General features: G+C 68.8%; 42 protein-coding genes and 1 pseudogene (1 of these 43 running past the window's edge). 20 read left to right on the top strand and 23 right to left on the bottom strand.

Annotation, left to right across the window (positions count from 1 at the left end):
- From BIU99_RS11435 to BIU99_RS11420, 4 genes are all read left to right on the top strand, one after another.
- Nucleotides 1-405, top strand: the 3' end of a protein-coding gene (locus BIU99_RS11435) for a sensor histidine kinase (RefSeq protein WP_071261304.1). 867 nt of this gene lie to the left of the window's left edge; the window shows 405 of its 1,272 coding nt (coding positions 868-1,272); its start codon lies beyond the left edge, outside the window; its stop codon occupies nt 403-405.
- Nucleotides 402-1,061, top strand: coding sequence for a response regulator transcription factor (locus tag BIU99_RS11430; RefSeq protein WP_071261303.1), 660 nt, complete (start codon nt 402-404; stop codon nt 1,059-1,061). The genes BIU99_RS11435 and BIU99_RS11430 overlap by 4 nt, the downstream gene beginning before the upstream one ends.
- A 418-nt stretch (nt 1,062-1,479) precedes the next feature.
- Nucleotides 1,480-2,163 carry a hypothetical protein gene (locus BIU99_RS11425; RefSeq protein WP_071261302.1) on the top strand — a complete coding sequence of 228 codons (684 nt, stop codon included), beginning with the start codon at nt 1,480-1,482 and terminating at the stop codon, nt 2,161-2,163.
- Nucleotides 2,163-3,281 carry an XRE family transcriptional regulator gene (locus tag BIU99_RS11420; protein WP_071261301.1) on the top strand — a complete coding sequence of 373 codons (1,119 nt, stop codon included), beginning with the start codon at nt 2,163-2,165 and terminating at the stop codon, nt 3,279-3,281. The genes BIU99_RS11425 and BIU99_RS11420 overlap by 1 nt, the downstream gene beginning before the upstream one ends.
- Nucleotides 3,282-3,403: 122 nt before the next feature.
- Here BIU99_RS11420 and BIU99_RS11415 read toward each other — a convergent pair whose 3' ends face one another.
- The 4 genes from BIU99_RS11415 to BIU99_RS11400 all read right to left on the bottom strand — a co-directional run bounded on the left by BIU99_RS11415 (nt 3,404) and on the right by BIU99_RS11400 (nt 10,068).
- Complete coding sequence (locus tag BIU99_RS11415; RefSeq protein ID WP_139205417.1) at nt 3,404-4,588, bottom strand: GIY-YIG nuclease family protein; 1,185 nt, start codon at nt 4,586-4,588, stop codon at nt 3,404-3,406.
- Entirely contained in the window at nt 4,585-6,567 is a 1,983-nt protein-coding gene (locus BIU99_RS11410; RefSeq protein ID WP_071261299.1) for a DEAD/DEAH box helicase, read from the bottom strand. Before BIU99_RS11410 ends, BIU99_RS11415 begins: the two co-directional genes overlap by 4 nt.
- The gene (locus tag BIU99_RS11405; protein WP_071261298.1) at nt 6,564-9,299 is read right to left on the bottom strand and encodes a DNA methyltransferase; all 2,736 of its coding nucleotides are present in this window, start codon (nt 9,297-9,299) and stop codon (nt 6,564-6,566) included. Before BIU99_RS11405 ends, BIU99_RS11410 begins: the two co-directional genes overlap by 4 nt.
- A 175-nt stretch (nt 9,300-9,474) precedes the next feature.
- Complete coding sequence (locus tag BIU99_RS11400) at nt 9,475-10,068, bottom strand: recombinase family protein (RefSeq protein WP_071261297.1); 594 nt, start codon at nt 10,066-10,068, stop codon at nt 9,475-9,477.
- 579 nt (nt 10,069-10,647) lie between these two features.
- Here BIU99_RS11400 and BIU99_RS11395 point away from each other — a divergent pair.
- From BIU99_RS11395 to BIU99_RS11380, 4 genes are all read left to right on the top strand, one after another.
- The gene (locus BIU99_RS11395) at nt 10,648-11,034 is read left to right on the top strand and encodes a hypothetical protein (protein WP_139205416.1); all 387 of its coding nucleotides are present in this window, start codon (nt 10,648-10,650) and stop codon (nt 11,032-11,034) included.
- A 93-nt stretch (nt 11,035-11,127) separates the two neighbouring features.
- Nucleotides 11,128-12,171 carry an ABC transporter substrate-binding protein gene (locus BIU99_RS11390; protein WP_071261295.1) on the top strand — a complete coding sequence of 348 codons (1,044 nt, stop codon included), beginning with the start codon at nt 11,128-11,130 and terminating at the stop codon, nt 12,169-12,171.
- An 11-nt stretch (nt 12,172-12,182) separates the two neighbouring features.
- Complete coding sequence (locus BIU99_RS11385) at nt 12,183-13,259, top strand: iron ABC transporter permease (RefSeq protein WP_071261294.1); 1,077 nt, start codon at nt 12,183-12,185, stop codon at nt 13,257-13,259.
- On the top strand, nt 13,256-14,017 hold the full coding sequence (locus BIU99_RS11380; RefSeq protein ID WP_071261293.1) for an ABC transporter ATP-binding protein: 762 nt from the start codon (nt 13,256-13,258) through the stop codon (nt 14,015-14,017). Before BIU99_RS11385 ends, BIU99_RS11380 begins: the two co-directional genes overlap by 4 nt.
- 156 nt (nt 14,018-14,173) lie before the next feature.
- Here BIU99_RS11380 and BIU99_RS11375 read toward each other — a convergent pair whose 3' ends face one another.
- The 3 genes from BIU99_RS11375 to BIU99_RS11365 all read right to left on the bottom strand — a co-directional run bounded on the left by BIU99_RS11375 (nt 14,174) and on the right by BIU99_RS11365 (nt 16,243).
- Nucleotides 14,174-14,749, bottom strand: coding sequence for a leucine-rich repeat domain-containing protein (locus tag BIU99_RS11375; RefSeq protein WP_071261292.1), 576 nt, complete (start codon nt 14,747-14,749; stop codon nt 14,174-14,176).
- Between the two features lie 54 nt (nt 14,750-14,803).
- Nucleotides 14,804-15,244, bottom strand: a complete 441-nt coding sequence (locus BIU99_RS11370; RefSeq protein ID WP_071261510.1) for an META domain-containing protein — start codon at nt 15,242-15,244, stop codon at nt 14,804-14,806.
- A 90-nt stretch (nt 15,245-15,334) separates the two neighbouring features.
- Nucleotides 15,335-16,243, bottom strand: coding sequence for a PhzF family phenazine biosynthesis protein (locus tag BIU99_RS11365; RefSeq protein WP_071261291.1), 909 nt, complete (start codon nt 16,241-16,243; stop codon nt 15,335-15,337).
- A gap of 157 nt (nt 16,244-16,400) precedes the next feature.
- On the opposite strand from BIU99_RS11365, the gene BIU99_RS11360 reads away from it, so the two are divergent.
- Nucleotides 16,401-17,408, top strand: coding sequence for a glycoside hydrolase family 26 protein (locus tag BIU99_RS11360; RefSeq protein ID WP_175116833.1), 1,008 nt, complete (start codon nt 16,401-16,403; stop codon nt 17,406-17,408).
- Here the strand turns inward: BIU99_RS11360 and BIU99_RS11355 are convergent.
- The 5 genes from BIU99_RS11355 to BIU99_RS11335 all read right to left on the bottom strand — a co-directional run bounded on the left by BIU99_RS11355 (nt 17,405) and on the right by BIU99_RS11335 (nt 25,797).
- Nucleotides 17,405-19,576, bottom strand: coding sequence for an alpha-galactosidase (locus BIU99_RS11355; RefSeq protein WP_071261289.1), 2,172 nt, complete (start codon nt 19,574-19,576; stop codon nt 17,405-17,407). The two genes, BIU99_RS11360 and BIU99_RS11355, sit on opposite strands and share 4 nt — an antisense overlap.
- A 26-nt stretch (nt 19,577-19,602) precedes the next feature.
- Nucleotides 19,603-21,582 (bottom strand): DUF2264 domain-containing protein, encoded by a 1,980-nt coding sequence (locus BIU99_RS11350; RefSeq protein ID WP_071261288.1) that lies wholly within the window; start codon nt 21,580-21,582, stop codon nt 19,603-19,605.
- Entirely contained in the window at nt 21,579-23,510 is a 1,932-nt protein-coding gene (locus tag BIU99_RS11345; RefSeq protein ID WP_071261286.1) for a heparinase II/III family protein, read from the bottom strand. The genes BIU99_RS11350 and BIU99_RS11345 overlap by 4 nt, the downstream gene beginning before the upstream one ends.
- A 62-nt stretch (nt 23,511-23,572) precedes the next feature.
- On the bottom strand, nt 23,573-24,601 hold the full coding sequence (locus tag BIU99_RS11340) for a hydroxyacid dehydrogenase (protein ID WP_071261285.1): 1,029 nt from the start codon (nt 24,599-24,601) through the stop codon (nt 23,573-23,575).
- Between the two features lie 104 nt (nt 24,602-24,705).
- Nucleotides 24,706-25,797, bottom strand: coding sequence for a substrate-binding domain-containing protein (locus BIU99_RS11335; RefSeq protein ID WP_071261284.1), 1,092 nt, complete (start codon nt 25,795-25,797; stop codon nt 24,706-24,708).
- Nucleotides 25,798-25,938: 141 nt separating this feature from the next.
- On the opposite strand from BIU99_RS11335, the gene BIU99_RS11330 reads away from it, so the two are divergent.
- From BIU99_RS11330 to BIU99_RS11320, 3 genes are all read left to right on the top strand, one after another.
- On the top strand, nt 25,939-26,934 hold the full coding sequence (locus BIU99_RS11330) for a sugar ABC transporter permease (RefSeq protein ID WP_231884373.1): 996 nt from the start codon (nt 25,939-25,941) through the stop codon (nt 26,932-26,934).
- Complete coding sequence (locus BIU99_RS11325; RefSeq protein ID WP_064295927.1) at nt 26,931-27,818, top strand: carbohydrate ABC transporter permease; 888 nt, start codon at nt 26,931-26,933, stop codon at nt 27,816-27,818. The genes BIU99_RS11330 and BIU99_RS11325 overlap by 4 nt, the downstream gene beginning before the upstream one ends.
- An 83-nt stretch (nt 27,819-27,901) precedes the next feature.
- The gene (locus BIU99_RS11320) at nt 27,902-29,560 is read left to right on the top strand and encodes an extracellular solute-binding protein (protein ID WP_071261283.1); all 1,659 of its coding nucleotides are present in this window, start codon (nt 27,902-27,904) and stop codon (nt 29,558-29,560) included.
- 185 nt (nt 29,561-29,745) lie between these two features.
- On the opposite strand, the gene BIU99_RS11315 is transcribed toward BIU99_RS11320, so the two are convergent.
- Genes BIU99_RS11315 through BIU99_RS11280 form a run of 8 tightly spaced genes read right to left on the bottom strand, consistent with a single transcriptional unit; the run spans nt 29,746 to nt 38,417 of the window.
- Nucleotides 29,746-30,762: a LacI family DNA-binding transcriptional regulator gene (locus BIU99_RS11315; RefSeq protein ID WP_064295998.1), complete on the bottom strand. Its 1,017-nt coding sequence runs from the start codon at nt 30,760-30,762 to the stop codon at nt 29,746-29,748.
- A 35-nt stretch (nt 30,763-30,797) separates the two neighbouring features.
- Complete coding sequence (locus tag BIU99_RS11310; RefSeq protein ID WP_071261281.1) at nt 30,798-31,631, bottom strand: hypothetical protein; 834 nt, start codon at nt 31,629-31,631, stop codon at nt 30,798-30,800.
- Complete coding sequence (locus BIU99_RS11305; protein WP_071261279.1) at nt 31,628-32,929, bottom strand: DUF4038 domain-containing protein; 1,302 nt, start codon at nt 32,927-32,929, stop codon at nt 31,628-31,630. Before BIU99_RS11305 ends, BIU99_RS11310 begins: the two co-directional genes overlap by 4 nt.
- Before the next feature lie 54 nt (nt 32,930-32,983).
- Nucleotides 32,984-34,246: an enolase C-terminal domain-like protein gene (locus tag BIU99_RS11300; RefSeq protein WP_071261277.1), complete on the bottom strand. Its 1,263-nt coding sequence runs from the start codon at nt 34,244-34,246 to the stop codon at nt 32,984-32,986.
- A complete protein-coding gene (locus BIU99_RS11295) occupies nt 34,243-35,133 on the bottom strand; it encodes an NAD(P)-dependent oxidoreductase (RefSeq protein ID WP_071261276.1) in 891 nt (296 codons plus the stop codon). Before BIU99_RS11295 ends, BIU99_RS11300 begins: the two co-directional genes overlap by 4 nt.
- The gene (locus BIU99_RS11290; RefSeq protein WP_064295933.1) at nt 35,130-36,068 is read right to left on the bottom strand and encodes a carbohydrate ABC transporter permease; all 939 of its coding nucleotides are present in this window, start codon (nt 36,066-36,068) and stop codon (nt 35,130-35,132) included. Before BIU99_RS11290 ends, BIU99_RS11295 begins: the two co-directional genes overlap by 4 nt.
- Nucleotides 36,065-37,009: a carbohydrate ABC transporter permease gene (locus BIU99_RS11285; protein WP_064295934.1), complete on the bottom strand. Its 945-nt coding sequence runs from the start codon at nt 37,007-37,009 to the stop codon at nt 36,065-36,067. The genes BIU99_RS11290 and BIU99_RS11285 overlap by 4 nt, the downstream gene beginning before the upstream one ends.
- A 49-nt stretch (nt 37,010-37,058) precedes the next feature.
- Nucleotides 37,059-38,417: an extracellular solute-binding protein gene (locus BIU99_RS11280; protein ID WP_071261274.1), complete on the bottom strand. Its 1,359-nt coding sequence runs from the start codon at nt 38,415-38,417 to the stop codon at nt 37,059-37,061.
- 217 nt (nt 38,418-38,634) lie between these two features.
- Between BIU99_RS11280 and BIU99_RS11275 the strand changes: the two genes are divergently transcribed.
- Both BIU99_RS11275 and BIU99_RS11270 read left to right on the top strand, forming a co-directional pair.
- On the top strand, nt 38,635-42,090 hold the full coding sequence (locus BIU99_RS11275; RefSeq protein WP_071261272.1) for a sugar-binding protein: 3,456 nt from the start codon (nt 38,635-38,637) through the stop codon (nt 42,088-42,090).
- A complete protein-coding gene (locus tag BIU99_RS11270) occupies nt 42,087-44,891 on the top strand; it encodes an alpha-L-rhamnosidase (RefSeq protein ID WP_139205414.1) in 2,805 nt (934 codons plus the stop codon). The genes BIU99_RS11275 and BIU99_RS11270 overlap by 4 nt, the downstream gene beginning before the upstream one ends.
- 139 nt (nt 44,892-45,030) lie before the next feature.
- On the opposite strand, the gene BIU99_RS11265 is transcribed toward BIU99_RS11270, so the two are convergent.
- The 3 genes from BIU99_RS11265 to BIU99_RS11255 all read right to left on the bottom strand — a co-directional run bounded on the left by BIU99_RS11265 (nt 45,031) and on the right by BIU99_RS11255 (nt 51,234).
- Entirely contained in the window at nt 45,031-47,910 is a 2,880-nt protein-coding gene (locus BIU99_RS11265; RefSeq protein WP_139205413.1) for a DUF2207 domain-containing protein, read from the bottom strand.
- A gap of 41 nt (nt 47,911-47,951) precedes the next feature.
- Nucleotides 47,952-48,611, bottom strand: a complete 660-nt coding sequence (locus BIU99_RS11260; RefSeq protein WP_071261269.1) for a HEAT repeat domain-containing protein — start codon at nt 48,609-48,611, stop codon at nt 47,952-47,954.
- An 85-nt stretch (nt 48,612-48,696) separates the two neighbouring features.
- Nucleotides 48,697-51,234, bottom strand: a complete 2,538-nt coding sequence (locus tag BIU99_RS11255; RefSeq protein WP_071261268.1) for a hypothetical protein — start codon at nt 51,232-51,234, stop codon at nt 48,697-48,699.
- A gap of 170 nt (nt 51,235-51,404) precedes the next feature.
- Here BIU99_RS11255 and BIU99_RS11250 point away from each other — a divergent pair, with 170 nt between their 5' ends.
- The 6 genes and pseudogenes from BIU99_RS11250 to BIU99_RS19390 all read left to right on the top strand — a co-directional run.
- On the top strand, nt 51,405-52,670 hold the full coding sequence (locus BIU99_RS11250; protein ID WP_071261266.1) for an ABC transporter substrate-binding protein: 1,266 nt from the start codon (nt 51,405-51,407) through the stop codon (nt 52,668-52,670).
- 8 nt (nt 52,671-52,678) lie between these two features.
- Nucleotides 52,679-53,572, top strand: a complete 894-nt coding sequence (locus tag BIU99_RS11245) for a carbohydrate ABC transporter permease (protein ID WP_197479073.1) — start codon at nt 52,679-52,681, stop codon at nt 53,570-53,572.
- 28 nt (nt 53,573-53,600) lie between these two features.
- Nucleotides 53,601-54,482, top strand: a complete 882-nt coding sequence (locus BIU99_RS11240; RefSeq protein WP_217634989.1) for a carbohydrate ABC transporter permease — start codon at nt 53,601-53,603, stop codon at nt 54,480-54,482.
- Nucleotides 54,479-55,543, top strand: a complete 1,065-nt coding sequence (locus BIU99_RS11235) for a LacI family DNA-binding transcriptional regulator (protein ID WP_064295943.1) — start codon at nt 54,479-54,481, stop codon at nt 55,541-55,543. Before BIU99_RS11240 ends, BIU99_RS11235 begins: the two co-directional genes overlap by 4 nt.
- Before the next feature lie 37 nt (nt 55,544-55,580).
- Complete coding sequence (locus BIU99_RS11230) at nt 55,581-57,533, top strand: cellulase family glycosylhydrolase (protein ID WP_071261265.1); 1,953 nt, start codon at nt 55,581-55,583, stop codon at nt 57,531-57,533.
- Nucleotides 57,530-57,671: pseudogene (locus BIU99_RS19390) on the top strand (bifunctional D-altronate/D-mannonate dehydratase); the annotation flags it as partial. The gene BIU99_RS11230 and the pseudogene BIU99_RS19390, both read left to right, overlap by 4 nt.

Below are 57,671 nucleotides of genomic sequence, written 5' to 3'. Positions count from 1 at the left end.
GAACTCGTCGAGGCGGCGCGGTCGCGTGGGCAGCACGTCGCGTACACCGTGACCGGTGAGCCTCGTGTGCTGGGGCCGCTCGCGGAGACGGCCGCGTACCGGACCGTCCAGGAGTCGCTGGCGAACGCCGCCCGGCACGCGCCCGGGGCCGTGTGCCGCGTCGCGGTGCGGTTCGAGGTGGACGCGATCGAGCTCACCGTGACGAACGCCGCGTCCTCGCAGCGGCCTGCTTCACCGTCGCGCGACGGCTACGGCCTCTGGGGCATGCGCGAGCGCGCGGAGCTCATCGGAGCGCGTTTGACCTCGGCACCGACGGACGAGGGCGGGTGGCGCAACCGCCTGACCATCCCTGACGAGCACCGTCCCGACCAGCAGGGTCCCGACCAGCATCGGAGTGATTCATGATCCGCCTCCTCATCGCCGACGACCAGGCGGTCGTCCGCGCCGGCCTCTCGGTGATCCTCGGCGCCGAACCCGACATCGAGGTCGTCGGTGAGGCGATCGACGGTGCCGACGCGGTGCGCTTGGCGAAGGAGCTGCGGCCCGACCTGATCTGCATGGACATCCGGATGCCGGGCACGGACGGGATCGCGGCGACCCGCACGATCACGGCGGACCCTGAGCTCGACGCCGACGTCCTCGTCCTCACGACCTTCGACGTCGACGCGGATGTGTTCGCCGCCCTCGAGGCCGGCGCAGCAGGTTTCCTGTTGAAGGGCGCAGACGAGGCGACGCTGCTCGCCGCGATCCGCTCCGTCGCGGCGGGGGAGGGGACGCTCGACCAACGACTCACCCGTCGCATCCTCCGGGAGTTCTCTGAGCGCCGACGCGAGGCCCCGGTCACAGCAGCGCCGGTCGATTCGCCGCTGACCGACCGCGAGTTCGAGGTCCTCGACCTCCTGGCGCAGGGACTCTCCAACGCGGAGATCGCCGAGCGGCTCTTCGTCGAGCCCACCACGGTGAAGTACCACCTCGCCGGCCTGCTGCAGAAGACCGGAGCGCGCGACCGCCTCCAGGCCGTGTTGTGGGGGATCCGCGCGGGGCTCGTCGACCCGCGTTGAGCTGTGGGTGGCGAGCCGTGAAGACATAATAAATATTATCAGCGATATTCCCGCCAAGTAGACCACGGGCGTAGAAGCCTCGATCATGGCCTTCGATTTCGCGATGTGAGCGCGGTGTAGCGGGTACTACCCGCGCCAAGCAAATAGGCGTATGTCAATCCGTATAGACGGCCGCTGGCGAGCGCTGAATACCGCCTGCGCCGACACTCCGACGCTCCGTGCCACGGAACCGGCGTCACTGCTGGAAGCGAGGCGGTGAATCACTACTTCCGCCGCGCCCGCCTCTCACCGGTGGGCTTCGAGCCTAGCGAAGCAGAGGGGCGACACGCCAAGTCCACACTGAAGCACTCGTGCGCGTTTCATGTGTAATACTAAAGCTAAGCCACGGGGCGTGGTGCAGCACCGTAGAGGAGTCCAGATGACCGCCAGTTCCGTAGTAGAAGCACTCGGTGGCCACGCGGATGCGGCGCGCGACCTTGTGGTGGAGGTCGTACGTGCTCGGCACGATCGGTCTGTTGAAGCGCACGAGGCTTCCGGATCCCGCCACCTGCTGGGTTTCGGGAGCCAGTGGCGCGATCTCTACGACGAGACGAATGACGCCTTCACTGACCGCGGCTACAGGAGCTACCGGCTGGCGCCTGCGGGCTGGCGCCTGCCGATCGTGAACGGATGCCTCCTCGTCGTGTGGCGAGTTCCTTCACGGGCGAATGCCATCGACGGCTTCGCGTCGAGCAAGACCTGGCGGAACGGCTTCTTCGCACAGGCGCCGCTTGAAATCTTCGGTGACAGCTTCCTGAACGGCGGGGAGAACGCTCGAGATGACGCCGAAGAGGCCGCGTTTGAGAACCTGGTCGAGGCGGCTGGCGCCGTGATGCCGGTTGTCTTGGTGATGATGCACTCCACGCCTCGTCAGCTGTCCTCGATCGAGTGGGCCTTGGCAGAGTATGAGTCTGCCACCGGCCTGGTCCGTCTTCAGAGCGAGGAAGTCCTTTGGCGACCGGAGCTTGTTGATGCCGGTGCTGCCACGGATGTGGAATCGTTCGACAGCGGTAGTCCGGTCGCGCCCTCCATCGCTCTGCAGAGCGAGGATCAGCTCCGCTGATGAATGACGTCCCTCCCGCCCTCTTCGAACTTCCGGCCGCCCGGGGGTCGTACGGCCAGTTTGAACCTGCCCGGCTGACTCAAGCCCGGGTTCGAAGCGGTATGAGCAAGTTGGAGCTAGCCGCTGAGGTCGACGTCTCGGCAGCGGCGGTCGGCCAGTATGAAGCGGGCGTGAACGCACCTCGACCCGAAGTGGTGGAGCGGCTGGCTCGCACTCTCGATGTGCGGCCGGAGTTCTTCAGCGTCGGTCGGCCACTCGCTCGTATCGATTCGGTCAACGCTCACTTTCGAAGCCTGCGCTCAGCACGTGTCAGCGATCGCCAAAAAGCGCTTTCGATCGCGACATTGATCTGGGAACTGACGTTCGCTCTTGAGCGGTATATCAAGCTTCCCGAAGTCGATCTCCCCGCAGTGGTTCAGGGCAGCTCGCCGTCGGCGGCTGCGACGGCCCTTAGATCGCATTGGGGCATTCAAGAAGGCCCGGTCAGGCACCTGGTGGCAACCGCTGAATCGCGTGGGGTTGTTGTCGCGACGCGCCCCCGCAGTGAGGTGGAGTCGGTGGATGCCTTCTCGGCGCGGATAGTCGAGCGTCCGATCGTGATCACGACACCTCGTCGGAGTGCGAACGTGTTCAGGCACCGGTTCTCCATTGCCCACGAGATCGGCCACTTGTTGCTGCATTCAGAGTCGCAGGAACAGAGCGCAGCGATCGAGCGTGAGGCAGATGAATTCGCAGCGGAATTCCTCACGCCCACCAAAGCCATGGAGGCTGCTCTGCCACAGCGACTGGACCTCGCAACTCTTGATCGCATTGGGAGAACCTGGGGGGTGTCTCCGCACTCGCTTATCCGGCGGATGACCGAGCTGGGGCGGGTAACCGACTCGTCCGCGCGTCGCGCCTTCCAGCGACTCGCGGCGACGAACGATCCCGCAGCAGACCCTACGAGTTCCTACGCTGGAGAGATTCCGACTCTTCTGAACCGCGCCGCGGAGCTCGCCGCGGAACACGGAGTTACCGTGCCGACGATCGCGGAGGCGCTCCGGCTGCCGCCGGCGCAGGTGCGCGGACTCCTCGGCGTGCCGGATCAGCGACCAGTGCTTCGCCTCGTGGGGAAATAGAACTCGAGCACCACGAGGGCAGTTCGTCGCGGTAATGACCCCAAAACAACGCCGACAGCGAGGTTTGCCTCAGTGGTGTCTCGAGCGATGCCGCGAGATAGCCCTGCAGATGTTGAGTGTGGTTACTTACTCTGGATCAGGCGCTGCCGCGCCTGATCATAAACGTGCTCAGCGATCTCACCGGACATGATCATCGCCACAGCAGTATGGATCACGTTGAGGGGCACAACGAACCACTCCGACGGATCGTAGTTTCGACCTGTTCCGTCGACCTGTGTCAGATCCAGTCTGACGTCTGCGAATACCCGGTGCAGCAGATGCTCGAGTGCCGAGGCCTTGACGTTGTAGAGGCGATAGTCGGCGACGATTCTGACGGGGGCCATCAGGTATGTCGGCGAGTTCAGGGCGCCCTTGACGCGCTGTTCGACACTCGTGGTTGAGAAACCGATTTTGTGCAGATTCGGCAAATTTGAGATTAGCGGGTCAGCGCTCATCGATTGCAGGACGTAGATGTGGCCGCTCTCGATATCGGCATCGAGGATTTCGCTCGCATCGATCCCGGTGCGGGCCAGGACTTGCCCTTGTGCCTCGTACATGCGTGTCATGAGGCTTTGCCGATACATTGCCGACTCGGTGCCGTTTTCGAACACGACACGCAGCCGTTGCTTTTTCTTCTGCTTGCCGCCCACGACGAGGTCCACGTCCTCGCCTACGTCGGCGACGAAGCACATGACGCCGCTGAGAATGAAGAACACACCTTCACGGATGAGATCCATCCCAGTGAACGTCTGGAGCTCAAACGTGCCGTCGGCCAGCTCAGCGTGCTTGGCTTTGAACAACGGCTCAAACATTGCAAAATCTTCGGACTTGACGCGCTGCGCGACCGATTCCGGTGCCTCGGGACGTTTGATCGCAGGCAGGTCGGAAACGTCCAGGATCCCAGCCGCGTCGCCCAGGAGGTCGTCGAGGTCGTCGCTCTCGAGGAGTTCGTCGAGGGACGTTGGCCCAGCTGGCGCTTCGAGTAGTCCGAACTCGTCGAGGTGTTTGACTGCGGATGCTTTCTTGTCGTCGGCGAGGAACCCATCGAGCCGTGCTCCGAGTTTTCGTTCAGCGATCTCGCGGGTCTGCGAGCTCGGGACCCGACCCTCGGTGCGACGGAATTCGACGATTTCGAGGAACGCCCGCTCGAGGCGGTCCGAGGAGGTGAGCTGCTTTGGTTTCTCTGGAGCGGTGAATAGGTCATCGTCGAGGATGTCGTCGAGCGTGAGGACGACGTTGTCGTCGTTCGTGGAGTCAGCCGGCGTCACGATGGCTCCACCACTTCGTTTGCGCGCTGTTCGGCTTTACGCTCAGCGGTGCGTCTCTGGAGATACAGCAACGCAGTGGCGAGTCGCTTCTCCGTTGGATCCTCGGACCGAATGTCCGGGTTCCTGCCGTTGACCTGTCGCCACGTCTTGATCTTCGGGACCAGTGCCAGCGCCTCGTCGTCCGTGAACTCAATCTTCGTCGCCGTGATTGTGTCCTGAATGATCCGCAGCACCGACGGTGTGACCGACTTCGAGAGCACCTCGAATGCACGCTGAAACGGGTTCACGGAGTCGATGAGGTTGATGTTGATGTCATCGATATTGACGAACTTCTCGGCCATCTTGATGAAACGTTTATCGCCGACCTCGTGGACTTCGCTGTTCTTGATGACCGAGTCAACGACGACCTGCTGGCGGACTTCCTCGACCTGCGTCTCGTCCAGTTCCGGGTATTTTTCACGGATGATCTTAGGGATCAAGATCTTGTTGGTCGTCTCCGCGTCGATCGAGCCGGCCGCAGCGCGCGCGAACGTGTCGTCCTGCAGGATGGTTGCCTTGAGGTCGTTGAGGTCCGTCGCGACGATCTGTTTCACCCGCTCGCTCGTGGGCTCCTTGAATCCCTTGATCTTCAGCTCGCCCTTCTTCGCCGGTTCGTCGTCGAACGTTTTCGTTTTGAACGTGAAGTTCTGCGCGAGCACCTGCTCCATGAGCAGCGATGCCGTGATCGCCTTGAGCATGTTGTTCACTGACACCTTGACCTCGCCCTGTGATGCGTCGGGCTCGGCGACGAGGTTCGTGAACTGAGCATGTTTCTTGCCCTCACTGTCGCGTGTCACTCTGCCGATGATCTGGATGACCTCCGTGAGCGAGGCGCGATACCCGACAGTCAGCGCGTGCTCCGCGAAGGGCCAGTCGAAACCTTCCTTCGCCATGCCGAGGGCGATGATGATGTCGACGGCGTCACGTTGCTTTGATGCGGTGTGTGTGAGGTAGTGGAGGGTGTCGCCGCGCTTTTTCGGGTTGGTGTCGTCGACGAGGTCCGCGACCCGCACGATCGCACCGGTGTCGGTGCGGCGCACGCTGATGATGCCCGTGTCGGGGTCGGTGTCCTCGACATGCCCGATGGCGTCGATGATGAACCCGACCTCTTCGATCTTGTCTTTCGTTGATTCGGCGGCGTTGACGCTCGGGATGTGCACGAGCGTCTTCTTGTTGAGGTCGAGGACTTCATGGATCGCTTCGGTGTAACGGCCCTGATAGAAGTGGTGGCCGATACCGAGCGAGCGCAGGTACTCGTAACCGTTTAGCTGGTCGTAGTAGTTGAATGTGACCGGTGTGAACTTCGCTTCATCCTCGGGTGCGAGCACTGGCACTGAGTCACCACGGAAGTATGAGCCTGTCATCGCGACTATGTGCGCGTCGGAACCGTTCATCACGTCGCGCAGCAACGCGCCAAGCCGTGAGGTTTCGGTGTCCGCGGAGACATGGTGGAACTCGTCGATCGCGAGAACGGTGTCGTTGAATGCCTCGGGTGCGAGCTTCTCGAAGGCGAAGCGCAGTGTCGCGTGTGTGCAAACGAGCACCGCGTCGGGTCCCTCGAGGAATTTCAGGAACGCGTCGACTTTGCCAGCCGAGGATCCTGCATCGCAGAGGTTGTTATCGTCCTTGACCTCCCAGTCGGCCCAGAAGCCGAAGGTCGTGAGGTTTGTCGAGTCGAACGAGGCACCGATCGAACGTTCCGGCACTGCAACGATGACTTTCTTACGGCCCTGGTTGTAGAGCTTGTCGAGCGCGACGAACATGAGCGCACGCGACTTCCCGGACGCCGGCGGGGCCTTCACGAGCAGATGCGGGGCTCCCCGCTTGGCGAAGACACGTTGTTGCATTTCGCGCATGCCGAGCCCGTCCGTGTTGACCGAGGCCTTCGTCTGGGCATACGTGACGTCAACGACGTTGACGGGCTTATTGATCGCGTTCACTTTGATGCAGCCTTCCTCGGAGCCCTAGCCTTGTTCGTAGGCGGATTCGCGGCCTCGGCGGCGGTCATGCGCTCGTACAAGGAGAACAGGCCCGACAGACGCTGCTCATCGGTCTCGTACGGCCTCTTGGAGTAGATCGAGTCCACGAGGGCATCGATCTCAGCGTGTGCATCACGGAGGTCGCGTGGCATCTTGTTCGGGTCGTACAGCTCAGCCAGAGTTCGTTCGCAGTGGTACTCGCGCACGTCGAGCACGCGCAGCGCGGCGACCGTCAGTTTCTCCTTCACAGCACCCGAGAGCGGCGGGACAGGAAAGTTGTTGTAGACGATCGTGTTCGAATACTGGTAATCCTCGCGCATGCGGCCTGAGACCGCATTAACCCACACCATGTGCATTTTGGAGGTCAATAGCGCGAACACCCAGGGCTCAGCATCGTAAACCGCGAAAGCCTTGTTCGAAATGACGACATCAGGGCCGAGGTAGCCCATCGGGATGTACTCGCGTCGACCCGAGGAAATACTTGGCACGATGACCGATTCGGTGGGTTTGTACGCACGCTGGATGAATCGATGCGGCTCTGCTGCAAACTTCTTGGAGATTCCGCTGGTGTTCTCAGCTGAGCGTGCTAGCTGCACGCGAACCAAACGATCATGAACAGCAGGAATGCCGTTCGCGTCTTTCGAGAATTCGTCAGGGATCCACAGGCAGAAACGTTCTCCACCGTTGATGAACTCCGATGACCCCATGTACTGCTTGACTAACGAGGCTGCCCCCGGATCCGTGGAGAGCAGGTCAGTTCGCTCAGCCCGGCTCAAGATGAGGTGGCCGCCATCGGTGGGCTTCGAGCCGAAGGCCATGGGCGGGAGAGCATCTGAGATCGGTTGTGTCCGCCGCGCAGCCATGACGTTCGGGGCGTCAGTCAGATAGCCATTGATGTTGTTCGCCACGATCTGCAGGTCATCGGTGTAGATGTACTTGGGTGCAGAGGACTCGTTCCGCAGATTGATCACTGCCACAGTCACGCCAGCGTTACGCTTCGCGTTGTTCTCCCACTTGAACGACGTGTAGGCAAAACCGATCTCAATGCTCATGTCAAAAATGGACGGGAACAGGAGACTCACATGCTCACCCTGGGCGACAGAATTCGTAGTGACGAATGCGAGTTGAGCCCGAGTTCCCTTGATGTAGTCGGATCCCTTCATGAACCAGAGAGCGATGTAATCTAGATTTTTCGAGAAGGGACGGACGCCAAACACTGGCTCAAAATCCGCTTTCTGCTCGGCGGTCTGCATGCTCGATCCGACGTACGGCGGGTTACTGATTAGGTAGATCTCCGTTTGAGCGTCGTTGGGGCAGGCATCGTTCCAATCCACACGCGTCGCGTTTCCTGCGCGGATCTGACCGGTCTCCTTGAGCGGGATCAGAGGAATCGAGACGCCGAACTTCTCGCGGAACTCCCGATTCATCTGGTGTTTCGCGATCCATAGTGACAGTACGGCCACCTCGGCAGCGAAATCATCGATTTCGATGCCGTAGAAGTTCTCAATGCTGATTCTCGAATCCGACCACAGCACCTGGTACGTCGAGCTGAGCTCGGCAAGCCGCCCGAGGATCGCGTGTTCGACTTTCCGTAGCTCCTTGTACGCGATGATGAGGAAATTGCCCGACCCGCACGCCGGGTCGAAAACCTTGATGTCGGCGATCCTGTCTAGCAGGCGGACGAGACGACGTTCGCTGTCGTACGCCGCATCGAGCTCCGCCTTCAGAGCGTCGAGGAACAGTGGCTCGATGGTCTTGAGGATGTTCGGTACCGACGTGTAGTGCTGACCGAGGTCGCTGCGTTTGCCTGGTGTGACGATTGCTTGAAACATCGACCCGAAGATGTCCGGGTTGATCTCACGCCAGATGAGCATGCCTGACGAGATCAGCTCCTCGCGAGCCGTCTTCGTGAACCGCGGCACCACATGCTCGTCGGTCATCGCGAAGAGGCGACCGTTGACGTAGGGAAAATCTGCGAGGTAGTTCGGTTTATCCGTAGGACTTTCGGTATCGAGGGCCACGAATACGTCCGTCAAGAACTCGGCGGCGTCTGATCCGTCAGCCTGCGTGTGCGAGCTGACGGCGTTCGTGAATTGGTTCTCCTTGAAGATCCCCGTGTCTTCGGCGAAGAGGCAGAACAGCAGGCGTGTGAAAAAGATGTTGAGGGCGTGCCGGCCGCGGTCGTCATCGAAGAGTCCGGGGTTCGCGTGCAGCAGCTCGTCGAAGAGCCTGCCCATGCGCTCAGCAGCTTTGACGTCGGCGTGAGCTTCGGCGAGGTACTGAGCCTTCTCCATGCCTGCCCATGGCAGGAAGAACGTGAAGTGCTGGTCGATCTCGCGGATCGGGAACCCGATCATCTGGCCGGTCTTCGAATCCGTCACGATGAGATCGACGTAGTCGGTCACGATCACGAAACGTGTGCTGAATCGGACGACTGCCGGCGAGGACTTGAGCTCCTCGATAACCGCGAGTGGGTCTCCGGTGGTCTCTTTGAAGTAGACCGTGTTCTTCTGCGCGACTTCAGACATCGGATCCACGGCGACGTTCAGCGCCCCGTTGCGCAGCCGGGTGACGTTGCCCTGCGGTTTCCCGAACGCAAGGAGCAGGTCGAAGATGAACTCACGGTCGTAGCTCTCACGACCGGCAAGCGGCGCGACGCGCTCTTCGACGGCTTTAAGACTCAGTCTCGCCATCGGTGTTTCCTATTCTCGTGCACGCTAGAGGCAGTGGAAGTGACCCGCAGATCTACGCGCATATCCGCTCGACCCTGAGCCGAAAACATTGCGCCGGTCAAGCTTATCCACGAGCTACAGAATGAGGTGTGTATCCCGAGCTTGGCGAGGGGTGGAAGCTCCGACTGTCCCACGGTCAAGGCGCCGGGACCTTTCTTCGGGTCTCGGATTGATGTCGGTAGAGCGTGGCGCGGCTCCAGCCGACGAGCGCAGCCGCTTCAACGGCCGTGCGGCCGCGGCTGCGGGCCTCGGCGACGATGGCGAGCTTATCGGCGATGACGTCAGGGTTCGCGGGTGGGCGCCCGAACCGGGTGCCCGATTCGCGGGCCGCGGCGATGCCGGCGTTGACACGTTCGACAATGAGCTCGCGTTCATACTCGGCCAGGGTGGCGAGCATGTGAAGCATCAGCCGGCCCGTCGACGTCGCGGGGTCGATCCCATCGGAGAGTGATCGCAGGTGGATTCCGCGACCGCGCAGGAGTTCGACCGTGTTGAGGACGTCGATGAGGGAGCGGCCGAGGCGGTCGATACGCCACACGATCACAGTGTCGCCGGCCTCGGCATATTCGAGCAGTTTCGTCATGCCGGGGCGCTCGATCGCGGTCTTGCTTCCGGAGGTCACGTCCGCAAACACGTCGCGTTTCTGGACGCCGGCGTCGACGAGCGCGTCGAGCTGCAGCTGCGCGTCCTGGCCGGCGGTGCTGACTCTGGCGTACCCGATTTGCCTCATCGCATCAGCATGTCTCAGAAACCTATGTGAACCACGATGAGACACGCCGCATTGCGAGACGAGTTTTCGAGACGGGTGACCGACGGTGAGATCTGCATCTTCCGCGGTTGAGTTTGTCGCGGTCTTCGACGCACCTCGTGTCCTGTAAACCTGTAGCTTCCTGAGGCAGAGTGGCTTTTCGGCCGTTGAGCATGGAGTCGGCGTGGCGAATCGGCACGGAGCCCGCCACCTCCGCATCGGTTCGGATTGGTCTGGCCTGCGCGATCGTGCAAGTCTCACCCTGGTGGGAATGGCGGGGTTATGAATGTTGGGATGATGATCGGAGCGGTCATCGTGCTGATCGCAGGTGCGGGTCTGAAGATCTTCCCCCAGGGCGTTCGACCGGTACGCAGGACCGTGCCTGCGGAGGACCATCCGGAGGCAGCAGACTTCTCCCGACGGAGATGCAGCTCTCTGGCGATGGCTTGGACTTCTTGCCGCCACCTTGGCAACGCTCATGCTCATCAGGTCGCTCGGGTGAGGGGGACAATACGAAGAAGTCGGCTCAACAGCCTCGGCGCTGTGGCGCAGGAGGAACGCATGTCCGATCCGTCGCTCGGACGTGCAAACGATCCGTACAGAGGCGAACCCACTTCAAGTGGAACGCGAGTGGGGGTCGTCGCAGCGACCGCAGCACTCATCGCGCTGGTGCTGCAGATCATCCTCCGAATCGTGATCGACCGGCTTGCATCGACATCAACGCAGTTCTTTTCGGCTGATGACACAAACGAGTCCCGGATCACCCTGGTGCTTGGACTGAGCCTCATGTTCATCTTTCCGACCGCACTCTTCCTGCAGACGGTTCGGGCCGCGCGACGTGACCTGGCCCTCCGTCAACGCATCCGGTGGTGGTGGACGTATTGGGGTCCAATCGCGTGGGTGACCGCTGGTTTTGCGTTGAGCTGGGGATTCTTGCGTTTCGGCTGAGCTGCGTTCGGTGGTAGGAACGGACCAATTCGTACTTGTCACTCAGGTAAGGCTATCCTTCCTAGGTCCCGCCCCTCGAATGAAGGAGACGACGTGCACCAGCGCGCCGCCATCAGCCTCGTCCTCGCCGCGGCACTCGCCGTCGGACTGTCCGCCTGCGGCGCGTCCGAAGCGGTCGAGCCCGCATCGATCGCCGCCGCCGGGCAGGGCGCGACGGACTACCCACTCACGCTGGACAACTGCGGCACCGAGGTCACGATCGACGCCGCACCACAGCGGGTCGTCTCCCTCGACCAGAACTCGACCGAGATCCTGCTGTCCCTCGGGCTCGAGGACCGCATCGTCGGCACCGCCTCCTGGACGGACCCCGTCCTCGACTCACTCGCGGATGCCAACGCCGACGTCCCGCGCCTGGCCGACAACGCGCCCACCTACGAGGTCGTCCTCGGAGCCGACCCGGACTTCATCACCGCGTCCTTCGGCCGTCATTACAACGAGGGCGGCGTCGCACCACGCGAGCGGTTCGCCGAGACCGATATCGCCAGCTACCTCTCGCCCACCGACTGCGACAACGGGACGAGCATCAACGGTGGCGGGACGCGCACGACGCCGCTCACCATCGACGCGCTCTACCAGGAGATCACCGAGATGGGCGAGGTCTTCGACGTCTCGGACCGTGCTGCCGCGCTCGTCGCCGAGCTGCAGAGCCGTGCCGCGAAGGCGACCGAGGGTGTCGACTTCGACGGCACGACGGTCGCGTTCTGGTTCGCCGACACGAAGACCCCGTACGTCGGCGGTGGCCTCGGATCCGCCGCGCTGCTCGCCTCGACCACCGGGCTCGACAACGTCTTCGGGGAACTCGAGGACGACTGGCCGGCCACCACCTGGGAAGACCTCGTCGACCGCGACCCGCAGGTCCTCGTCCTCGGCGACCTGCAGCGCGACCGGTTCCCCGGCGACCGCCTCGACGACAAGGTCGCGTTCCTGGAGTCCGACCCACTGACGAAGACCATGGACGCGGTCCGCAACCAGCGGTACATCGCTCTCCACGGCGCCGAACTGAACCCGTCCATCCGCTTCGTCGACGGCCTCGAGAAGATCAAGGCGTGGTGGGTCGAGCACGAGGACGAGCTCTGAACCCGGAGACGGTGACGAGCACCGAACCGGTGACGAACGGCGACACGGCACGGCGACCCGCCTCACGCGCACGCCGCGCGACGATCACCGGCCTGCTCGTCCTCGCCGGCGTGGTCCTCCTCCTCGTCTCGGTCGGCGTGGCGATCACGCTCGGCCCAGCGGACATCCTGCTCGTGAACGTGCGGGACATCGTCGCGAACCACCTCGGTGTCACCGACATCCCGGTGAAGCTGTCGAAGGACGCGATCGTGTGGGAGGAGCGCCTGCCACGAGCCTTCGTCGCGGCAGCCTGCGGTGCTGGGCTCGGGCTCTGCGGCGTCATCATGCAGTCACTCCTCCGCAATCCGCTGGCCGACCCCTTCATCCTCGGCATCTCCTCCGGTGCGTCGACCGGCGCGGTCGCGATCGGGATCCTCGGACTCGGCGGTGCGTCGATCGGGCTCTCCGGTGGCGCGTTCATCGGCGCGCTCGTCGCCTTCGGACTCGTGCTCCTGCTCTCCCGTCTCTCCGGCGGCGGGACCGACCGGGTCGTGCTGGCGGGCGTCGCCAGCACGCAACTCTTCTCCGCACTGACCTCGCTGATCATCTTCGCGTTCGCCGACTCGGACGAGACGCGCGGCGTGATGTTCTGGCTGCTCGGCTCACTCGAGGGTGTGCGCTGGGACGACGTGGCGCTCTGCGCGATCGTCGTCGTCGCCGGTTCGATCCTGTGCCTCCGGTACGCCCATGCGCTCGACGCGTTCGCCTTCGGCGAGGACGTCGCGGCGTCGCTCGGCATCCACGTCGCGAGGACACGGGCGATCCTGCTCATCGCGACGGCGCTCATCACGGCGACGCTGGTGAGCGTCGCGGGGGCGATCGGCTTCGTCGGACTCGTGCTGCCCCACGCCGCCCGCCTGCTCGTCGGGCCCCGTCACGGGCGACTCATCCCGGCCACGGCGATCATCGGTGCGATCTTCATGGTCTGGGTGGATGCCGGCTCGCGCGTCGCGTTCTCACCGACGCCGCTGCCGGTCGGCGTCGGGACCGCGCTCGTCGGGGTACCGGTCTTCATCGCCCTGCTGGCCCGGAGACGGAGGCGCGGATGACCCTTCATGCAGAGAACGTCTCCTGGAACCGCGGCGGTGCGCTCGTCGTCGACGGCGTGACGCTGCACCCTGAACCGGGACAGACCGTCGGGCTCCTCGGACCGAACGGGTCGGGCAAGTCCTCGCTCCTGCGGATGCTCCACGGACTCGTGAAGCCGACCGCCGGACTCGTGACGCTCGACGGTGTCGACCTGGCGTCGGTCGGTCGACGGCGGATCGCGCGTTCGGTCGCGTCGGTGACGCAGCACGCCGACACCGACGTCGACATCACGGTGCGCGACATCGTGCGACTCGGACGCATCCCGCACCGCTCGGGACTCGGCGGTGACACCGCAGTCGACGAGACCGCCGTCGACCGCGCGCTCGCCCACGTCGGATTGGCCGATCAGGCCGGCCGCCTCTGGCACACCCTCTCCGGAGGCGAACGCCAGCGGGCACAGATCGCGCGGGCGCTCGCCCAGGAGCCGCGCGAGCTCCTCCTCGACGAACCGACCAACCACCTCGACATCCGACACCAGCTGGAGCTGCTGGATCTCGTCTGCGCGCTCCCGGTCACCACCGTCATCGCCATCCACGACCTCAACCTCGCCTCGATGTACTGCGACACTGTCGTCGTGCTGCGGGCCGGTCAGGTGGTCGCTGCCGGGGCACCGAGCGAGGTGCTGACCGCAGCGCTCATCGCGGACGTCTACGGCGTGGCGGCCGAGGTGACGCTGGACTCCCGCCGAGGGCACCCCGTCATCACGTTCACGCGATGATCCCGCCCGCTCTGGGCGCCGCCCGGCCCAAGCGCCCGTGAACCGACCCGGGGAATCCGCGCCTCCCCGTCGTCTCCGCATCGCGATGTTCTGGACCGCGGTCGTCCTCGCCGCGGCACCACTCGCTCGGGAACGTGCGTCTCCCGAAGGGGAGAGTTACTCGTCGAGGAGATGGATGTCCAGGTCACCACGATGCGACAGCGCCCCGAGGTGCGCGGATGCCGACCGTGAGACCACCAGGGTCTGCAGCTCCGCCAGTGCCTCCAGTGGCCGGTAGTCCTCGATCGGGGCGCCGGCCACCCCGATGGTGACCAGGCCCGTGAGGACACGGATCGGGTCGAGATCGGCGACGTTCGTCCCGTTCAACCACAGCTTCTCGAGGCGGCGGAGCGGTCGGAGTGGCTCGATGTCGACGACCGGCGTATCGCCGAGCTCGAGCACCGTGAGTGCCCGCAGCCCCGACAGTGGGCGGAGATCGGTCACGCGCGTCTCGCTCAGCCACAGCTCCTCCAGGTCTCGAAGGCCTGCGAGCGGACGAAGATCGACGACATCCGTGCCTTCCAGCCCGAGTCGTCGGAGTCCGTAGAAGCGCTCGATGCCATCCAGCACCGTCACCTCATCGACGACGATCTCGCTCAAGCCCTCCGAGCCCGCGCCGTGCGGCAACCCGCGCAGATGCTCCCGCACGGCAGCCTGCAGCCCCGCGTCCCGCAACGATTCGACCTCATCCACCCGATGATCCTCTCGCACCCACCGGCGAACACCCGGCAAGCCCGGAAGGCCGGTTCACTCCGAGCGCTCGAGCGTGCCGATCTCCGTGCCGCTCCCGTCGAGGACGACGAGTTCCGTGTCTGTCCAGGTGCCGGATGCTCCGCCCGACAACCAGGTGTCGACGCCTTCGCAGGCCTTCCGCGTGGACACCAGCGGCGCGAACTCGACCGTGTCGCCGTCGGCCGTCCACGAGCCCATGAGTCGGTTGCACCCGTCGGTCCCCGTCACCGTGCCGTCCTCCGCGAACACCAGCGACGGGGTGTTCTGTGCGTCGGCGTCTCCCCAGACACCGACGACACCGACAGCGTCGCCGGACTCGGCGGGCGCTGTGGTCGAGGGGTCGGCGCCACTCTGGGTCCCGGAGGCGCATCCCGCGAGGGCGATCGCGAGCACTGCTGCACCGATGACGCTGAGGCCCGCGGTGCGCCCCCGCTTCGATCCGCCACCTGTGAACATGTCCATCCCCTCCGGAGGCCGCCCGGCCGCGACTGGCTCGATGCTAGCGCGAGTCCGAGCCACGGCTCATCGGTCTATGGTGGCCGCTGCTCAAGGAGCTGCGATCGCCTGCGCCGCCCCCGTCACGGTGATGCCGCCCGTGGTGGGGACGTCGACCGTCAGCAGACTGGGAGCGCCGACGTGATGACCCTGCCGGATGATGACCTGGGCCGGCGGGGTGACCAGGCCGAGTGCGCGTAGATAACCGCCGAGTGAGGCCGCGGCGGAGCCCGTCGCCGGGTCCTCGGTGATGTCTCCGACGGGGAAGAGGTTGCGGGCTTCGACGAGCAGGCGCCCGGCGTCGTCGAGATCGTGGCCGTGCACCACGGTCACCGTTCCGGCCCAGCCCTGCTCGTCCATCAGTCGGCGCAATGCGGCCGGATCGAAGGTGAAGGCGTCGAAGGCATGCTGGTCACGGACGGCGACGACCGGGTGCCGGTTGCCGGCGAACGATTCACGCAGCGGCCACCGCTCGTCGAGGTCTGAACGCTCGAGCCCGAGGAGCGACAGCAGCCGATCGGTGATCTCGGCGTCGAGCTCGCGCAGGATGGGTTCGACGCTCGTGAACGACGCGGTGATCGAGCCGGTGCCGCCGGTCGTGGCGGCGTCTGCGTCGGAGGCCGTCTCGACGACGAGCGGCCCGACGTTCGTCTCCAGGGTGAACCGCCCGACGCCACGCCGTTCCGCGAGGGCGACCGCGGTCGCGATGGTCGCGTGACCGCAGAACGGCACCTCGGCACCGGGGGAGAAGTAGCGCATCCGCACGTGCCGGTCGTCACCGTCGACACAGGGATCGACGACGAAGGCCGTCTCCGGGTAGGCGACCTCGGTGGCGATCGCCTGCATCTCGGCCTCGGAGAGCGTCGAGGCGTCAAGCACGACCCCCGCGGGATTGCCGCCGCCGGCTTCAGCGGCGAAGGCCGTGAGGCGGAGGATCTCGGGCGGTCCGGCGTTCGACATCCGTCGATGCTACCGCTCCTCGCCAGGCCCCGCCCGGAGCCGCCGCCATCGCGATGAGTTTAAGCAGTAATTTATGAAAGTCCTTGACGGCACCCCGCCCCTACCGCGATCCTGGGGTCGCCGCCCTCCGACGACGCAGGGCGGAAAGGAGATGGACATGACATCGCACACCCGGAGGACGCGCATCGCACTGGGCGCCGCGCTCGTCCTCGGCCTCGTCGGCTCCGCCGTCGCGCAACCGGTGGACGCCGAGGCGTTCCCCGCGAAGAACAAGGCCACGGTGATCCAGTACCTCAAGACGATCGCCGGGACGAACATCGTGTCGGGCCAGCACAACAAGGAACCGGCGAGCCTGCCGGGCCAGTACACCCAGCAGGTGAAGGACGTCACCGGGCAGTATCCCGGGCTCTGGGGCGGTGACCTCATGTTCCGCGGGCAGGACGCCGCGAACCGACAGCGGGTGATCGACCAGGCGAAGACGGAGTGGGCGAACGGCTCGCTCGTCGCCCTCACCTGGCACGCCTGCTCACCGACCGGACCCTCCACCTGCGAGTTCGACGGCGGGGTGAAGACCCAGATCTCGAACGCCCAGTTCACGCAGATCGTGACGGGAGGCACCGCGCTCAACACGACCTGGCGGCAGCGGATGGCCGAGGTGGTGCCGTACCTGCGGCAGCTCAAGGATGCCGGGATCCCCGTCCTGTTCCGTCCGTTCCACGAGATGAACGAGACCTGGAACTGGTGGGGTGGCCGCTCAGGCGCGAACGGTGGCGCGAAGATCTTCCAGCAGATGCGCGACTACTTCGACGCCCAGGGCCTCGACAACCTCATCTGGGTCTGGAACGTCCAGGACAACCCGCAGGGAGGGTGGTCGGGCTACTACCCCGGGAACTCCTACGTCGACGTCGTCTCGCTCGACGTCTGGTACAAGAACTACCCGAGCACCGCCGACTACCAGCAGTTGCAGTCGATCGCCGGGACGAAGCCGATCGCCATCGCGGAGATGGGCAAGGTGCCCGACGCCAACCTCCTGCAGTCCCAGACGCGCTGGTCGTACTTCATGATCTGGTCCGAGCAGCTGCGCGGCAACAACTCGAACACCGAGATCCAGAACACCTACTTCCACCCGAGGGTGCTCAACCAGGGTGAGGTGGTGCTGCCCTAGTCGTCGACCGCGGCGACCTCGACGATCCACGCCCGTTCGGGCGGGGTGGTTGGGGTCTGCAGGCCGGCGTGGCGGAGGGTCGCCCCGGACATCACCACGCCGGTCCAACCGGCGTGCGGACCGTCCACGCCGTCCGGTTCACCGAACCAGGCGGGGACGGTGCGCCCTCCTGAGGGCTCGCCGATGCGCAGCGGCCGGACCCGGTAGCGACGCTCCGGGTCCAGGCCGCGGAGCGTGAACCGCCCGATCCTCGCGACGTCGGAACGCCCGAGGAATGCGAGGGAGAACAACGCCTCCGACCGGTCCGCGGCCACCACCCCCGTGATCTGGAGCGCGTCGTCGACCACGTCCTCACGGACGAGCCGCCCCGTGTGCAGCAGGGCCCTGGTCGAGCGGTAGAGCGCGAACCAGTCGGCCAACTCCGCGAGGTCCGCCGGGGACGCCTGCCGCAGGTCCCACTCGACCCCGAGATGGCCGAAGAGCGCGGTCGCCGCACGGAAGGACAGCTCGTGCGAGCGGCCCGTGGTGTGCGAGCGCCCGGAGGCGATGTGGGCGCCGAGCCGCTCCAGGGGGACCAGCTGGGCGGTCCAGCGGTTGATCTGCTGCCGCTCGAGCGGGTCGCTGCAGTCCGAGGCCCACACGCGGTGCGTGCGCTCGAGGACGCCGAGGTCGACGCGTGAGCCGCCGGAGGAGCAGGACTCGATCTCCAGCTCCGGGAACCGACGCGTGAGTTCGTCCATCAACCGGTACACGGCCGCCGTCTGACGATGCACGCCGGCCCGACCGTCGGGTGCCGACCCGGCGTCGACGAGGTCGCGGTTCTGATCCCACTTGATGTACGCGATGTCGACCTCGGTCAGGATCGCGGTCATCCGTTCCAGGACGGCGGCGAAGGCCTCTGGTCGGCCGAGATCGAGGACCTGCTGGTTCCTGGCGGGGATCGGCAATCGTCCGCCCGTCTGCATGATCCAGTCCGGGTGCTCCCGGGCCAGATCGGAGTCGAGGTTCACCATCTCCGGCTCGAACCACAGACCGAACTCCATCCCCAGGCTCCGGACCCGGTCGGCGAGCGGCTGCAGCCCGTCAGGCCACACCTCCTCGTCGACGAACCAGTCGCCGAGCCCCGCGCGGTCGTGTCGTCGCCCACGGAACCAGCCGTCGTCGAGGACGAACCGCTCGATCCCGAGCGAGGACGCGACCTCGGCCAACTGCATCAGAGCCTCGGCGTCGTGATCGAAGTACACCGCCTCCCACACGTTGAGCGTGAGCGGTCGGTCCCGTGCCGGATGGCCGGGTTGCGCGCGCAGGTGCTCGTGGAACAGCGCGGCCTGGGCGTCGAGCCCGTCCCCGTGGGCGCCGTACACCCAGGGGCTCGTGTAGGCCTCGCCGGGGCCGAGGCGGACCTCGTCCGGCAGGAGCAGCTCGCCACCGCCGATCACCTGGTCGCCGGTCGAGAGCCGTTCCGCGAGGTGTCGCTGGTTGCCGCTCCACCCCACGTGGACGCCCCAGACCTCGCCCGTGGCGAAGCCGAACCCGGGGACGCCCACGTTCAGGACGAGCGGCGCGTCCGGCCCGGTCCGCCCGCGGCGGTCCTCGCGCACCCAGGCGCCGACCCGGAGCGGCGAGCGCTGCGGCGTCCGCTCCTTGCCCCACCGGCCGGCGAGGTCGAGGACCTCCCGGGCGCGAGCCGGGATCGGGAGCGCGAGATGCAGGTCGTCGAGCCGGTAGACGCCGTCGGCGACGTTGCGGAGCGTCGCGCGGACACGCAGGAGACCGGCCTCGCTCAGCTCGAACTCGATCCGGATCGCCAGGCCCGCCTCGGCGTCCTCGCCGTCGACGGTCACCGTGCGCGGGGTCACCTGCGCCGGCTCCATCGTGAACAGCGGCGACCAGTCGCGTCCGTCCCGGCTGCCGGTGATGCCCGGCCGACCGAGCCAGGCCTCGCTCTGTTCCGGAAGCACCGCGAGGCGGGTCGGTCGATCGGGTGCGTTCTCCGTGACGAACCGCTCCGCACCGCGCACGACATCGGCGAGCTCCCGATCGTCGAGCGGACCGAGGTCGGCTCCCCAGTGCGCGATCGACGGCAGGCGACCGTCGCGCAGGTCGATAACGACGCTCACGGCGCGCGATCGCAGGTGGACGACGGGCTGTCGGGTGTCGGTGGACATGGGGTCCTTTCGGATGGGTGCGGTGGTCAGTCCGCGGACGGGCGTGCGAGCTGGCCGTCCCAGGGGACGAAGGTGGCGAGGTCGACGTCGTGCACGGTTCCGTCGGTCCACCGTGCGACCAGCCGGGTCCCGGTCACGTCCACCGCGACCGGGAGGTCGGGTGTCTCGCCGTCGTCGAAGCGGAGGGTGTGGAGTGCGGCCAGGACGGTGTGCCCCGGAGTGCTGGCGGCGCACAGCGCCGGGACCGCCGAGTGGGGACCGAACGCGTTGGCGTCGCGGTAGGCGACGGCCTCCGCGCGGTCCCAGCCGTGCAGCCCGACGATGGTCGCTGCGAGCCCGTCACGACCGACCACCGTGGCCCGCGGCGCGGCCCCGGCGGGATCGACCACGGTGCGCAGTACCGCGTCGTCGGCGACGGCCGCACCGCCCTCGCGGACGGCCCACGCGCGAGTCGACTCGACGAGGTGCGCGCGGAGCTCCTGATCGCCGTGGACGATGCTGACCGTGGTGACGGCGCAGCCCGGCCACACTCGGCCGTCGAGCTGTGGGAGGTGCACCGAGCCGGAGACCTCGCCGACGGTCCGCATCCCGCGGATCGCGGCGCGGCGACTCGCCCGCCCGTCCTCATCGAGCAGCGCGAGATGGCCGTCGACGTTCTCGTCCCACGCCGCGCCCGTCCCCGGGGCGGTGTGCGAGGAGTACCCGAACTTGGCGTAGTGCGGATCGTCCGCGTCGGCGCGAGCGGGCTCGACGGGGATCTCGCAGTGGTCGCTGCCGTGGTTGGCGAGCGTCACGACACCGTCCCGCTGCGAGCGCAGGATCCACCCGACCGCCGGCAGCACGGTGGTCTCCGGCGGCCCGTCGGTCGGCTGCGGGTGTTCCGGAGCGGTCCACACCGGGTCGTCGCGGTCGATGGCGAGCCCGAGGAACCCGATGCCCGCGAGGTACGGCGAACCGAAGCCGCTGTAGCTCTGCGCGGTGGGCTCCCACGGCCCGTACCAACCGAGACTCAGCGGGCCGTCGACACCGACGCCGTGCCGGACGAACCCCGAGACCACCCCGGAGGCCAGGCGACGCGTCGCGCCGGGGCTCAACGGGTTTACCCCCGAGAGCTCGGCGCACCAGAGCGCGGCGAGGGCGGCCGTCCGATAGCTCAGCGAGCGACCGACGTGCACCATCGACCCGTCGGGTGCGACCATGCGCGCGAAGGAGCCGGTGAAGTCGTGCAGCCGTTCCAGATGCCGTGAGCCGTCGGCCGTGCCCGTGCGGTCGGTCATGCGGTACCAGGCCCAGAGGTAGGGGTGGATCGCCCACGCGTTGTAGTAGTCGATCGCGTGTTCCGGACCGTCGGTGTACCAGCCCTGCTCCAGGTGCCACGACTCCACGCGGGCGACGTTCCTCGTGCCGTTCAGCCCGGTGACGTCCTCGTCGACCGAGCGGAGAAACGCCTCCGCCATCGCCGGGAAGAGCTGCCAGTTGTTGTGCCAGACCTCGAGGCGCGCATGGTGGCGCAGCCAGTCGGCGATCTGCACCTGCTCCTTCCGGGTGAGCCCCGCCCACAGTCGGTCTCGACTGACGTACAGGCCGAACGCGATGTTCGCCGCCTCCACGATCGAGTTGGTGACGCCCGTGCCAGGAGCCCGACACGTCACGCCCAGCGGCCAGGACTCCGGACCGTCCGGGGCCGTACCGGCGAGGAGTGCCCGGCTGTACCAGGCGACGAGGTCCTCGACCCCGTCACCATCGCCGTCTCCGCCGCCGGCGATCCGTGGTGCGGCGAGGAGGAAGGAGCGACCGACCGCCTCCATGCCCTCGCGGGCGACACCGTCGCGGGTGACCCGACCTGGCAGCCGAGGAATGCCGCCGAGCGGGCTCTCGAACCGGCGGACCTCCGCCAGCCACCGGTCGGCCGTGGCCTCCCAGTGCGCCCGCGTCCACCCGGTGAAGGGTGCGGCGACGGGGTCCGCGGCCGGTAGACGGAACGGCGGGAGCGGGTCGGGCGTCATCGTGGGGCCTCCATCGGTGCTCCCGGTTCCGGGTACTGTTGCGCGCGGCGCACCCGCAGCGTGTGTGACCCGCTCGTCGCGGTGGCGCGCTGCACGAGCCGGATGCGGAAGACGGCCGACCCCCAGACCTCGTGGAGCTTCGGGTCGTCGATGTCGATCCGGTCCACCGCCACCTCGAACGCGGGGTCGGTGTCCAGGCGGGCGTCGCCGACCAGGATCCCACCGCCCGCGACGACCGGCTCGGCGGCCGTCAGGAAGGTCAGCGTCATCTGCAACGGTTCGGCGAACGCCCAGTGGTCGTCGACGAGGACGGCGCCGGCGGCACGGTCGAGCGTCACCGTGCGGTCCAGTGCTGTGAGTCGGGCCTCGGGCGGATACGCACCCAGAAGGGACGTGGCGAGGACGGAGCGGTCGCCCTCGTCGGAGAACCGTGTCCTGCTCGCCGTGAAGGCCCGACCATACGGTTGCTCGACCCCGGCAGGGAGGGGGACGTTGTGGAAGGCGCTCCGCATGGTCCAGATGCCGTAGCGGGTGTCCGGCATGAAGGTGTCGCGGTGGTACACGCCGACACCCACGTCGATGAGGACGGGCTCACCGTCGAGCGAGACGATGACCCCGCCGACGTCGTTGTGGTTGTGACTGACGTCGTTGTGACCGCCCTTCGCGGCGACCGCCCAGCCGTCCACGCGACCGGCGTGCTCGCGGAACACCGCCACCTCCGTTCCCGGTGCGTACCAGGAGGAGGGCATTCCCGGCGTGGCGTCGCCGGCCGTGGTCCACGCCGGGTCGAGCAGCTCCGCGAGTGTGCGGCGGAACAACGGAGCCAACTGCCCCGAGAAGCCGAGCGGATTCGAGCGCCCCATCCAGCGGGCGTGGGCCGCCACCTCGTCGTCGCCCACGCGCTCGCCGAAGCGGGCGAGCAGGTTCCAGGTCGCATTCGTCGGCAGGCTCGCGGACCCGTCCGAGAAGTTGACCTGTGACTCGCCGGAGAGCTGCATCACCATCGGGAAGCGGGCCATCGCGGCCACCGGCGCGACCGCGAACCCGTCGAACGCGCCCTCGGTGACCTCGCCGAGGAGGTCGAGCGCCTCGAACAGCGTCGCCCCCGCCCACCACCAGTAGGTCGCCCCCTCGTCGCAGCTGCCGTCATCGGCGTAGCCCGCTCGGAACCGGTCCAGGATGACGAGTGCGCGGTCGATCGACGACGCCAGCTCGTCCGGGTCCGTCTCGACCACCGCCGAGCACACGAGGACGTTCGAGACGATCCACGGCGCCCAGTTGTTCGGCGGGCCGTCGAGCCCGTGCCAGAAGTCCACCTCGTTCCGCCACGGGTCCAGCACGCGACGCCGGATCTCCGCGTGCACCCGCGAGCGCAGCCCGGGGAACGCCAGCTCCAAGCGGTCACCGGCGATCGTGTCCACCGCGGCGAGCAAGCCGCCCACGTAGGCGTCGGACAGGTCGAGGATGTCGCGGCCAGGGAGAGGAAGGAACGGGCGCTCGCCGGACTCCGGCAGGGCGTAGTGGGAGGGCAGACACCACGCGGTCAGCTCGCAGAGCCGCCAGACGCGATCGCCGAGCTCGCGGACCCAGGCCTCGTCGTCGGTCGCGCCGAGGGCGAGCGCGGACGAGGCGACCGCGCCGAGGAGCGCCTGCTGCGCCGTCTCGTAGGGGGTCCGGTCGCCGTCGGAGCTGTACCGCGCCCAGAGGGACAGCGTGGGCGGGTTGCGGTCGGCCTCGACGCACCAGTGCCGCGCCGCGGCGAGCAACGTCGTCCGGTCCCGCTCCGAGACCCGGCCCCAGGCGGTGCGGTCTCCGACCGGCGGACCTGCGCGCCAGCCCCCGACGCGCAGGGCTCGGCGTGCCCGCGGCGTGAACTGCTCGGCGAAGCTCGTGGTGGTCGGCGCGCTGGTGGCTGCTGGGAGGGGCATGGTCTGGCCTCTGCTGCGGTTCGGTGGTCTGCGGTTCAGTGGTGTGCGGTTCGGTGGCCCGCTCACGCCTGGAGCGCGAGCGCGGCGATGGTGATCGGTCGTCGGAAGGCGCCGGTCCTGACGAGGTGCAGGATCTCGTCCACGGTGTTGGTGGCGAGCCGGCCGAGTTCGTTCCCGGCCGAGCCGGCGATGTGGGGCGTGATGACCGTGTTCGGCGTCGACCACAGCCGTGAGGTCGACGGCAGGATCTCGGGGGAGGTCACGTCGAGGATCGCGACGAGGTCGCCGCGTTCGAGACGATCGGCGAGGGCCTCGTGGTCGACGAGGTCGCCACGGGCTGTGTTGATGACGGTGGTGCCGGGACGCATCAGCCGGAGGAGTCCGCGGTCGACGAGGTGCCGAGTCGAGGGCAGCGCCGGCGCGTGGAGGGTGACGATGTCGCTGCGTGCGGCCAGCTCCTCGAGGGGTACGCAGGGTACGCCGATGGCGAGCTGCTGATCGTGGTCGAGCGTCGGGTCGGCGACGAGCACCCGTACGTCGAGGGAGGCGAGCCGTTCGATGACGAGCCGACCGATGCGCGAGGCCCCCACGACCCCCACGGTGATGCCGTGGCTGCCGACGGTCGGCCAGGCCCGCTCGGCGTCGACGGGGGCGTTCGAGGACCGCAGCGTCTCCGCCGCCCAGAACGTCCGCTTGGCGGCGAGCACGATCATCGCGACGGTGAACTCGGCCACCGGTACCGCGTTGGCCGCTGCGCTCGACGTCAGCGACACGTGACGGTCGAGCAGGGCGTCCGTGACGATGCCGCGGACGCTGCCTGCCGAGTGGGCCACCGCGCGCAGGGACGGGAGCATCCGCAGGAGCGGCTCGTCCAGCGCCGGGGACCCCCAGCCGGTCACGAGCACCTCGGCCTCGGCCAACAGCGCGCGGTCGTCGACGCGCTCCGGACGGAGCGGGCGGTCGGACAGCAGATGGAGACGCGACTCGGACCGCAGGCGAGCGAGGTCGAGCTCGGAGAACACCCGCTCGAAGGTGCCCTCCGGCATGAGGAAGCCGACCGTGCCTCGGAGGGCGCTCTCGCTCTGCAGCATCGTCGCCTCCTGGTCGTCTCGACAGCAGGCTCAATCCCAGTGCGCGACGCCTGAGCCTGTCAAGCACTCGCGTTCAAACGAACAGCAATCGAACAACCCGTGTCTCACCGAGGCGGTGCCGTCGACTCCCGGAGGCTGAGGCTCGGCCGCAGGCTCGTGTGGCGCGCGGCGAACCCCGTCTGGGCTGCGGCCGAGATGCGTTCGAAGCACATCGTGGCCGCGAACCTGCCGATGTCGCGTTTGGGCGGTGCGACGGCCGTGAGCGGCACCCTGGCCAGGCCGGCGACCTCGTCGTCGTAGGCCACGATCGACAGGTCCCCGGGGATGGACAGGCCGAGGTCGAGCGCGGCATCCGCGAACTCGACGGCGTAGTGGTCCGAGTGCAGGAACACCGCCGTCGTCCCGGACGCCACGCACGCCTCCAGGTATCGCCGCGTCTGCTCGCCGACGCCCTGCTGGTCGTCGATGATGGCCGTGCTGGCGTCCTCGCGCAGTCCGAGCTGGCGCACGGCCCGCTCGAAGCCGAGACGCAGCGAGGGCGTCGTGGGGGTGTCGAAGGCGGCCATCCCGATGCGTTCGTGGCCGAGTCCGGCCAGGTGACGCAGGGCCATGACCGCCCCGGCGGCGTGGTCGGTGCGCACGAACTCCAGGCCGTCGCCGATCGCGGACTCGGCGACGGAGCGCTCGACGAGGACGACCGGCACCGGCGACCGCTCCAGCAGCTCGAGCGTCGGGTGGGCGTCGAGGATCGACGTCGTCACGAGCAGGCCGTCCACCCCGCCGACGAGGAGGCGCTCGATCTGATCACGCTCGCGGTCGGGGTCGTAGCGGGAGACGCCGAGGACGATCCGTCCACCGAGCGACTGGGCGCGCTCGACCGCACCGGCGACGATCGTCGGGAAGTAGTAGCTCGGGTCTGGGACGACGAACCCGAAGGTGAACAGGGTGTCGGCCGCCCCTGGAGCCGGGGTCGGCCGAGCACCGGGCCGGTGGGGCATCCCGGTCGTCGGCTGCGTGTCGACGGACACCGCGCCACCGTGCACGCGGCGGAGCCGGCCCTGTTCACCGAGCTCGCGGAGGTCGCGCCGGACGGTCATCGTCGAGATGCCCATCCGTTCGGCGAAGTCCGCTGCCGAGAGACTGCCGTGGATGCGCAGCTCGGCGAGGATGCGCTCGTGTCGTTGCGACAGCTCCATGATGAACTCCGATGTTCGATTCCTGTTCGGATGATTGAATGATGTTGACTTTACACAGCGGCCCCGCGAATGATGTCCAACGTTCGAGAGAACGGCGCGGAGGCCCGAGACCTGGCATCCGCCGTGAGCAAGGGAGCTGCTGTGAGCGCGACGACGACCGATCGGCCGGAGACCATCCGACCACCGATCGCCCCCGCCGGGTCCGGTGATCGGCCGACGAGACGCCGCGTGCCGTTCCGGATGCAGTTCCGTCGCGATGCACCGTTGCTCGTCATGGTGACCCCGGCGGTCGTGCTGCTGTTGCTGTTCGTGTACATCCCGCTGCTTGGGAACGTCATCGCGTTCATGGACTACCAGCCGTACATCCCGATCCCGGACAGCCCGTGGGTGGGCTTCGCCAACTTCACGGCGCTGTTCACCGACCAGGCGTTCTGGAACGCGGTCTCCAACACCCTCCAGATCACCTTCATCCAACTGGTGCTGTTCTTCCCCGTGCCGATCGCGCTGGCCATCTTCATCCACTCGCTGACCTGGCCGTGGCTCCGCTCCATCGTGCAGTCGGTGCTGTACCTGCCGCACTTCCTGTCCTGGGTCATCGTCGTCGGCTTCTTCCAGCAGAGCCTCGGCTCCGGTGGTGTCCTGAACACCTGGCTGCGGCAGCTGGACCTCGGCACCGTCTCGGTCATGTCGGATCCGGCGACGTTCAAGCTGCTGCTCTCCTCGCAGGTGATCTGGAAGGACGCGGGCTGGGGCACGATCATCTTCCTCGCGGCACTCGCGGCGATCGACGACTCCCTCTACGAGGCCGCCGCCATCGACGGCGCGGGCGCCTGGAGCCGGTTCTGGCACATCACGCTTCCTGGCATCCGGCCCATCATCGTGCTCCTGCTCATCCTGCGACTGGGCGAGGCGCTGTCCGTCGGCTTCGAGCAGATCATCCTGCAACGCAACGCCGTCGGGCCGGGGGCCGCCGAAGTGCTCGACACCTACGTCTACTACCACGGCGTCATCGACGGGAACTGGAGCACCGGCATCGCCGCCGGGCTCATCAAGGGCCTCGTCGGTCTCATCCTCATCCTCGTCGCCAACAAAGCGGCGCACATGCTCGGCGAGCAGGGAGTGTATTCCAAATCATGAGCACCATCGTCCGACCGATCTGGGCGGGGAAGCCGAAGCCCGTCGTCCTCGCGCTCAAGGCGCTCGCGATCGTCGTGATCCTCGCCGTCATCCTCTTCCCGTTCCTCATCGTGGTCTCCACGAGCGTCTCGACCGCCGAGGACGTCACGGCCGCCGGCGGCTACGTCGTCTGGCCGAAGTCGTTCACGCTCGACGCCTACCAGCAGATCCTCGCCGGCGGGGTGGTGACCAGGGCGATCCTGGTGACGCTGTTCGTCACCGTCGTCGGCACGCTCATAAGCCTGGTCTGCACGGTCTCGGCGGCGTGGGCCCTCAGCCGACGGTCGTTCTTCCAGCGCCCGGTGCTCATGATCGTGCTCGCCACCTTCCTCTTCACGCCGGGCCTCATCCCGTTGTACCTGATGGTCAAGCAGCTCGGACTGCTCGACAACGTCTGGGCGCTCATCCTGCCCGGTGCGTTCAGCGTGTTCAACATGGTGGTCGTCCGCGGCTTCATGATGGGCATCCCGCAGGAGCTCATCGACAGCGCGAAGATCGATGGCGCCGGGGAGTTCCGTATCCTCGGCACGATCGTCCTGCCGCTGTCCCGCGCGGTGATCGCCGTCGTCGCTCTCTTCTACGCGGTCGGGTACTGGAACGCGTTCTTCAACGCGCTGCTGTACATCAACGACACCTCGAAGTGGACGCTGCAGCTCGTCCTACGCACCTATGTGCTGCAAGGGTCCTCGCTCGTCGGGGGAGCCTCGGACGCCTCCGTGCTGCCGCCCGCCGAGTCCCTGCAGATGGCCGTGGTGCTCATCGCCATCGTCCCCATCCTCATCGCCTACCCGCTCGTGCAACGCCACCTCACGAAGGGCGTGCTGACCGGCGCCGTCAAGGGCTGACCGATCCGCACCCACCGACCCGGCATCGTCGCCGGGATCAGATCCGCGCCCCAGGCGCTCGCCTCACCTCGAAGGAGACCACGATGAACGACACCACCCCAGGCCTGTCCCGCCGCACCTTCCTCACCGCGGCCGGCGTCGGCCTCGCGGTCCTCGGCCTCGGGTCCGCGCTCACCGGCTGCACCCCCGGTGGTGCGACCTCGGGAGCCGCCGGATCCGGAGCCCTCGTCCCGCTGCCCACCTACGTGCCGATCACGAAGGGACCGACCCCCGATCTCGCCGGCTCGGCGACGGTCCAGCCGGTGTACTACTCCGCGCCGAAGGAGTCGGAGCTGTTCACCTCGGTGTCGGGGAAGACGGCGATCAGCGGCACGGTGTCGGGCTTCGTCATCTCGTACAGCCCGCCGGCGCCGGCCTCGAACAGCTACCTCCAGGCGGCCGAGAAGCAACTCGGGTGCGAACTCGACCTCCAGGTGGTCCCCGCCGACTCCTTCGCACCCAAGTTCGCCACGGTCATGGCCGGTGGAAGCGTGCCGGACCTCGTCGAATTCCTCGCGTTCCAGCTGCCACCGTCCTACCCGCAGCTGCTCAAAGCGCAGTTCGCCGACCTCTCCGACCACCTCTCGGGCGACAACGTGAAGACGTACCCGAACCTCGCGAACCTGCCCACGCCGTCGTGGGAGGGCTGCCGGATCAACGGCCGGATCTACGGTGTCCCGGTGAACCGGCCACCCTTCGGCAACATGCTCATCTCGCGTCCGGACGTCATCAAGGACCTCACCGGGGCGGAGCCCGCCCCCAAGACGAAGGACGACTTCACCGAGCTGTGCAAGGCGGTCACCGACGCCAAGCGCAACCGCTACGCGATCAGCGGGCAGAGCAACGGCGACAGCGTCGACTGGGGGTACGACTTCATCGGTGCGATGTTCGGGGTCCCGAACGGGTGGGAGCTGAAGGGGTCGAAGCTCGTCCACAAGTGGGAGTCGGACCGGTGGCTCGAGACGCTCTCGTACATCAAGGAGCTGAAGGACGCCGGGTACTACCACCCGGACACCCCGAGCATCTCCGGCTCGCAGGCGAAGACCTACATGGCCAACGGCACCGTCCTCATGCACCAGGACGGCATCTCGGCCATCATCGACCCCGGTGCGCCGGAGGGCGTGGTCTACGACGCGATCCTGCCGTTCGCGGCGGACGGCGGCGACGGCATCGTCTACCAGGGCTCGTCGATGTTCTCGTTCACGGCGATCAAGCAGGCGGACGAGGCGCGGGTGAAGGAGCTGCTGACCCTGCTCAACCACCTCGCGGCCCCCTACGGCAGCACCGAAGGGTTCTTCCTGCAGTACGGCGTCGAAGGCGAGCACCACACCCGGGAGGCGGACGGTCGCGTCGTCCTCACCGAGGCGGGGTCGGCGCAGATCGGCCCGACCTCGCTCAACCGACTCGCCGCGGCACCGCAGATCCTCGCCACGGCCGTGCCGATGGAGGAGCGGTTGCGGCGCTCGCACGAGTGGCAGCAGAAAGCCGCTCCCATGCTCCAGAAGAGTCCGATCACCGGCCTCTACTCGGAGACCGCCGGCAAGACCGCATCGGCGACGAACAACCTGTCGTCGACGATGAACGAGTACATCCTCGGCCGGACGGATCTCGACACGGTGAAGTCGGGTATCGCCTCCTGGAAGTCGTCGACGAACGACAAGGTCCGGGCCGAGTACGAGGAACAGCTCGAGAAGCTGTCCTGAGGGGTTGCGTCAGCGCGGTGCGCTGGCGTGAGCGCGGGTTTGTGGGCGTGAGCGCGGGTCGCGCGCGTGAGCGCGGGTCTCTGGAGGGGCGCGCTCGCGGGTGTGGGGTGCGGTGGAGCCCGTTGGGGCGATGTCGCGTCAGCGCACCGCGCTGGCCTCAACGAAGAGACGGGTCGGGGTGCACCTCAGGCCGGGGACCCGGTCGACTCGCCCTCGATGAGCTCGCCGTCCACGAAGTGGACCCCCGGGACGTAGGTGCCACCGGCGATCGCATCGGCGAGATAGCCGGCCGCAGCACGGCCGACGTCGTGGAGGAGCGGGTCGATCGTCGTGAGGGTCCGGTCCCGTTGACCCATGAGGCCGGCGAGGTTGTCCATCCCGACCACGGCGATGTCCTCGGGCACCCGGCGACCGGCCTCCCGGAAGACCTCGATGGCGGCGAGTGCGATGGTGTCGTTCGCGCAGAACACCGCGTCGACGTCGTGTCCGGCCTCGATGAGTCGCTGTGCCGCCTGACGCCCCCAGGCCCGGGACCAGTCGCCGTGGAGCCCCGTCCCGCCGACCAGCTCGACCCCGGCCTCGTCCAGCGCGCGGTGCAGTCCCTCCGCCCGGTCGTGGGCGGAGCGGTCGTCGAGCGAGGCACCGATGTGCGCGATGCGACGGCGACCGAGGCCCAGCAGATGTCGTCCCGCGAGCTCGCCGGCCAGGCGGCCGTTGTGCAGGAACGAGGCATCCCCGGGATCGTCCGAGGCACCGTAGGCGTAGACGACGGGCACCGCGAACCCGTCGGTGACCGAACGCATCTCGGTCCCGCTGCCGTCGCCGATGACGAGGAGGCCGTCGACGTTGCGGGCGCGCAGCTTCCGGACGGTCGCGGCCATGAGGGAACGGTCGAGACGGGAGTCGGACACGAGGACCGAGAGGTCGCGGGCGCCGAGGGTCGTCGTCGCGGCGGTGAGGACCGGCATCGTGAACGCGCCGGGGGCGTTGAGCGTCAGCACACCGATCGTCGCGCTGCGTCCCTGCGCGAGGAACTGGCCGAGGGCGTTCGGCTGGTAGTCCAGTCGCGCCGCGGCCTCGAGGATGCGCTCGCGCGTGGCGTCCGAGGCCTTGCCCTGACCGCGCAACACCTTCGATGCGGTCGAGACGGAGACCCCGGCGATGGCGGCCACATCCTGCAGGGAAATCGCTTTTCTAGACATCGCGGATCGATTGTACCGGGCGGCGATCCCGAGGCTCATCCGAGGCGGTCGACGTCGAGCTCGAACCGGGTCGAGCGCTCCTCGCCGACCGCGAGGCGCACCGAACCGACGCCGTCGGCCGGATCGCCGTACGGGTCGGATGCCGGCTCCAAACCGACGGCGTCACCGGCACCCCACCAGGGGAACCCGCGCTCGCCGCGACGCTCCTGCCAGACGAACACCCGGGGATGGACGGCGACGTCGAAACCGAGTCGCAGCCCGACGCCGCTGGAGCGTGACCGGAGTTCGACCGTCCCGGTCGTGACCGGCAGGTCCGCGAACGCGGAGCCCGGTGCCGACGCGAGACCGACCGCGCCGCCGTCGACGAGGAGCTCCGCGTCGTCGAACAGCTCGCCCGCGAAGGCGGGGTGTTCGACCCACATCAGGCGGGTCGCGTCCATCCCGACGTTGCGTAGCACGGTGTCGACCGTGACCCGGCCCTCGGTCACGGACACCGTCCTGACGACCCGGACGGGCACGGTGCGCAGCAGCACTTCGGCGAGCACCGTGTCACCGTCCTGCCGCAGCGACCAGGTCCGCCAGGCGGCCTCGCCGTGGAACGGCTGCTCGACGGGAGCCCGCGGATCGGGATCGCCCGCCGACGGCAGCAGCACGTGCCAGCCACCGGCGTAATCACGGTGCCAGAGGGCGCTCGAGGAGGACATGCCCCACTCGGATCCTCCGGCGTCTGCCCATGGCGTCCGGTACAGCAGCTCCAGACCGGGCTCCTCGAGCAGGATCGAGTCGATCCGCGCGCCGAGGGCGACGACACGGACCCGGAGGCCGTGGGCTCGGATCGTCACGGACGCGGGCTCGGTGGGGGACGTCACGCCGCGGCCGTCCCGTGCTCGACGCGGATCACGAACAACGCGTCGCCCGGGAACTCGGGCTGCTCGAGGCGGATCCGCCCGGTGCCGTCCTCGCCAGCGACCGCGGTCCATTCCGCGGCGTCCTGCCGGCGCTCGTCGAGGTCGTAGACGGTGACCGACGCCACCGAAGCGGGATCGAGTCGACACGTCAGCGCGAACGCCGACGGCGCGTACACGGCGACGAGGTGCTCGTCCACCCGACCAGCCACGGCGCCCGAGGGTTCGGACTCGAGGAGCGCGCGGTCCTCGCGGAGTTCTGACAGCCCCTCGGCCTCGACGACCCGTCGGAGGAAGCCGACGTCGTCCGCTCCCGGGAAGCCGAGTGCGACGGCGGCGGGGAACGGGACGCCGTGGACCGCCTCGGCTGTGAACGCGCTCCCGCGACGATGCCATGACCACACGCCGTGCGCGCCGTAGCCGAGTCCGGCCGCAGCACCTGCCACGACGCCCGTCCAGCTCGCCCGCCGGACGTCCGCGCGCGAGTGCCTCGCGCGGCCGGCGAATCGACCGAGCCCTTCGTAGCAGGGTTCCAGATCGATGATCGGCCGCGTGACCGCGAGCCCGTCCACGTATCGGGTGAGGGTCTGCGGCAGCGTGTCCCAGTCCTCGTTGTGCCCGGACTGCAGGCCGTGCAGGTCGAGCAGCGGACCGTTCGCGAGGTCTTCCGGCATGCGCGCAGTCGGGGTGCTGTGCCAGGTGACGAGCGCCTCCGGCGCCAGTCGGCGCACCTCGGACGCGGCGAGGCTGTAGCGGGCGATGGCCTCATCGGCATCGAGGTCGTCGTCGCCCGACACGATCCAGATCGGTTCGAACCGTGCGAACCGCTCGACCGAATCGCGCACGTGGTCGAGTGTCTGCTGTTCGTCGAGCACCAGCTGGGGCGTGAGGCCCGCTCCCCAGGTCGCCGGGACGAAGTTGTTCCACAACAGGACCAGCATCGGCGTGAAGCCGTGCTCGACCGCCTGCTCGAGGAACCGGACCGCGCGCGGCCAGTAGCCGGGATCGCCCGCGGACAGGTCCAGACGCCCGTCGACGACGGCGTAGGGCGAACGGCCACCCTCGGACCGGTCGTGCTCGATCGGCAACACGCTGATGAGCAGGGCGGTGAAGCCCTGCCGACGCCGCAGGACGAGGTAGTCGGACCACTCCTCGTCCGTCGGACCGCTGAACGCGGCCCAGACGGTGTCTGCGAGGAGGAACGACGGCAGGCCGTCGCGCAGCAGGGCGCGACGGGAGGGGGAGACGGACCAACGGGGCATGGGGTGCGCTTTCGGAGGGTGACGGGCAGGCGGAGGAGGACGGGGCGTGGGCGGTCAGGGGGCGATGAGCCCGCCGTCCGGGGCGCGCACACCGGCCGCCCAGGCGTCGTGGCCGGAGACGCCCGCGGGATACCTGGCGGCTTCGCGCTCGTCCAGGTCCACGCCCCAGCCAGGTGCGTCGCTCGGGGTGAGCCAGCCGTCGACAATGTCGAGCATGCCCGGGAACACCTCGTGACAGGCCTCGGAATACCGGTGGCCCTCCTGGACGCCGAAGGCGGGGCTCGAGACGTCGAGGGCTACTGCGGCCGCCACGGCGAACGGCGACGCATCACCGGGGGAGTGCCAGGCGGTCCGGATGCCCTCGACGTCCGCGAGCGTGGCCAGTCGCCGACCGGCGCTGAGGCCGCCGATGTCAGAGAGGTGACAGCGGATGAAGTCGACGGCGTGGGTGCGTACGAGGCGAGCCGCGTCGGTGAACGACGTCGCCAGCTCGCCGACCGCGAGCGGCACGGGCGATGCGGCGGCCACCTCAGGCAGTCGGTCCCAGTGCTCCGGCGCCAGGACGTCCTCCAGGAAGAACGGGCGGTACGGTTCCAGCGCACGGGTGAGGGCGATCGCCTGGCGCGGCGTCAGCCGGGAGTGCACGTCGTGCAGGAGTTCGACCTCGTCGCCCAGGAGCTCCCGCATGCGCTGGAAGAGACGCGGGGTCCGCCGGAGGTACTCCTCCACGCGCCACCCCTGCGGTTGCTTCGCCCAGGTGTAGGGGTCGGCGGCCGGCGGTGCTCCGTAGTGGCCGATCCCGGCCTGGCCCGTCTGCACCCGGATGTGCCGGAGGCCCTCGTCCCGCAGCTGCTCGGCGTGGGCCGCCGTGGCCTCGGGGTCGGCACCCTCGGCATGCAGGTACACATCGGCCGCAGCCCGGACCCTGCCACCGAGGAGCTCGTACACGGGCGTCCCGGCCCGCTTGCCGGCGATGTCCCACAGGGCCATGTCGATCCCCGAGAGTGCGTTGTTGCCGACGGGCCCTTCGCGCCAGTACGCGGAGAAGCGGATCAACCGCCCGAGGTCCTCGATGTCTCCGGGGTACCGCCCGACGAGGAGCGGCCGGAGGTGGTCGAGGTAGGCGACGACGGCGCGCCAGCGCTGGGTGAAGGTCGCACAGCCGAGACCGTACAGCCCGTCGTCGCTCGTGAGCACCTTCACCACGACGAGCGGGATGCCCTCGGGAGCGGTGACCACCGCGCGGACGTCGGTGATGCGCACGTCGTCCCGCGGGATCCACGGCTGGGCGAAGGTGGTCGGGGCGGCATCGGTCATCGGAGGTTCCTCACCGGGGTCTCGGGGTCGGGCTGCGCGACGGCGGTCCCGTCGTGCAGGGATTCGGTCGGGTGGAAGCCGAGGGCCCGCTCCGCGGTCGTCGTGTCGATCAGGGCTGCGGTGTCGGACACCGGCCGGATGATCGGGACACCGGGCGTGTAGCGATCGGCCAGCAGATGCGTCATGCCGCCGAGCAGCGTGTCCGCGGCGCTCAGGCCGGCGACCAGCACGCCCTCGGTCGACACCTCGAGGCCGCGCAGCACCGCGCGGGTGGCGTCACCCATCGTGAGGTAGGCCCAGCCCTCGCGCGCCATGGCCGCGGGGTCGCGCGCGACCTCCTCGGCGACGTCGCGCAGGACGGACGGCCATTTCACGAGCGGGAAGCGCAGGGCGACCACGTCGATGCCGTGGCGGCGGTGGGCGTAGGCGGCGGTCTGCTCGTCGACCGACTTGGAGAGCGAGTACGCGTCGGCGATGTCCGCGGGGGTGTGCTCGTCCAGCGGGAAGGACGGCGGCCACGTCCCGTGCGGGTTGTTGGGGTACCCGAGCGCGTTGATGCTGCTGGCGATGACCGCTCGCCGCACGCCGCGTCGACCGGCCTGTTCGAGCACGTTGAACGTGGAGTCGGTGTTCACCCGGAACACCTCGTACGGCGTCCCGAGCGAGGGGTGCGGGATGGCGGCGAAGTGGGCGACCGCGTCGACGCCGTCCAGTGCGGCGGCGACGTCGGCCACCGAGGTCGTGTCGCCGACGAACAGCCGGTCGGCGGGGTGTTCCGCGCCGAAGGCGAGCGACAGCGCGGAGACCTCGTAGCCTGCGCGGACCAGCGCGTGGCTGACGGCGCGGCCGATCTCGCCGTCGGCGCCGGTGACCAGGACGCGAGTCATCCCTTCACCCCGCCGGCCATGCTCGCACCGCGGAGGAACTGTCGCTGGAAGACCAGGAACAGCGCCACCGGGATGATGAGCGACAGGAACAGTGCCGCCATCTGGACGCTGAGTTCCGTCTGGGCCGCGAGTCGCGGCAGTGCCACCGACACCGGTTGGAGGTCGGGGTCCGGCAGCACGAGGAGCGGCCACAGGTAGTCCTTCCACGAGGCGACCACGGCGAGCAGTCCGACGACGCCCAGGATCGGACGGGACAGCGGCAGCACGATGCTCCACAGGATCCGCAGCGCGCCGGCTCCGTCGATCCGAGCCGCGTCGTAGAGGTCCGCGGGGATCGATTCGAGGAAGCGGGCGATGATCAGGACGTTGAACGCCGTGGCCGCAGCCGGCAGCCAGACCGCCCACGGCGTGTTCAGCAGGGAGATGCCGACGACCGGCAGCTCGCGGACCGTGAGGTACAGCGGAACGAGCGCGACGATGCCCGGGACGAACAGCGTGGCGAGGATGGCTGCCGAGAACAAGCGGCCCCATCGGGGCCGGAGCACCGTGATGACGAAGGCGGCGCTGGTGGAGACCACGAGGGTCGCGACGGTCGCTCCGAGGGCGAGCACCGCGGTGTTCCAGAGGTAGTGGCCGATCCGCCCGCGTTCCCAGGCGATGCCGATGTTCTCCCACTGCACGACGCCGCTGCTGAAGAACGCGAACGGCTCTCGGATGAGGTCCTGGGTCGGCGACACGGCGGCGAGGGCGAGCCACACGAGTGGACCGAGTCCCGCGACGACGAGGCCGAGGAGGACGACGACCTGTCCCAGGAGCAGTGAGACGCGGACGACGGGTCGACGGCGGTCGGTGTCGGAGATGTTCGACCGTCCGACGGCGTCGCGCTCGGGTCGGTCGGCGCGCTTGGCGCTGCGGGCTAGTGCGGGCGCACTCATGAGGCACTCCAACGGCGGGTGAGACGGGCGTAGACGAGGGCGAAGACCGCGAGGACTGCTGCGAGCAGGACGCTCAGGGCGGTCGCTGCGCCGTAGTCCACGCGCACGAAGGCGTAGTCGTAGATGGTCATCAGCAGGGTCCTGGTGGCACCGAGTGGTCCGCCGCCGGTGAAGAGGAAGGGCTCGGTGAAGATCTGCATCGTGCCGATCACCTGGAGGAGCAGCATCGTGCCGATGATGCCGCGCATCTGCGGCAGGGCGACGTGCCAGACGCGACGCCAGATGCCCGCGCCGTCGAGTTCGGCCGCCTCGTACAGTTCGGCCGGGATGCTCGAGAGGGCGGCGATGTAGATGATGACGGCGGTCCCGGCGCCGGCCCAGGTGGTCTCCAGGACGATCGACGGCATCGCGAGGGTCGGAGCGGTGAGCCACGGTACCGGCCCGATGCCGACGACGCCGAGGACCGCGTTGAAGACGCCGTCCTCGCTCGGTTCGTAGAAGAACTTCCAGAGCAGGATGGCGACGACCGGCGGCACCATGACGGGGAGGTAGGCCAGGGCGCTGAAGTACCAACGGTGGCCGCGCAACTCGGAGATGAACACGGCCAGGGCCAGCGGGACCGGGAAGCCGAAGAGGATCGCGAGACCGGTGTAGAGGAGTGTGTTGAGGGTCGCCTGCGGCAGGTTCGGATCGCTCAGCACGTAGCTGAAGTTCTCCATCCCGACCCAGGTGGACGTCTGCCCGGGCGTGATGTCCTGGACGCTCATCACGAGCGAGGAGAGGATCGGACCCCACGAGAAGTACAGGTAGACGAGGATCGCCGGCAGCGCGATGCCGAGGGCGACGAGACCTGGACGGGCGCGTCGCCATCGTCGTGTCGCCGCGGGCGTGCGCGCGGCCGATGACGGACCCGGCTGCGGTCGCTTGATGGTCTGGAACATGGGGTCCTCCTGGGACCGGGGTGGGCGCGTGGCCCACCCCGGAGGGTGGTCAGCGCGTCAGTCGGCCCTGGACGTCGGTGCTCGCCTGCGAGAGCAGGCTGTCGATGTCTGCGTTCCGGTCCGTCAGCACGGTCTGGATGACGGTGTCGAGCGCGCCGTAGACCTCTTGCGCGTTGTTGACGGGCTCAGCGACGACCGGGATTTCCGCCGAGGCGTCGAGGTAGGGCGTGAAGTTCGCCGACGGCACGTTGATGTAGTCGGCGATCCAGTCGAAGTAGGTGTCGTACGCGTCCTCGTTCACCACCGCGAGGCCGGGGAGGCCGGTGACGGACCCTGCCTCGTTCGAGGCTTTGGCGTCGGCGACGGCGGTGTCCTGGTCGAAGTAGCGCTGCAGGTAGAGGAAGCTGATCCACTTCACCGCGGCGGTACGCTCGGCGTCGGTCGCGTTCGGGTTGACGATCTGGACACTGCCGCCGGAGAGGGTGCCGTTCGACCCGCCGTCCTGCGGCATCCCACCGAGGCCGAAGTCCTCGGCCGGGAGCTTGAGGTTCTGCACGACGCCGTAGTAGCGGTCGCTGGCACCGATCATCATGCCGATCTTGCCCGCGGCGAAGTCCTGGCCCTGCGAGTCGGCGTCGTACAGAGTGTTCGCGGGCAGGGTGCCGTCCTCGAACTGCATGGTCTGCAGGAGGGCGAGCGCATCGGCCGAGGGCGTGTCGTCGAAGGTGGCCTTCGTGCCGTCTGCGTTCTCGATGGTCCCGCCGAAGGAGTACGTCATCCCGGTGAACTGCCACCCGCCCGTGTTGGCGGTGGTGAGGACCGAGAACCCGGCGGCGCCGGTCTTCGCGGTGATCTGCTGCGCGGCCGTGCGGACCTCGTCCCAGGTGGTCGGCGGTGCGTCGGGGTCGAGTCCGGCCGCGGTGAACAGGGCGCGGTTGTACACGAGGCCGAAGGAGTAGGCGTTCGTGGGGACGCCGTAGGCCTTGCCGTCGGCATCGGAGGCGAGTTTCAGGATCGCCGGGTTCAGCGAGTCGAGCAGGCCCTCGGACTTCAGGGTGTCGGTGAGGTCGGCAGCCTGGCCGCGCTTGATGAGCCCCTGGGGTTCGGTGAGGGGGACACTCAGGACGTCCGGGAGGCTGCCGCCGGCCGCGAGGGCCTGGAAGGTCGTCGGGTCGTAAGCGGTCTCGACCGCCTTCACGTCGATGTCGGGGTTGGCCTCCTCGAACGCCGAGACGCGTTCGTCGAAGTACTTGCGATCCTCGGGGCGGTCCGCCGACGGGCGGTCGCCGACCTCGATGGTGGTCTTGCCGTCGGCCGATTCCGACGATTGCGGCGAACAGCCCGCCGCTGCGACGGCGATGCCGCCGATCACCAGCACAGCCGCTGCTGCGCGGATGCGTCCAGTCATGTGAACTCCTTCGTTCGATGCTCGGGTGAGAGGAAAAGCGATTGCTCTACGGATGTCTAGCAGGTTCGACGGTGGTTCGTCAAAGCGGACTTCCACCACGATCTTGCTCAATCGCTGCTGCGAAGAGGTGCTTGACAGTGGGCCCGATGGTTCGGCAGGCTTCGTCAGAAAAACCGCTTTCCCCGTCGGACGGGGCACGCTCAACGAGGAGACAGTGATGACCGAACGAACACGACGCCCGTCGCAGCCGCGGCGGCTCGCGGCAGCAACGCTGGGGGTCCTCCTCGCGGTCGGCGCCCTGGCGCAACCGACCGCGGCGGTGGCGCAGGAGACGACGATCCCCGTCGAGGATCTCGTGGGCTGGTCGGGTGTCGCGTTCGACGGGACGTCGGTCGCGCCGAGTGCTCCGCGCATCGCCGCCGACGGCCACACGGGTGCGGGCGCCGTCGAGGTCCTCCTGGACACCGGAGCGCGCACGGTGGACGGCTGGGAGATGGCCGTCCGTTCGCTGGACGACGCTCCGCTGGACGCGGTGTCGTTCTGGGTCCGCGCGGAGAACGTGACCACCGTCGGTGTCCAGCTCGTGGACGCGACCGGGCAGACGCACCAGAGCTTCCTCCCGGTCCCCGCGTCCGACGGGTGGCAGGAGCTCACCCTGCAATCGCCCGTGACCGAGCCGAGTCACAGCGCCTGGGGCGGCGCTGGTGACGGGATCTGGCACGGCCCGGCGCGGCAGGTCGGCTTCGTCGTCAACGGGTGGGCTCGGGCGGACACAGCCCAGCCGACCGCCCGCCTGCTCGTCGACGACCTCACCGTCCGGGCCGCGGACGCCCCCTCCGGGTTCGCCCTGACGCCGGGGACGCTCGGCAACCTGTTCACCGAGGGCGATCCGCTCGCCTTCCCCTACACGACCGGTGCCGACACGGTGCGCTGGACCGTCACGGACGGGGACGGACGCGTGGTCGACGAAGGCGAGGAGGACGCCGACGGTGCGCTGGAACTCACCGCACCCGGTCGCGGATGGTTCTCGCTGTCCGTCGAAGGCCTCGCCGCCGGCGAGTCGGTGGGTTCCGGCACCACGACGTTCGCGGTCCTCGCCGAGACCGACGTCGCCGCCACGGCGACCGGGCGGTACGGTGCAGCCACCCACTACGGCCAGGGCTGGGACCCGGCCTCGATGGGCGCCCTCGCGGTCGGCGGTGTCGCGCAGTTCCGCGACGAGGTGTACTGGAGCGAGGTCGAGACGACCCCAGGTGTCTACGACTGGTCGCGCCCGCGAGCCGAGTTCCTCGATGCTGCACGCGATTCCGGCGTCAAACCGCTCCTCCTCGCCGGCTACGGCAACCCGCTCTACGACGGTGGCAACGGACCGGTGAGTGACGAAGCCGTGTCCGCGTACGCCGCGTACGCGGCGGCGATGGCCGACGAGTTCGGCGACATGTCGACGGGCCTCGAGATCTGGAACGAGTGGGACCTCGGGCTCGGTGGCAACACCAACGTCGCCCCGGAGCACTACGTCGACCTCCTCGCCGCGGCGTCCCCCGCCGTGAAGGCGGTCGCCCCCGAGCTGCCGGTCATCGGTCCCGCGGTCGCGAACCTCAACACCGACTGGCTCGAACAGACGTTCCGTCTCGGAGCGCTGCAATACCTGGACGGCATCGTCCTGCACCCCTACAGCTACCCGGTCGGGGCCGAGGCGCTCGACGAGACCCTCAGCCGTGTCGACGCGCTGGTCCGGCAGTACAACGGCGGCGAGTCCATCCCCCTGTGGGTGACCGAGCTCGGCTGGCCGACCGGCACGAACGCCCGAGCCGTCTCCGAGTCGTCGCAGGCGGCCGACATCGCCAAGTCGGCGGTCATCACGGCTATGCACGACGTGCAGCGGACCTTCATCTACGACCTCGTCAACGACGGTGTGGACGCGCAGGAGACCGAGGAGAACTTCGGCCTGCTGCACCACCCGCAGGACCCGCTGGGCGCGTTCACCCCGAAGCCGGCGTTCGTCTCCTACTCCACGGCGGCCGGGCTGCTACTGGACGCGACGGCCACGGGACGGGACACCTCCGTCGCCGATCTCTGGAACGTCTCCTTCGACACGCCCGACGGGCCACTGCATGCGCTCTGGTCGACCTCGGACCGGGCGGTCACCCTCGAGTTGCGCGGGGAGGTCGTGATCACGGACCTGTACGGCGCGTCGCGCACCGTCGCGGCCGGCGACGGCACGAGCATCCTGCTCGAACTGGGGGAGGGCCCGGTGTACGTCCAGGGCGAGGTGGCCGGTGTGACCGCTTCGGAGACCGCGCTGACGCTCGACCCCGCCTACCTGGGGCAGACGGTCACCGCGAGGTGGACCATGGACAACCGGGCGGGTACCACCGACCGTACCGTCGTGCTCCGCTTCGACGACGGCCAGGAGGCGTCGCAGACGGTCGCCGCCGGGACCACCGGAAGCGTCGTCGTCGAGCTGCCACCGGCGAGCGCGCTCGGAGAGCTGCTCGTCGAGGCCACCCTCCTCGAGGACGACGTCGAGCTCGGGCGCCTCACAGCACGCACCACCGTCGGGGAACCCGTCACGCTCGTCGGCGATCAGGTCGCCCTGGCCGACGGCAGCGCACTCCGCCTGACCGTGGACAACGCCTCGGGCGAGCCGGTCACGATCGACCGACTGACCGTCGACCTCGGCGGTTCCACGCAGACGTTCCTCGACGGGGTGACGGTCGCGGCACACGAGTCGGCGACCGCCGATCTCCCGCTCGCCGGTCTCGCCGGTCGCACGGACTGGAGCGCCGTGGCGCTCGTGGGCGGGCGCGAACTGACAGCGTCGGGTGTCGTCGTGCCCCTCGACCTCGGAACCGCGGTCGACGCCGCGCATCGGACGATCGAGGTGGACGGCGTGCTCGACGACCTCGACGACCTCACGCCGATCGTCCCGGCGGCCACCGGACGTGCCGCTGACGACCAGTCCGCGCGGGCCTGGTACACCTGGGACGAGGACGACCTCTTCCTGTCGGTCGAGGTGACCGACGACGTCCACGACCAGCCGGCGGCCGGCGCGAACATCTGGCAGGGCGACTCGGTGCAGTTCACCGTCGCAGCGGGTGCCCCGGGATCGGCCACCGGATGGCATGAACTCGGGATGGCGCTGACCCCGGCCGGGCCCCAGCTGTACCGGTGGCTCGCGGTGGGCGAGGGTCCCGGAACGGTCGCGGGAGCGCGGGTCGCCGTCGAACGGGACGACGCCGCCGCGACGACCGTGTACGAGGTGGCGGTGCCCTGGGTGCGGCTCACCGGTGTCCGTCCGGACGCGGCACTGCTGAGCAGTGCCTTCATCGTGAACGAGGCCGACGGAGAGGGGCGCGACGGGTACCTCGCTTGGGGCGGTGGCATCGCGGCCGAGAAGGACTCCGCGCAGTTCCTGCCCGTGCGGCTCCTGCCGGCGGCCGGTACCGGTGGTGGCACGGATCCGGGCACCGAGCCCGGGACGGGCACGGGTACCGGCACCTCGGGTGGCTTGGACGGAGGAGCCGCGTCGACGGCCCAGTCCGGGACGCGCGGTCTCGCCGGCACCGGAGTCGACGGCACGGCGATACTCGCGATGCTCGGACTCGGGGCGCTCGCCGCCGGGGCGCTCGTCGTCGCGCGTGGCCGACGCGCGAGTGGCCACCGACCGTGACCGACGGCACGCCTCGCCGTCCCGTCGTCACCGGCCTGCGGGTCGGTCGACGGCGGGACGTCGCCGTCGCCGCGGTCCCCGATCCGTCTGTCTCGTGGACGGTGGAGGCCGAGCCCGGTTGGGTCGGCGCCCGCGCCGTCGTACGACTCGACGGTGTCGAGGAGCGCGAGCTCGGCCCCCACGGGGTGCTCGAGCGCTGGCCGTTCGCACCGCTGGCGCCCGGTTCGGAGCATCGGCTCGATGTCCGTGTCGACGGCGTCGACGGCACCGCGTCGGAGTGGAGTCCGCCGCTCCGCTTCGTCACCCGTTTCCTCGACGCGCCCTGGTCCGAGCCGTTCCTCGCCCACCCCGCCCCGACGCGGGAGGCCGGGCCGTTCGTCCTGCGGCGGGTCGTGACCGTCCCCGCCGACCTCGTGTCGGCGACGCTGTGGAGCACCTCGCACGGCGTCCACCAGGTCTCCATCAACGGCGTCGACGTCGACGACCATGTCCTCAAGCCCGGTTGGACGAGCTACCGGGATCGGCTCACGGTCACGGGAACCGAGGTCGGCGCGCTGCTCACCCCGGGGGCGGAGGACGTCGTGACCGTCCGGGTCGCCGGCGGCTGGTTCACCGAGCGCTACGGCTTCGGCGAGACCGCTCGCCGACACTACGGGGAGCAGCCGGCGGTCTCCCTCCGACTCGAGCTGCGATGCGCGGACGGCCGGATGGTCCGGGTGGGAGGTGACGGCGCGTGGCTCGTCGACCCTGCGCCCGCCCTCGTCCAGAGCGGGCTCTACGCCGGGGAGACCTGGGATCTCCGTCTGGAGGTCGACGGTCGGGGTGACGGGTCCGAGCCGTGGCTCGCCGCGGCGGTGCACCCGTTCCCCGCCGACGTCCAGGTGCAGGCCGCCGACGTCGAGCCGGTGCGCGTCGTCGACGAACGAGCTCCCGTGGCCGTGTGGCCGAACCCCGACGGCACGGGGACGATCATCGACTTCGGTCAGAACCTGGTCGGTCGGCTCCGGCTCCGCCTGGACGCACCGGCGGGGACCGAGGTGATCCTCCGGCACGCCGAACTGCTCCAGGACGGTGAGCTGTACACCCGGTCGTTGCGTGCCGCGTCGGCGACCGACCGGTTCGTCGCCGACGGCCGAGGCCCGCGCTGGGTCGAGCCGGAGTTCACCTTCCACGGCTTCCGCTATGCGGAGGTGCGTGGCGTGCCTGAGTCGGTCGGAGCCGACGACGTCCGCGCCGTCGTCCTGCAGTCCGCGCTGCGCCGCACCGGGTGGTTCTCGTCCTCCGACCCGACGCTCGACCGCCTCCACGAGAACGTCGTGTGGAGCGTCCGCGGCAACACGCTCGCGATCCCGACCGATTGCCCGCAGCGGGACGAGCGGCTCGGCTGGACGGGCGACGCGCAGGTCTTCTCGGCAGCCGCGGCGTCGCTGTTCGACGTCGACGCCTGCTTCGCGTCCTGGCTCGACGATCTCGCCCTGGAACAGCGTGCGGCCGGCGGGGTCGTCCCGACCGTCGTGCCGAACCCGCTCGGCTCGTTCAGCGAGGTCGCCGCAGCGGGCTGGGGTGACGCGGTGACCATGGTGCCGGACGTACTCCGCGACCGGTACGGCGATCTGGCGGTGGTGCGCCGCCACGCCGCATCCATGCTCGCCTGGGTCGAGGCGTGCGCCGAGCGCGCCGACCCCTCCGGGCTGTGGGAGCGGGGCTTCCAGTACGGCGACTGGCTGGACCCGACGGTGAGCCGTCCGGACAAGGCGCGTACGGATCCCGGCCTCGTCGCCACCGCGTTCCACGTCCATTCCGCGCGCCTCGCGGGAGCCGCGCTCGAGGAGGCCGGGGACCACCGTGGCGCGGAACGGGCGCGGGCACTCGCCGAGCAGACGAGCCGGGCCTTCCGCGACGCCTATCTCACCCCCGCCGGCCGGCTGATGTCCGACACCCCGACCGCCTACGCCCTCGTCCTGGCGTTCGACCTGGCCCCGGTAGGGCGCCGGACCGTCCTCGCCGAACGACTCGCCGCCCTGCTCCGTGCCGGCGGACACCACCTCGCCACCGGGTTCCTCGGGACGCCGTTCGTGCTCGACGCGCTCCTCGACCACGGCCAGGAACGGGCCGCCGAGCGCCTGCTGTTCCAGACCGCCTGCCCGTCGTGGCTGTATCCGGTGACCCAGGGCGCGACGACGGTGTGGGAACGGCCCGACGCCATCCGGCCGGACGGTTCGGTGCATCCCTCGGGGATGGTGTCCCTCAACCACTGCGCGTTCGGTGCCGTGGCCGACGTGCTGCACCGCCGTATCGGGGGCCTCGCGCCCGCCGCACCCGGGTACCGGCGGATCCTCGTGCGACCGTGGTTCCCGGAAGCCCTCCGGCACGCATCCGTCGTGCACGAGACCCCGTTCGGTCACGCGGAGGTCGCCTGGGAACGTGTGCCGGACGGCGTGACGGTGTGCGCGACGATCCCGACCGGGAGCAGCGCCGAGGTGCGCCTACCCGACCGGCCCGTGTTCGACATCGGCTCGGGGACGCATCGATGGACCGTCCTCCTCCCGCCCGCCGAACGGCCCGTCGCCCTGGGGGTCGACGACGACCTGGCGCGACTCATCGACCACCGTGGCGTGGGCGCGCTCGTCTCGGCGGTCCTGCGGGAGGCCGAACCGGCGCTCGCCGAGGAGTTCGACGCCTACATCCGCTGGGTGCCGGGACGGACGCTGCGTGCCGAGCTCGCGGCGGTCGCGGCGCCCCCGGAGGTGGTCGCGCGCATCGACGAGGGACTCTCCTCCCTCGCCGTGCCCCCGCGCTGAGTCCCCGTGCCTTCGGCCAGCGCGGTGCGCTGGCGTGGGCGCGGGTCGTACGCGTGAGCGCGGGTCTCCGGAGGGGCGCGCTCGCGCGTGTGGGGCGCGGTGGCGTCAGCGCACCGCGCCGGCGTCAGGGGGAGAGGGGTCAGCGAGGGCTTCGGAATCGACGGGCGACGAACCAGCAGACGAGCATCGACAGGACACCCGCGCCGAGCGCAGCGAGGAGGAGCCCACCGAACGGGTCGTCGGCGGGGATGCCGTTCAACATCCAGACGCCAACCACCAGGGCGGCGATCATGGCGGACGGGGCCAGCCAGCGCACAGCGTCACGCGCCGCCCCAGGCTCGCCCTCGATACCTCGACCGCGGCGTCGCACCGCCCCGGCCACGCCCAGCACAGCACCGATGACCGCGATCGCCGACAGGGTGATCGCCGCGAGCGCCGGCCACAGCACCGCCAGCCGAGCGGACATCGGTGCTCCAGCATCGACGCCCGCAACCGTCCCGAAGGGGAGGTCGAGGACCACGCCGAGGTCGTCGCCACGGACGTCGAGCGGCCATCCGCCGTCGTCATCAGGTGTGAGCTCGATGGTCGCCGTCTCGCGACCGGAACCGCCCTCGGACGCCGCGGGACGCCAAGCGCCTGCCTCGGTTGGGGTCCACCCGGCGTCGACGGCGTCGTCGAGGAGGTCGTCGCCGGCGGTGAAGCTGAGCCGGAACGGTCCCTGCGCGACGTCCTCGTCCCAGGCGACGCCGCTCGTCCAGCCGTCGAGGAACCCGACCCAGCTGACCCGGTCGACGTCTCGTCCGTCGACGGTCGCGGAGACGGCCGGCCTCGTGGCGGTCGTCTGGATCAGGACGTCGTGCAGACCCGTGCGCACTTCGTCGAAGGTCGTCCGGAGCAGCAGCCGACCGTCCTCGTGTTCCGTCGTGAAGGGCGCGTCATCGCCGTCGATCGTCACGCGGTCGACGCTGAGACCCAGGTCCTGGCCGTCGACGACGGCGGGCCACTCGCGGACCACCTGACCGGGCACCGAGCCCTCATTCGAGAAGTCGACGCCGAGGCGTTCGGTCACGCGCAGTCGTGCGTCGTCGCCGTCGGTCCGCGTGAGCTCCGCGTCGAGGTCGGCAGTGGTGATCGTCGTGAGGGTCGATCCGGGGATGTCACCCGTGTAGGAGCGGGGCGTCTCGGGCTCCAGGGACGGAGCCGGGAGGACGCTCACCGCGACGATCGCGCCGACGACGAGGAGCACGGCGAGCACCCGGACGGCGATCCGCGGACCGGTAAGGAAGCCCGCCGACGAACCGTCGGTGCGCGAGGTGTGATCGGCCGCGGCCGCCGGCATCGTGATCTCCGGGGCGATCAGGGCCGCCACGCGCCGGCCGGTCGCCCGAGGTGGGGTGCCGAGCACGGCGTAGGGCAGGAGACGGTCGCGCAGGGAGGCGCGATCGAGCAGCTGCGTCCGCTCGGCGAACACCCGGATACCGAGCAGGTGCTGCTTCACGAGCGCACCCTTGCGGGTCAGCGGCCGGGCGGTCAGGGCGATCGCGAGCACGATGACGGCGAAGACGGTGGAGAGGGCGACGAAGGCGAGCGGCCACCACACCACCGCGAGCACCGTCTGATGGGAGAGCTGCCGGACGATGCCCCACTGGAGGATGGTCAGCGCGATCGGTGCGGCGATGAACCAGTCGCGGACGAAGCCCCTCGGCACACGACGCAGGCCGTCGCGCACCTGCCCGGCGCGTTCCGGCCCGGCCAGGTACCGACGCAGGGCCCGGGGTCGGTCGCCCAGCCGGCCGGACCGCTTGGCGGCGCCCGCCGCCGCGACGAGACGCGCCTGTCGCTTCGCCTGCTGCTTCGTGCCGCTGATCGCGGCGTCCTTGAGCCGTTCGGCGAGCTCCATCGTCGCCGGCGATCGGAGGAGGTGCGCCGCGGTGCGGGGCGAGATGCCGTCCGGCGGTTCCGACTGCGCGAGGTACCACGGACGTCCCCGAGCATCACCCCACGCGACCGCACGGGCCGCGAACGACAGCAGAAGCGTCGCCGCGAGGACGAGCATCGGCAGGACGGGTCCGAAGGTCTGGACCCAGAAGATCCAGGACTGCGGCGGCATCGTGATCGAGCCCGCCGCGAACGGCATGGTGAAGCGCGCCTGCGCATGCGGCGGGGCCGCGTCGTCGCTCGTGAAGGCGTAGGCCACCTCGCCGGGTGGGGCGTCCGGCTCCGGGGTCAGCCACTGCCCGGCGCCCACGAGGGTCCACGCGAGCGAGCCTCGGGGCTGCCGGACGAGACGGTCGTCGAGTTCCTGCGGGATGGTCACCCGGACGTCGAGCTTCGCCACGGCCTGCTGCAGATCGGGGCCGAACACGTCCCAGCGAAGGAGGTCGACCGGTCGCCCGGTCGCCGGATCGGTGTCGACGTACGCGAGATCGGAGAGCTGGTACCGGATGACGAGTTCGTGATCGCCCGTGAGCTGCTCGCCGGGGTCGACGACGAGGCGGAGGAAGACCGCGGCGCGTTCCCTGCGAACGTCCTGCTCCACGCCGTCCAGCGTCACCGAGATCATGGACGGGTCGAGGGCGTGCCCTTGGTACTCGGTGGCGAGCACCCGCTCGATGGTGCGGTCGTCGAGGTCCGTCGGGAAGAACGCATCGATGCGCTCCTCGACCTCCGTGACGAGCCGGCCGTCGTCGTCCATCGTGACGCGGTAGTCGGCGTCGAAGGAGCGGGCTATCCAGGTGTCGGTGACGTCGGACGCCTCGTCGGTGAGGTCGTCGAGGGTGAGGGGAGGGTTGATGACCGGGCCGACCAGGAGGATGAGCCCGCCGATGGCGACGAGCCCCCAGAGCTGCCGCAGGCCCCTGCGGAGGCGGGAGCCGCCACGTGACTGCAACCACCGCTCGACGCGCAGCAGCCAGGCGGACAGGACGGTCCACAACGGCGTGTGCCGTGGTGCGGGGTCCGGGATGCGGAGGTCGGGTTCGTCGAGGGCCGACTCGCTCACGCTGTCAGATCCCCGCACCCGTCGAGTGTACGGGGCGGGGCCGCCTGGCCGCCCGCTCGTCAGTCACCCTGGCGCAGGGCGTGCTGGGCCTCCTGCATCGCCTCGTCGAAGTCCAGTTCGGGGTCGTGGAGGATCCGGGCGGTCGCGCGAGCGTGCGCACGGGCCGCTCGCTCGAACGCCTCGGATGCGGCCGTCTGTTCGACGGGCTCGAGCGAGGGCTCGCCGATCGTGGTGAGGGCACGCGTGAGGCTGAGCTGCACCTCGCGGTCGCCACGGCCGAGCTGTTTCGTCAGCAGCTCGGCGAGCGCCGACGCCTCCCGCTCCGGGACGACCCCTGCGGCGGTGCGCCACGCGGCTCGGGCGACCTGATCCTCCTCGTCCTCGAGCAGCGCCAGGGTGATGGCCGACCAGGTGCGTGGGTCTCCGGTCTTGGAGAGGGTGTGCAGCGCCTGGCTGCGTGCCTGTGGGAAGACCGACCCGAGTTCCTCCATCAGGCGAGGGACGGTCACCTCGGGGTCGTGCCGGACGAGTGCCCAGGTGAGCATGTCGCGCACGAAGAAGTCGGGCTCGACGGCGCAGCGGTCGACGAGGACCTCGATGTAGGCGGTCCTCGGGGTGGTGCCCGCAGCGAGTGCGGCCTGCAGTCGGTCCGAGGGAACGGGTGCACGGAGGGCGATCGCCAGACCGTTCGCTGCAGCGGCGTCGTACTCCTGGCTCATCGAGCGACCTCCCAGAGCTGTGTCGGTTCGATTCCAGCCTAGGTGCGGGAGCCCGCCCGAGGTCCCTCAAGTGGGCTCCCGCACGTCAGCTCGCAGCCGGTCCAGAGGTCGCGATCTCGTCGGGCCGCACGGCCGCCACACCGGCGACCTGCGCACCGGGACCGCTGCGCGAGCGGGCGAGGACATCGTTCAGGTTGGCCACCACCCAGGGGTCGCCGTCCGCGTCAGGGAGCCGCAACGCTGCACTCCCCGAGGCGAACAGCCGCACGACCTTCACCTCGCCGGGCAGCATGGTGAAGAACCCTTCGGCGTCGCAGGACACGGCCCCGGCGCGGTCTGGCTGGATGAGGACGTCCTTGACGAGCGAGGTTGCGGTGAGTCGGTACTCGTCGTGGTCGTCGAAGCGGGTCACGGCCACGTCCAGGGCCCCCGGGATGAGCTCGAAGTCCCGATCCTCCACGCCGTACCACCAGGCGCGCTGACCGGAGCTCGCCGCCTCGACCACCGCGAACTCCCGTTTCGGATGGGTCCAGCTCGTGAGCCTCGCCGGCAGGTCGACGATCGCGACGCTGTTCGCCTCGACGGTGACGGGGAGCGTGTGACGGTCCAGGGCGGTGCCGGACAGGCTCATCCGCCGGACGACGAACTCGTCCGACCACGGCTCGAGCGTCTGGTTCGCGACGACGAGCACCGGGCGTCCGTCCCGTGGCTGCACGCTGATCGTCCGAGGCGCGAAGGACTGCTGGAGCGCTGTGTACATCGGCTTCGGCCGCCCCGCCGAATCGATCACCGACCAGGACACCGCGGGCCAGCAGTCGTTCAACTGCCACAGCACGGCTCCCGCGGTGTCGGGCCACCTCGAGCGCCAGTGGTCGATCGCCGTCTGGTTCGCGCGGCACTGGTTGAGGCTCGCGAGGAAGTGCCAGCTCGCCAGATCCGCCGCACCGCCGAAGTGGCGCTCGATCGATTCGCCGATGAGCGCGTTCCCGTTGACCATCCGCTGACGGTGCGTGAACTCCGGGGCCTCGGGTGACGCGGGAACGCCGCCGATCGCGTCGACCAGGGTGGTCCAGGTGGCCGGCCCCTGGTTGCCGAACTCGGACACGTAGCGCGGCGCGGTGTTCCGGTAGGCGAGGTAGTCGTCCTTCGTCCACGCGTGGACGCTGCCGTACCGCGGGTCGTTGGGATGCCGTTCCTCGGAACCGGACCACGGGCTGCCCGCCGTGTACGGCCGGAACGGGTCGAGCTCGGCCACGAGCCGGGGCAGGAGGTCGAGGTAGTACCCGCGGCCCCACGTCCGATCGCCGATGAGCGGCTTCCAGTTCCAGTTCTCGTGCCCGAGGAAGTTCTCGTTGTTGCCGTTCCAGACCACGATCGACGGGTGCGGCGACAGCCGGTCCAGGTTGTCCCTGACCTCGGCCTCGACCTCACCGGCGAGGGGATCCTCCTCGGGGTACGCGGCGCAGGCGAAGAGGAAGTCCTGCCAGACGAGCAGCCCCAGCTCGTCGCAGCGCTCGTAGAAGTGCCGGTCCTCGAAGACGCCGCCACCCCACACCCGGACGAGGTCGACGTTGGCCGCGCGGGCTTGCCCGAGGCGCTCGTCGAGCTGCTCAGGGGTGACGCGCGCCAGGAGGAGGTCGTCGGGGATCCAGTTCACCCCGCGCGCAAACAGCGGTACGTCGTTCACGACGAGGGTGAACGCGCGCCCGTGATCGTCCTCGGTCTCGTCGATGCGGACCGAGCGGAACCCGATCCGGTGGTGCCGTTCGTCGAGCAGACGGTCACCATCCCACAGCCGGAAGGTCAGCTCGGACAGACGCGGTTCGCCGTAGCCGTGCGGCCACCAGACGGCCGGATCGTCGATGCGGATCGTCTCGCGCAACTCGTCCAGCTCGATCCGAACCGATCGGGTCGAGCGCCGTCCGTCCGACATCACCGTGATCTCGGCATCGAGTGGCCGGCCGCTGCCCGTCGAGGTCCGTTCGAGCTCGACGGCGAGTTCGACGACGCCGACGCCGTCCGTCAGCGTCGTCTGCGGGCGGAACCCCGCGATCCGGGCGGTGGACCAGGCTTCGAGCCGGGGCTCTCGCCAGATGCCCGCCGTGGCGAGAACCGGTCCCCAGTCCCAGCCGTAACTGCAGGCCATCTTGCGGACGTACTGGAAGGTCGTGCCGGTCGCGTTCGGGAGAGCCGGCGCCAGCTCCCGCGCGGCGGCGTCGGAGAACTCCTGCGCTGACGCGAAGTCCACCGTGAGTTCGCGGTCGTCGGGACCGATGAGGTCGGTCACGTCGAACCGGTATCGCCGGTGCATGTTGCGGGTCCTGCCGACGAGCGTGTCGCCCACCGTGATCGTGGCAAGGGTGTCGAGGCCGTCGAAGACGAGGTCGACCCGCTCGGCGACGGTCGTCAGCGCCACCGGCCGGCGGTAGCGCCAGGACCGCCGGCCGACCCAGAGGGCGTCGACCTCATGCAGGCCGAGCAGCGGGTCGTCGATCAGCCCGCCGGCGAGGAGGTCCTGGTGGACGCTCCCCGGGACGGTGGCTGCGACCGGTTCCACCAGGCCCAGCCGCGGGTGGGTACCGACGTCGAGCAGCCACCGGTCTGTCAGGGGATAGGTCTCCATGGATGCCTCCTTGCGAACTTAAGCTTTAAGTAATCTGGTACAAGTCGGCTCCACGCCTACTCGCAGTGAGCTTAAACGTATCATTGACGAGACGTGATGCTGCTGATAGCGTCTCGTTCCCGAGAGGCGTCTCGACCCGCGACGCCCCGACCCCCATGGCAAGGAAGCACATGAAGAGCACACGCAGCGTTGCTGTCGCCCTCACCACAGCGGCGATCCTCGGCGCCTCACTCACCGCGTGCAGCGGCGGCGGAGCCGAGATCGACCCCAAGACGGTGACCGTCCTGTCCAACGTGTCCAAGAACACCGCGAGCGGTAGGGCGTTCTTCGCCCTCTTCGACCAGTTCAAGCAGGACACCGGGATCTCCGTCGAGGTCATCGAGCAGGGCGACGACACGAACCGGGTGTACGAGACCACGCTCGCCGGTGGCCGCGAGGCACAACTCGTCCTCACCAACCGCTACCAGAATCTCGACTGGTTGCAGAACGGGAGCGTCGTCGACGCCAAGCCGTACGCCGACGAGTGGGGCATCACCGACAGGCTCAAGCCGGACGCGGTCGACGCCTGGTCCGACGCCGACGGCGGGCTCATGGGCATCCCGCTGAACGGCTACACGTGGCCGGTCATGTACAACACCGAGCTGCTCCAGCAGGCGGGCTTCGACGCGCCACCCACGACGACGGACGAGCTCCTGCAGCTCGCGAGCGCCCTGCGCGCGAAGGGCATCACGCCCTGGGCGATCGGCGGCTCCGACTGGAGCGGCGAGAAACTCTTCGCGCAGATCGCGCAGACGCACGTCAGTGCCGACGAGGCCGCCCAGCTCTTCACGAAGGGCGGCTGGTGCGACTCCGACGCGGCCAAGCAGGGCATCGACGACTTCGTCGCACTCCGCGACGGCGGCGTCTTCGTCGACAAGGCGGAGGGGTACACCGTGGACCTCGCCCAGACCGACTTCTACACCGGCAAGGCGGCGATCTACTCCGACGCCTCATGGGGCTTCGGCAACGTCCCCGAGGAGATCAAGCCGAACGTCGTCATCGGCGGAGTACCGGTGCCGGCCGACTCCGATTTCACCGGCCCCTCCTACTACTCGGAGTTCGGGAGCGGGCTCTGGATCAGCCCGAACGGTGAGAAGAACCTCGACGCCGTCGGCAAGCTCGTCACCTTCCTGCTCTCCGACGAGGCACAGGAGCGGCTCGTCGCAGAGGCCTCGCTCGTCTCACCCCTGACGACCGACTTCTCCGCGGCCGCGACCGACCCGCTCCTGCAGCAGGCGCTCGGGCTGAGCGACACCGGCCAGCGTGCCGTCCTGCCGGACGACTACGTCGCCGACACCGCCACCACCACCTGGGCGAAGGCGACCGCAGGAGCCTACGCGGAGTCGGCGAGCACCTCGGACATCTGCGCGGCCCTCGACGCCGCGCTCGCCGAATGACCCGCGTGATGCCTGGCACCACCCCCTCGGTCCGGCCTTCCCGGCCGGACCGAGGGCTCACCATCCTCGGGATGCCGGCCCTCGTCTGGTACCTCTTCTTCATGATCGCGCCGATCATCGCGATGTTCGGCATCAGCTTCCTGCGCTGGCCGAAGATCATCGCGCCGAGCGAGGTCATCGGCTTCGACAACTACGCGGCGCTCGTGCAGGATCCGACGTTCTGGGCGGCAGCTGGCAACACCGCCGTGCAGCTGATCGTCGTGATCCCGGTGATGATCCCGCTGGCGTTCATGCTCGCCTATTATCTGCAGCAGAGTCCCCGCGGGCACCAGTTCCTGTCGATCATCTTCTTCACGCCCGGGCTCATCTCCCTGTCGGTGAAGGCCATGATGTTCTTCGCCATCCTGGCCCCCAACGGCGCACTCAACGGGTTCCTCAGCGGCATCGGAGCGGACGCCGCCACCACGGCGTGGCTCGCCGACCCGAAGACGGCACTCGCGTGCATCATCGCCATCGACCTGTGGAACGGGATCGGGTACACGGCCATCCTGATGAACGCGCGACTCGCGGGCGTCCCCCGGGAGGTCTACGAAGCGGCGGCCCTCGACGGTGCCGGGCACTGGAAGATGATGTGGCGCATCGCGTACCCGATCACGAAGGACTACGTCGGCACGATGGTGATGCTTCAGTTCATCTGGACGCTCTTCAACTCGGCCCCCGTGGTGTTGCTCTTGACGCAGGGCGGGCCGGGAACCGCCTCGACCACGCTGTCCTACTTCGTCTACGACCTCGCCTTCCAGTCGAGCCAGGTGGGATACAGCCAGGCCGCCTCGGTCGTGCTCTTCCTCGTCGGGCTCGTCGGGATGCTCGTCATCCGTCGCACCATCCGAGCGAACTACTGAACGGACCCCGACTGTGACCTCTTCTACTGTGACCGCTTCGACACAGGCCATCGTGCAGGCATCCCGTCCGAGTCGACGCCGCCAGCCCCACGGGCGGTCGAGCCTCTGGGTGGGCGGCATCTTCGCCTGGGTGTACGCCGCGCTCCTGATCATCCCCATCTACTACCTGCTCATCAGCTCGGTCAAGGACAACACCGAGATCTTCGGCGACCCGTTCGGGATCCCGCGGCAGTGGCTCTTCGAGAACTACCTCGGCGCCTGGACGAGCGTCGACCTCGGTCAGGCGCTCGTGAACTCCGTCCTCATCACCGCCGTCTCGCTCGTCCTCACCCTCGTGCTCGCGATCCCGGCTGCGTATTCCATCGCCAGGAGTCGCGGTCGGATCGGCGTCATCGTGGAACGGGTGTTCGCCGCAGGGTTCCTCATCCCGCAGTTCGCCGCGCTCGTCCCGACGGTCATCCTCTCCTTCTGGTTGTCGCTCTACGGCACGAAGGAGTTCCTGATGCTCTTCTTCCCGGCCACCGCCCTCCCGATCTCGGTGGTCCTCCTCACGCAGTTCATCCGGGCCATCCCGTACGAACTGGAGGAGAGCGCCCAGATGGACGGGGCGAACCGGTTCTCGATCATCCTGCGACTCATCATCCCGATGGCCGCGCCGGGCATCGTCACGGTGACCATCCTCAACTTCCTCGCGGTCTGGAACGAGTACCTCTTCTCCCTGCTCATCCTCGCGCCGGCGCCCGAGAACCGCACGATCCAGGTCGCGCTGCCGCTGCTCACGAGCCAGCAGAGCCCGCAGTACGGCCAGCTCGCCGCCGGCATCGTGATCACGCTGCTACCGGTTTACTTGGTCTACGCGGTCCTGTATCGACGGATGCAGGACGCCCTCGTGGATGGAGCGCTCAAATGACCGGTGGACCCGACGAACCGACCAAGGCCAGGGTGCGATCCCGGGCACCTCGACCGACGATGCACGACGTGGCGACCGCGGCGGGGGTGTCCGTCGGGGCCGTCTCCTACGCCTTGAACGGACGACCCGGGGTGTCGGAGACGACCCGCGCGAGAGTCCTCGCGATCGCGGCCGAACTCGGATGGGCCGCGAACCAGGCCGCGCGCAGTCTGCGGGGTGGCGGCACCAACACGGTCGGCCTCGTCATCGCGAGACCGGCTGAGACCCTCGGCGTCGAGACCTACTACATGCAGCTCATCGCCGGTCTCGAGGAGACCCTCGCGGCCAACGACTTCGACCTGCTGCTCCGAGTGGTCGCCGACGTCGACGCGGAGGCGCGCATCTACCGGGGATGGGGTGCATCGGAACGCGTCGACGGCATCATCGTCGTCGATCCGCGGACCGAGGACCCCCGCCTCGAGGTCGTCGTCGAGACGGGCCTGCGAGCGGTCGTCCTCGGTGACGCTCCGGACCGACCGGAGGTGTCCTCCGTCGTGGTCGACCACGGAGGGGCCACCGCGGACGCCGTCCGCTACCTGCAGGCCATCGGCCACCGGCGCATCACCCGGGTCGCGGGTCCCGAGCACCTCCGCCACGTCTCGGCACGCGACCGGGCGTTCGAGGACACCGCACACGAACTCGGCGTGGAGTCGTCGATCATCCGGACGGACTTCACCGCCGAGAGCGGTGCGTCGGCGACGCGGAGGATCCTCGCGCGGGCGGACCGCCCGACCGCGGTCATCTACGACAACGACGTGATGGCCGCTGCGGCGCTGCCGGTCGCCGCCGAGTTCTCACTCGCCGTTCCGCACGACCTCAGCATCCTGTCCTGGGAGGACTCGATGCTCTGCCAGCTGGCGACACCGCCGATCACCGCGATCCGGCGAGACGTCCGGGCATTCGGGGCGCTCGTCGCCGAAGCGCTCCTCGACCAGATCCGCACCGGTCGCCCGGTGCGCCTCGACGCCGCCCGCCCCGAACTCCTCCCGCGGGCGTCCACCGCCCCGCGAACCCTTCCGTGACCACGACGTCACGGAAGACGATCCAGAAGGAACCCTCATGAAACGACACTCCGCGAAACTCCCGACCCCGGACGGCGTCGACGCCCTGATCGGCGTCAACTACTGGTCACGCACCGGTGGTCCGCTCATGTGGCGGGACTACGACGGCGAGGTCGTCGCGCAGGAGCTCGAGCAGCTCCGCGCCCACGGCATCACGCACACGCGGAGCTTCCTGTACTGGCCGGACTTCCACCCGGAGCCCGATCGCCTGTCCGAGGAGATGCTCGCCCACTTCGCCGACTTCCTGCAGCGGCACACCGACGCGGGGATGTGGACGATCCCCACCTTCCTCGTCGGGCACATGTCCGCGCAGAACTGGGATCCGGCGTGGCGCGACGGGCGCGACGTCTTCTCCGACGTCTGGTTCGTCGGGCGCCAGGCCTGGTACATCCGCGAGGTGGTCTCCCGCTTCACCGAGCACCCCGCGATCGACGGGTGGCTGCTGACGAACGAGGTGCCGATCTACGCGGACTGGCGTTCACGCGGCATCGACACCATCGACGCCGAGGCGGTCACCGCCTGGGCACAGCTGCTGATCGACGCGGTGCGGGCCGGCGGCGGGACCCAGCCGGTGTCCGTCGGCGAGGGCGCCTGGGGCGTCGAGATCACCGGGAACGACAACGGCTTCCGGGTCCGTGAGCTCGAGCCGCTGATCGACTTCTTCGGTCCGCACGTCTACCGCATGGAGGACGACCCGGTCCGGCAGCACCTCGGAGCCGCCTTCATCTGCGAACTGCTGGACCTCGGCGGCAAGCCCGTCGTCATGGAGGAGTTCGGCGTCACGTCCGACTACGTGGACGACGAGAACGCGGCGCACTACTACCGCCAGGTCCTCCACGCGACTCTGCTCGGCGGCGCCACCGCCTGGATCCCGTGGAACAACGTCGACTACGACGCGTTCTCGGATCGCGAGCCCTACTCACACCACCCGTTCGAGATGCACTTCGGTCTCGTCACCGACCAGGGGGTCCCGAAGGCGCAGCTCCTCGAGGTCCGCGACTTCGCGGCCACCCTCTCGGAGCTCGACTTCCGGGGGCTCGAACGACCTGACACCCGCATCGGCCTGCTCGTGTCCTCCTTCCTCGAGTCGCCCTACGCCTTCACCGCCCGCGAGGACGGCCCGACCGTGTTCCAGGTGTCACGGCAGGCCTACGTCTCCGCCCGCACCGCCGACCTGCCCGTCGGCGTCGTCCGAGAACTGGACGGGCTCCCGGCGGACCTCGACCTCATCATCGTCCCGTCGACGAAGGCGCTCCTCGCACCCACCTGGGCGGAGCTCGAGCGCCGGGCGGCCGCCGGTGCCACCGTGTACGCCTCCTACTTCAACGGTATGCACGCGAATCAGCGCGGATCGTGGTGGCCGAAGCTCGACGACCTGTTCGGTGTCCGCAAACGCCTGCGCTACGGACTCATCGAACCCGTCCTCGACGAGACCGTCACGCTCGAGTTCCAGACGGACTTCGGCGGCATCGCCCGCGGCACCTCCCTCGCCTTCCCCGTCGGAGGCACGGTCGACGGCCGCTCGCACCTGCCCGTCGAACCGGTCGACGCCGAGGTCATCGCGACCGATCGGGACGGTCGGCCGGCGCTGCTCCGACGACGGGTCGGCAGCGGGTCGATGATCCTGTCCACCTACCCGGTCGAGTACTTCGCCTCGGCCGTGCCGCGGGTCAACCCCGAGCCGACCTGGGAGCTCTACGCGGCGCTCGCCGCGGAAGCCGGCGTAACACCGTCGGTCCGGGTCGACGACGCGCTCGTGATGACCGGTGAGATGAACCACCGCGACGGTCGTCGATTCGTCTGGTTCATCAGTCAGAGCGACGAGACCCGCACGGTCGAGCCGGTCTCCGACGGCGGACTGGTGGACCGCGTCGACGGATCCTCCGTCACCACCGTGACCCTGCCACCGTTCGGGGTGGAGATCGTCGAGTACCGGGAGCAGCGCGCATGATCATCGACAAGGCTGAGGTCATCGTCACGAGTCCGGATCGGAACTTCGTGACGTTGAAGCTGACGACGGATGACGGCCTGACGGGCCTGGGGGACGCGACGTTGAACGGGCGCGAGTTGGCGGTGGTGGCGTATCTGT

Source organism: Plantibacter sp. MMLR14_011 (assembly GCF_001865025.1).
Lineage (GTDB): Bacteria > Actinomycetota > Actinomycetes > Actinomycetales > Microbacteriaceae > Plantibacter > Plantibacter flavus_A.
Note: the sequence above shows the minus strand (reverse complement) of the source record. Positions and strands in the feature narration are given on the sequence as shown.

Coding starts and splice junctions, on each gene's coding strand:
- BIU99_RS11405 (WP_071261298.1), bottom strand. CDS start 9,299: ATGGCGAGACTGAGTCTTAAAGCCGTCGAAGAGCGCGTCGCGCCGCTT.
- BIU99_RS11325 (WP_064295927.1), top strand. CDS start 26,931: ATGAGCACCATCGTCCGACCGATCTGGGCGGGGAAGCCGAAGCCCGTC.
- BIU99_RS11235 (WP_064295943.1), top strand. CDS start 54,479: ATGACCGGTGGACCCGACGAACCGACCAAGGCCAGGGTGCGATCCCGG.
- BIU99_RS11350 (WP_071261288.1), bottom strand. CDS start 21,582: ATGACGCCCGACCCGCTCCCGCCGTTCCGTCTACCGGCCGCGGACCCC.
- BIU99_RS11295 (WP_071261276.1), bottom strand. CDS start 35,133: ATGACTCGCGTCCTGGTCACCGGCGCCGACGGCGAGATCGGCCGCGCC.
- BIU99_RS11255 (WP_071261268.1), bottom strand. CDS start 51,234: ATGGAGACCTATCCCCTGACAGACCGGTGGCTGCTCGACGTCGGTACC.
- BIU99_RS11395 (WP_139205416.1), top strand. CDS start 10,648: ATGTCCGATCCGTCGCTCGGACGTGCAAACGATCCGTACAGAGGCGAA.
- BIU99_RS11430 (WP_071261303.1), top strand. CDS start 402: ATGATCCGCCTCCTCATCGCCGACGACCAGGCGGTCGTCCGCGCCGGC.
- BIU99_RS11245 (WP_197479073.1), top strand. CDS start 52,679: ATGCCTGGCACCACCCCCTCGGTCCGGCCTTCCCGGCCGGACCGAGGG.
- BIU99_RS11380 (WP_071261293.1), top strand. CDS start 13,256: ATGACCCTTCATGCAGAGAACGTCTCCTGGAACCGCGGCGGTGCGCTC.
- BIU99_RS11400 (WP_071261297.1), bottom strand. CDS start 10,068: ATGAGGCAAATCGGGTACGCCAGAGTCAGCACCGCCGGCCAGGACGCG.
- BIU99_RS11345 (WP_071261286.1), bottom strand. CDS start 23,510: ATGCCCCTCCCAGCAGCCACCAGCGCGCCGACCACCACGAGCTTCGCC.
- BIU99_RS11335 (WP_071261284.1), bottom strand. CDS start 25,797: ATGGAGCTGTCGCAACGACACGAGCGCATCCTCGCCGAGCTGCGCATC.
- BIU99_RS11315 (WP_064295998.1), bottom strand. CDS start 30,762: ATGTCTAGAAAAGCGATTTCCCTGCAGGATGTGGCCGCCATCGCCGGG.
- BIU99_RS11425 (WP_071261302.1), top strand. CDS start 1,480: ATGACCGCCAGTTCCGTAGTAGAAGCACTCGGTGGCCACGCGGATGCG.
- BIU99_RS11355 (WP_071261289.1), bottom strand. CDS start 19,576: ATGTCCACCGACACCCGACAGCCCGTCGTCCACCTGCGATCGCGCGCC.
- BIU99_RS11365 (WP_071261291.1), bottom strand. CDS start 16,243: ATGTCGAACGCCGGACCGCCCGAGATCCTCCGCCTCACGGCCTTCGCC.
- BIU99_RS11300 (WP_071261277.1), bottom strand. CDS start 34,246: ATGACCGATGCCGCCCCGACCACCTTCGCCCAGCCGTGGATCCCGCGG.
- BIU99_RS11285 (WP_064295934.1), bottom strand. CDS start 37,009: ATGTTCCAGACCATCAAGCGACCGCAGCCGGGTCCGTCATCGGCCGCG.
- BIU99_RS11420 (WP_071261301.1), top strand. CDS start 2,163: ATGAATGACGTCCCTCCCGCCCTCTTCGAACTTCCGGCCGCCCGGGGG.
- BIU99_RS11250 (WP_071261266.1), top strand. CDS start 51,405: ATGAAGAGCACACGCAGCGTTGCTGTCGCCCTCACCACAGCGGCGATC.
- BIU99_RS11260 (WP_071261269.1), bottom strand. CDS start 48,611: ATGAGCCAGGAGTACGACGCCGCTGCAGCGAACGGTCTGGCGATCGCC.
- BIU99_RS11370 (WP_071261510.1), bottom strand. CDS start 15,244: ATGTTCACAGGTGGCGGATCGAAGCGGGGGCGCACCGCGGGCCTCAGC.
- BIU99_RS11320 (WP_071261283.1), top strand. CDS start 27,902: ATGAACGACACCACCCCAGGCCTGTCCCGCCGCACCTTCCTCACCGCG.
- BIU99_RS11305 (WP_071261279.1), bottom strand. CDS start 32,929: ATGCCCCGTTGGTCCGTCTCCCCCTCCCGTCGCGCCCTGCTGCGCGAC.
- BIU99_RS11360 (WP_175116833.1), top strand. CDS start 16,401: ATGACATCGCACACCCGGAGGACGCGCATCGCACTGGGCGCCGCGCTC.
- BIU99_RS11275 (WP_071261272.1), top strand. CDS start 38,635: ATGACCGAACGAACACGACGCCCGTCGCAGCCGCGGCGGCTCGCGGCA.
- BIU99_RS11280 (WP_071261274.1), bottom strand. CDS start 38,417: ATGACTGGACGCATCCGCGCAGCAGCGGCTGTGCTGGTGATCGGCGGC.
- BIU99_RS11340 (WP_071261285.1), bottom strand. CDS start 24,601: ATGCTGCAGAGCGAGAGCGCCCTCCGAGGCACGGTCGGCTTCCTCATG.
- BIU99_RS11290 (WP_064295933.1), bottom strand. CDS start 36,068: ATGAGTGCGCCCGCACTAGCCCGCAGCGCCAAGCGCGCCGACCGACCC.
- BIU99_RS11230 (WP_071261265.1), top strand. CDS start 55,581: ATGAAACGACACTCCGCGAAACTCCCGACCCCGGACGGCGTCGACGCC.